General features: G+C 73.8%; 52 protein-coding genes and 1 riboswitch (2 of these 53 cut by a window edge). Of the genes, 35 read left to right on the plus strand and 17 right to left on the minus strand.

Going from position 1 to position 57,005, the window contains the following annotated elements; all coding sequences use genetic code 11:
- Both ACWDRR_RS05360 and ACWDRR_RS05365 read right to left on the minus strand, forming a co-directional pair.
- Positions 1-243 carry the beginning of an ABC transporter permease gene (locus tag ACWDRR_RS05360; RefSeq protein ID WP_449770844.1) on the minus strand. Its footprint begins 714 nt before the window's first position, so the window shows 243 of its 957 coding nt (coding positions 1-243); its start codon is at positions 241-243; its stop codon lies beyond the left edge, outside the window.
- Complete coding sequence (locus tag ACWDRR_RS05365; RefSeq protein ID WP_449770845.1) at positions 243-1,877, minus strand: ABC transporter substrate-binding protein; 1,635 nt, start codon at positions 1,875-1,877, stop codon at positions 243-245. The genes ACWDRR_RS05360 and ACWDRR_RS05365 overlap by 1 nt, the downstream gene beginning before the upstream one ends.
- A 153-nt stretch (positions 1,878-2,030) precedes the next feature.
- Between ACWDRR_RS05365 and ACWDRR_RS05370 the strand changes: the two genes are divergently transcribed.
- Entirely contained in the window at positions 2,031-3,113 is a 1,083-nt protein-coding gene (locus tag ACWDRR_RS05370; protein WP_449770846.1) for a LacI family DNA-binding transcriptional regulator, read from the plus strand.
- A gap of 43 nt (positions 3,114-3,156) precedes the next feature.
- On the plus strand, positions 3,157-4,086 hold the full coding sequence (locus tag ACWDRR_RS05375; protein WP_449770847.1) for a Gfo/Idh/MocA family protein: 930 nt from the start codon (positions 3,157-3,159) through the stop codon (positions 4,084-4,086).
- Between the two features lie 62 nt (positions 4,087-4,148).
- Here ACWDRR_RS05375 and ACWDRR_RS05380 read toward each other — a convergent pair whose 3' ends face one another.
- Positions 4,149-4,691, minus strand: coding sequence for a hypothetical protein (locus ACWDRR_RS05380; RefSeq protein WP_449770848.1), 543 nt, complete (start codon positions 4,689-4,691; stop codon positions 4,149-4,151).
- 223 nt (positions 4,692-4,914) lie between these two features.
- Here ACWDRR_RS05380 and ACWDRR_RS05385 point away from each other — a divergent pair, with 223 nt between their 5' ends.
- From ACWDRR_RS05385 to hypE, 23 genes are all read left to right on the plus strand, one after another.
- Entirely contained in the window at positions 4,915-5,613 is a 699-nt protein-coding gene (locus ACWDRR_RS05385) for a hypothetical protein (RefSeq protein WP_449770849.1), read from the plus strand.
- 502 nt (positions 5,614-6,115) lie between these two features.
- Positions 6,116-6,949 (plus strand): GNAT family N-acetyltransferase, encoded by an 834-nt coding sequence (locus ACWDRR_RS05390; RefSeq protein WP_449770850.1) that lies wholly within the window; start codon positions 6,116-6,118, stop codon positions 6,947-6,949.
- A gap of 111 nt (positions 6,950-7,060) precedes the next feature.
- Positions 7,061-7,963: a glutathione S-transferase C-terminal domain-containing protein gene (locus tag ACWDRR_RS05395; RefSeq protein ID WP_449770851.1), complete on the plus strand. Its 903-nt coding sequence runs from the start codon at positions 7,061-7,063 to the stop codon at positions 7,961-7,963.
- Between the two features lie 265 nt (positions 7,964-8,228).
- Positions 8,229-9,323 (plus strand): ADP-ribosylglycohydrolase family protein, encoded by a 1,095-nt coding sequence (locus tag ACWDRR_RS05400; protein ID WP_449770852.1) that lies wholly within the window; start codon positions 8,229-8,231, stop codon positions 9,321-9,323.
- Positions 9,324-9,528: 205 nt separating this feature from the next.
- A riboswitch (SAM riboswitch) is annotated at positions 9,529-9,638 on the plus strand.
- Positions 9,639-9,956: 318 nt separating this feature from the next.
- A complete protein-coding gene (locus tag ACWDRR_RS05405) occupies positions 9,957-11,597 on the plus strand; it encodes an ABC transporter substrate-binding protein (RefSeq protein WP_449770853.1) in 1,641 nt (546 codons plus the stop codon).
- Complete coding sequence (locus ACWDRR_RS05410; RefSeq protein WP_449770854.1) at positions 11,594-12,673, plus strand: ABC transporter permease; 1,080 nt, start codon at positions 11,594-11,596, stop codon at positions 12,671-12,673. The genes ACWDRR_RS05405 and ACWDRR_RS05410 overlap by 4 nt, the downstream gene beginning before the upstream one ends.
- Positions 12,674-13,666, plus strand: a complete 993-nt coding sequence (locus tag ACWDRR_RS05415; protein WP_449770855.1) for an ABC transporter permease — start codon at positions 12,674-12,676, stop codon at positions 13,664-13,666.
- Positions 13,659-15,359: a dipeptide ABC transporter ATP-binding protein gene (locus ACWDRR_RS05420; protein ID WP_449770856.1), complete on the plus strand. Its 1,701-nt coding sequence runs from the start codon at positions 13,659-13,661 to the stop codon at positions 15,357-15,359. The genes ACWDRR_RS05415 and ACWDRR_RS05420 overlap by 8 nt, the downstream gene beginning before the upstream one ends.
- Positions 15,360-15,863: 504 nt before the next feature.
- Positions 15,864-17,555: an enoyl-CoA hydratase-related protein gene (locus tag ACWDRR_RS05425; protein WP_449770857.1), complete on the plus strand. Its 1,692-nt coding sequence runs from the start codon at positions 15,864-15,866 to the stop codon at positions 17,553-17,555.
- Positions 17,556-17,702: 147 nt separating this feature from the next.
- Positions 17,703-18,758: an NADH-quinone oxidoreductase subunit B family protein gene (locus ACWDRR_RS05430; protein ID WP_449770858.1), complete on the plus strand. Its 1,056-nt coding sequence runs from the start codon at positions 17,703-17,705 to the stop codon at positions 18,756-18,758.
- 81 nt (positions 18,759-18,839) lie between these two features.
- Positions 18,840-20,624 (plus strand): nickel-dependent hydrogenase large subunit, encoded by a 1,785-nt coding sequence (locus ACWDRR_RS05435; protein WP_449770859.1) that lies wholly within the window; start codon positions 18,840-18,842, stop codon positions 20,622-20,624.
- Complete coding sequence (locus ACWDRR_RS05440) at positions 20,621-21,085, plus strand: thioredoxin (protein ID WP_449770860.1); 465 nt, start codon at positions 20,621-20,623, stop codon at positions 21,083-21,085. The genes ACWDRR_RS05435 and ACWDRR_RS05440 overlap by 4 nt, the downstream gene beginning before the upstream one ends.
- Positions 21,082-21,732 carry a DUF5947 family protein gene (locus ACWDRR_RS05445; RefSeq protein WP_449770861.1) on the plus strand — a complete coding sequence of 217 codons (651 nt, stop codon included), beginning with the start codon at positions 21,082-21,084 and terminating at the stop codon, positions 21,730-21,732. The genes ACWDRR_RS05440 and ACWDRR_RS05445 overlap by 4 nt, the downstream gene beginning before the upstream one ends.
- Positions 21,729-22,373 carry a DUF6084 family protein gene (locus ACWDRR_RS05450; RefSeq protein ID WP_449770862.1) on the plus strand — a complete coding sequence of 215 codons (645 nt, stop codon included), beginning with the start codon at positions 21,729-21,731 and terminating at the stop codon, positions 22,371-22,373. The genes ACWDRR_RS05445 and ACWDRR_RS05450 overlap by 4 nt, the downstream gene beginning before the upstream one ends.
- Positions 22,370-23,734, plus strand: coding sequence for a hypothetical protein (locus ACWDRR_RS05455; protein ID WP_449770863.1), 1,365 nt, complete (start codon positions 22,370-22,372; stop codon positions 23,732-23,734). The genes ACWDRR_RS05450 and ACWDRR_RS05455 overlap by 4 nt, the downstream gene beginning before the upstream one ends.
- Positions 23,731-24,237, plus strand: coding sequence for a hydrogenase maturation protease (locus ACWDRR_RS05460; RefSeq protein WP_449770864.1), 507 nt, complete (start codon positions 23,731-23,733; stop codon positions 24,235-24,237). Before ACWDRR_RS05455 ends, ACWDRR_RS05460 begins: the two co-directional genes overlap by 4 nt.
- Positions 24,231-24,335 (plus strand): DUF6893 family small protein, encoded by a 105-nt coding sequence (locus ACWDRR_RS05465; RefSeq protein WP_387884460.1) that lies wholly within the window; start codon positions 24,231-24,233, stop codon positions 24,333-24,335. Before ACWDRR_RS05460 ends, ACWDRR_RS05465 begins: the two co-directional genes overlap by 7 nt.
- A 117-nt stretch (positions 24,336-24,452) precedes the next feature.
- The gene (gene hypA / locus ACWDRR_RS05470) at positions 24,453-24,833 is read left to right on the plus strand and encodes a hydrogenase maturation nickel metallochaperone HypA (RefSeq protein WP_449770865.1); all 381 of its coding nucleotides are present in this window, start codon (positions 24,453-24,455) and stop codon (positions 24,831-24,833) included.
- Between the two features lie 5 nt (positions 24,834-24,838).
- A complete protein-coding gene (gene hypB, locus ACWDRR_RS05475) occupies positions 24,839-25,678 on the plus strand; it encodes a hydrogenase nickel incorporation protein HypB (RefSeq protein ID WP_449770866.1) in 840 nt (279 codons plus the stop codon).
- Complete coding sequence (gene hypF, locus ACWDRR_RS05480) at positions 25,675-27,993, plus strand: carbamoyltransferase HypF (RefSeq protein ID WP_449770867.1); 2,319 nt, start codon at positions 25,675-25,677, stop codon at positions 27,991-27,993. Before hypB ends, hypF begins: the two co-directional genes overlap by 4 nt.
- Before the next feature lie 15 nt (positions 27,994-28,008).
- Positions 28,009-28,296, plus strand: a complete 288-nt coding sequence (locus ACWDRR_RS05485) for a HypC/HybG/HupF family hydrogenase formation chaperone (RefSeq protein ID WP_449770868.1) — start codon at positions 28,009-28,011, stop codon at positions 28,294-28,296.
- Entirely contained in the window at positions 28,293-29,417 is a 1,125-nt protein-coding gene (hypD, locus tag ACWDRR_RS05490; protein ID WP_449770869.1) for a hydrogenase formation protein HypD, read from the plus strand. The genes ACWDRR_RS05485 and hypD overlap by 4 nt, the downstream gene beginning before the upstream one ends.
- A 76-nt stretch (positions 29,418-29,493) precedes the next feature.
- Complete coding sequence (gene hypE / locus ACWDRR_RS05495) at positions 29,494-30,567, plus strand: hydrogenase expression/formation protein HypE (protein WP_449771037.1); 1,074 nt, start codon at positions 29,494-29,496, stop codon at positions 30,565-30,567.
- A 223-nt stretch (positions 30,568-30,790) separates the two neighbouring features.
- Here hypE and ACWDRR_RS05500 read toward each other — a convergent pair whose 3' ends face one another.
- Positions 30,791-31,255, minus strand: a complete 465-nt coding sequence (locus ACWDRR_RS05500) for a hypothetical protein (RefSeq protein WP_449770870.1) — start codon at positions 31,253-31,255, stop codon at positions 30,791-30,793.
- Between the two features lie 485 nt (positions 31,256-31,740).
- Between ACWDRR_RS05500 and ACWDRR_RS05505 the strand changes: the two genes are divergently transcribed.
- Positions 31,741-33,060 (plus strand): M64 family metallopeptidase, encoded by a 1,320-nt coding sequence (locus ACWDRR_RS05505; RefSeq protein ID WP_449770871.1) that lies wholly within the window; start codon positions 31,741-31,743, stop codon positions 33,058-33,060.
- 112 nt (positions 33,061-33,172) lie between these two features.
- Here the strand turns inward: ACWDRR_RS05505 and ACWDRR_RS05510 are convergent, their stop codons facing one another.
- The 4 genes from ACWDRR_RS05510 to ACWDRR_RS05525 all read right to left on the minus strand — a co-directional run bounded on the left by ACWDRR_RS05510 (position 33,173) and on the right by ACWDRR_RS05525 (position 37,264).
- A complete protein-coding gene (locus ACWDRR_RS05510; protein ID WP_449770872.1) occupies positions 33,173-34,522 on the minus strand; it encodes a M14 family metallopeptidase in 1,350 nt (449 codons plus the stop codon).
- Between the two features lie 143 nt (positions 34,523-34,665).
- Complete coding sequence (locus ACWDRR_RS05515; RefSeq protein ID WP_449770873.1) at positions 34,666-35,460, minus strand: hypothetical protein; 795 nt, start codon at positions 35,458-35,460, stop codon at positions 34,666-34,668.
- Entirely contained in the window at positions 35,457-36,737 is a 1,281-nt protein-coding gene (locus ACWDRR_RS05520) for a 2-isopropylmalate synthase (protein ID WP_449770874.1), read from the minus strand. Before ACWDRR_RS05520 ends, ACWDRR_RS05515 begins: the two co-directional genes overlap by 4 nt.
- 284 nt (positions 36,738-37,021) lie before the next feature.
- Positions 37,022-37,264 carry a hypothetical protein gene (locus tag ACWDRR_RS05525; RefSeq protein WP_449770875.1) on the minus strand — a complete coding sequence of 81 codons (243 nt, stop codon included), beginning with the start codon at positions 37,262-37,264 and terminating at the stop codon, positions 37,022-37,024.
- Between the two features lie 203 nt (positions 37,265-37,467).
- On the opposite strand from ACWDRR_RS05525, the gene ACWDRR_RS05530 reads away from it, so the two are divergent.
- The gene (locus ACWDRR_RS05530; protein WP_449770876.1) at positions 37,468-38,304 is read left to right on the plus strand and encodes a hypothetical protein; all 837 of its coding nucleotides are present in this window, start codon (positions 37,468-37,470) and stop codon (positions 38,302-38,304) included.
- A 70-nt stretch (positions 38,305-38,374) separates the two neighbouring features.
- Here ACWDRR_RS05530 and ACWDRR_RS05535 read toward each other — a convergent pair whose 3' ends face one another.
- Both ACWDRR_RS05535 and ACWDRR_RS05540 read right to left on the minus strand, forming a co-directional pair.
- Positions 38,375-39,421 carry a cytochrome P450 gene (locus ACWDRR_RS05535; RefSeq protein ID WP_449770877.1) on the minus strand — a complete coding sequence of 349 codons (1,047 nt, stop codon included), beginning with the start codon at positions 39,419-39,421 and terminating at the stop codon, positions 38,375-38,377.
- Positions 39,422-39,501: 80 nt separating this feature from the next.
- Positions 39,502-39,579, minus strand: a complete 78-nt coding sequence (locus ACWDRR_RS05540; protein ID WP_350540985.1) for a tryptorubin family RiPP precursor — start codon at positions 39,577-39,579, stop codon at positions 39,502-39,504.
- 634 nt (positions 39,580-40,213) lie between these two features.
- On the opposite strand from ACWDRR_RS05540, the gene ACWDRR_RS05545 reads away from it, so the two are divergent.
- Positions 40,214-41,512: a serine hydrolase domain-containing protein gene (locus ACWDRR_RS05545; RefSeq protein ID WP_449770878.1), complete on the plus strand. Its 1,299-nt coding sequence runs from the start codon at positions 40,214-40,216 to the stop codon at positions 41,510-41,512.
- A 54-nt stretch (positions 41,513-41,566) separates the two neighbouring features.
- Here the strand turns inward: ACWDRR_RS05545 and ACWDRR_RS05550 are convergent, their stop codons facing one another.
- The 5 genes from ACWDRR_RS05550 to ACWDRR_RS05570 all read right to left on the minus strand — a co-directional run bounded on the left by ACWDRR_RS05550 (position 41,567) and on the right by ACWDRR_RS05570 (position 45,756).
- Positions 41,567-42,559 carry an aldo/keto reductase gene (locus tag ACWDRR_RS05550; RefSeq protein WP_449770879.1) on the minus strand — a complete coding sequence of 331 codons (993 nt, stop codon included), beginning with the start codon at positions 42,557-42,559 and terminating at the stop codon, positions 41,567-41,569.
- Positions 42,560-42,737: 178 nt separating this feature from the next.
- Positions 42,738-43,067, minus strand: coding sequence for a hypothetical protein (locus tag ACWDRR_RS05555; RefSeq protein WP_449770880.1), 330 nt, complete (start codon positions 43,065-43,067; stop codon positions 42,738-42,740).
- Between the two features lie 108 nt (positions 43,068-43,175).
- A complete protein-coding gene (locus tag ACWDRR_RS05560) occupies positions 43,176-43,466 on the minus strand; it encodes an SHOCT domain-containing protein (RefSeq protein WP_449770881.1) in 291 nt (96 codons plus the stop codon).
- Between the two features lie 66 nt (positions 43,467-43,532).
- Entirely contained in the window at positions 43,533-43,982 is a 450-nt protein-coding gene (locus ACWDRR_RS05565; RefSeq protein ID WP_449770882.1) for a DUF6325 family protein, read from the minus strand.
- A gap of 187 nt (positions 43,983-44,169) precedes the next feature.
- Complete coding sequence (locus ACWDRR_RS05570; RefSeq protein ID WP_449770883.1) at positions 44,170-45,756, minus strand: hypothetical protein; 1,587 nt, start codon at positions 45,754-45,756, stop codon at positions 44,170-44,172.
- 283 nt (positions 45,757-46,039) lie between these two features.
- Between ACWDRR_RS05570 and ACWDRR_RS05575 the strand changes: the two genes are divergently transcribed.
- From ACWDRR_RS05575 to ACWDRR_RS05585, 3 genes are all read left to right on the plus strand, one after another.
- Positions 46,040-46,501 carry a DUF7144 family membrane protein gene (locus ACWDRR_RS05575; protein WP_449770884.1) on the plus strand — a complete coding sequence of 154 codons (462 nt, stop codon included), beginning with the start codon at positions 46,040-46,042 and terminating at the stop codon, positions 46,499-46,501.
- Between the two features lie 102 nt (positions 46,502-46,603).
- Complete coding sequence (locus tag ACWDRR_RS05580) at positions 46,604-48,226, plus strand: MFS transporter (protein WP_449770885.1); 1,623 nt, start codon at positions 46,604-46,606, stop codon at positions 48,224-48,226.
- A gap of 170 nt (positions 48,227-48,396) precedes the next feature.
- Positions 48,397-49,791, plus strand: coding sequence for an aminopeptidase P family protein (locus tag ACWDRR_RS05585; RefSeq protein ID WP_449770886.1), 1,395 nt, complete (start codon positions 48,397-48,399; stop codon positions 49,789-49,791).
- A 70-nt stretch (positions 49,792-49,861) separates the two neighbouring features.
- Here the strand turns inward: ACWDRR_RS05585 and ACWDRR_RS05590 are convergent, their stop codons facing one another.
- A complete protein-coding gene (locus tag ACWDRR_RS05590; RefSeq protein WP_449770887.1) occupies positions 49,862-50,791 on the minus strand; it encodes an LLM class flavin-dependent oxidoreductase in 930 nt (309 codons plus the stop codon).
- A 296-nt stretch (positions 50,792-51,087) separates the two neighbouring features.
- Here ACWDRR_RS05590 and ACWDRR_RS05595 point away from each other — a divergent pair, with 296 nt between their 5' ends.
- Positions 51,088-51,504: a nuclear transport factor 2 family protein gene (locus tag ACWDRR_RS05595; protein WP_449770888.1), complete on the plus strand. Its 417-nt coding sequence runs from the start codon at positions 51,088-51,090 to the stop codon at positions 51,502-51,504.
- 251 nt (positions 51,505-51,755) lie between these two features.
- Here the strand turns inward: ACWDRR_RS05595 and ACWDRR_RS05600 are convergent, their stop codons facing one another.
- Positions 51,756-52,487: an SDR family oxidoreductase gene (locus tag ACWDRR_RS05600; protein WP_449770889.1), complete on the minus strand. Its 732-nt coding sequence runs from the start codon at positions 52,485-52,487 to the stop codon at positions 51,756-51,758.
- 95 nt (positions 52,488-52,582) lie between these two features.
- Between ACWDRR_RS05600 and ACWDRR_RS05605 the strand changes: the two genes are divergently transcribed.
- From ACWDRR_RS05605 to ACWDRR_RS05615, 3 genes are all read left to right on the plus strand, one after another.
- Entirely contained in the window at positions 52,583-53,434 is an 852-nt protein-coding gene (locus ACWDRR_RS05605) for a LysR family transcriptional regulator (protein ID WP_449770890.1), read from the plus strand.
- Between the two features lie 325 nt (positions 53,435-53,759).
- Positions 53,760-55,469 (plus strand): acyclic terpene utilization AtuA family protein, encoded by a 1,710-nt coding sequence (locus ACWDRR_RS05610; protein ID WP_449771038.1) that lies wholly within the window; start codon positions 53,760-53,762, stop codon positions 55,467-55,469.
- Positions 55,466-57,005: the 5' portion of an acyl-CoA carboxylase subunit beta gene (locus tag ACWDRR_RS05615; RefSeq protein WP_449770891.1), read on the plus strand. Its footprint extends 59 nt past the window's final position; 1,540 of the gene's 1,599 nt are visible here — the first part of the coding sequence; it begins with the start codon at positions 55,466-55,468; its stop codon lies off the right edge, out of view. Before ACWDRR_RS05610 ends, ACWDRR_RS05615 begins: the two co-directional genes overlap by 4 nt.

Consider the following 57,005-nt stretch of genomic DNA (forward strand, 5'->3'; position numbering starts at 1 on the left):
CGAGCGGCCGAAGTCGCCGTGCAGCACGCCGCCGAGCCACTTCAGGTACTGGGTGAGGAAGGGGTCGTCCAGGTGGTACTGGGCGGTGATCGCGACCCGCGCCTCCGGCGTCGCCGGGTGGCCCCTGAGCAGGAAGGACACCGGGTCCCCCGGGGCGAGGTGCACGGCGCTGAAGACCACGAAGGAGGTCGCCAGCAGGACGCCCGCCAGCCCGAGGAGCCGGCCGAGGAGGTAGCGCGTCATCAGTTCGCGGCGCCGATCGTCGCGGCCCACGGGTAGTACAGCTGGGCGATGCCGGTGGGCGCGCCGGTGATCCGCTTGTTGAGGAACAGCGAGTACGGGGCCTCGTACAGCGGGATGCTCGGCAGCTCGTTCACCGCGATCTGCTGCAGCTGGGCGGTGAGGTCGGCCCTCGCGGCGGGGTCGGAGGCGGCGATCGCCCGGTCGAAGAGCTCGTCGTAGGCGGGGTTCGACCAGTTGCCGTAGTTGCCGAAGTCGCCGGTGCGCAGCGACTGGTAGAACTCCAGCGGGTCCGGGGTGTTGTCGTAGCCGTTGGTCACCACCAGGTCGATGCCCTTGCGCGCGGCCGGGTCGACGAACAGGGCGGTGTACGCGTCCGGTGCGACCGGCCTGAGCTCGACGTCCAGGCCGATCTGCTTGCCGGCGGACTGCACGGCGTTGGCGACCACGCTGATCTCCGGGGCGAGCGAGCTGGTGGCGATCACGACCTTCCGGCCGCCCGCGCCGGCCTCCTGGACCAGCTTCCTGGCGGCCGCCAGGTCGTAGACCGGCTCGGGCAGCGCGGCGAAGTAGCCGGCGGTGCGGTCCGGGGCGATGCCCCAGGCGGCCTGCGCGGCGGGGGCCTTGGCGGGCGTGCCGACGCCGGCCGCCGCGGCCTTGACGACGGCGGTGCGGTCCAGCGCCTTCGACAGCGCCTGACGGACCCTCAGATCACCGAGGGTGCCCTGGAGATCGAGGACGGCGAGGCCGGCGGCGGCGGTGTTCGGACCGAAGTGCACCGTGCCCCGGTCGGAGGCCCTGAGCTGCGCCAGCGAGGCGGACGGCACCAGGTAGCCGCCGTCGACCGAGCCGGAGAGGAAGGCGTTGGCGCGGGCGGCCGGGTCCTGGATGAAGACGAACTTCACGCTGTCCGCCTTGGGGGCCAGTGCGGTGTCCCAGTAGGCGGGGTTCTTCTTCAGGGTGAGGCTGTCGCCCTGGGCCCACGTGTCGACGGCGTAGGGGCCGGTGCAGTCGACGCCGCCCCGGGGGCTGCCGTAGTCCTTGCCCGCCCTGGCGAGGTAGGCCGCGCTCTCGACGGTGCCGGGGGAGGCGGCGAGGAGTTCGTTCAGCAGCACGTCGGGCTTGGTGAGGTGGATGGTCACCTCCAGCGGGCCGGTCTTCTCGATCGAGTCGACGTTCTTGAAGGCGCTGCCCCAGGAGGAGCCGGTGGCCGGGTCGAGGTGGCGCTGCAGGGAGGCGACCACGTCGTCCGCGGTCATGGTGGCGCCGTCGTGGAACTTCACGCCCTCGCGCAGGGTGTACACCCAGGTCAGCGGGTCGGGGTTGGCGGACTTCACGGCCAGGCCGGGGGCGATCCTCAGGTCGGGGGTGACCCGGAACAGCTGCTCGCAGACGTTGGCCAGCACGGTGTTCGGCGGGTAGTCGTAGGCCACCGCGTAGTCGAGGGTCTGCGGCTCGGCGTACAGCGACCAGGTGAAGGACGGGATCGCGCCCTTGGCGGCGGGGGTGTCGGGGGTGACCCGGTAGGCGGCGTCCGTGGTGCCGTCGCCGTTCCTGGTGGCGCCGGAGCAGCCGGCGGTGGCGGCGGTGAGGAGCGTGGCAGCGGCGAGCAGGCTGGCGGATCTGGACAGGCGCAAGGAGACCCACCCCTTTCAGGGCGTTGTGGGGGGCGCTTGGAGATGGTGGCGAGTATTGATGCGGGAACGTTCCCGCACAAGCCCTTGCGGGAACGATTCTTCAGAGCTCGCCGAAGGGTTACGAGAGGCGGCCGCGGGTGGCAGCATCGGCCCATGACGCAAACCCCGCGCGGCGGCGGACCGACCGCCGCCCCCCGAGTCCGCCTGGTCGACGTCGCCCGCGAGGCCGGACTGTCCAAGACCACGGTGTCGGCCGCGCTCAACGGCACCGGCCGGATGTCCGAAGCCGTCCGCGAACGCGCCCGGGAGGCCGCCCGGCGGCTCGGCTACCGGCCCAACGCCACCGCCCGACTGCTCCGGGCCGGCCACGCCCGGCTGATCGGGTACGCGGTCGGGGAGTTCGCCAGCTCGCCCTGGGCCTACCTCGACTCGCCGTACTACGCGCGGCTGACCAGCGCGACCGCACAGGCGGCGCTGCACCACGGGTACGCGCTGGTGATGCTGCCCACCAGCTCGGGACCGGCCGAGTGGGCCGACCTGCCGCTGGACGCGGCCATCGTCGCCGACCCGATGGCCGGCGACCCGATGGTGGAGGACTTCATCGCCGCCCGCATCCCGGTCTTCACCGACCGCTCGGTGGAGGGCCGGGCCGGCGCGTACTGGGTGGACATCGACACCGACGCGGCCGTGACCGGCGTCCTGGACCACCTGCGCGACGAAGGCGCCCGCCGGACCGCCCTCGTCCTGCCCGACACCGCGATCCGCTTCCACACCGCGCTGGTCGACTCCTACCGGGCCTGGTGCGCCGGCCACGGCGCCGAACCGCGGCTGGAGTTCTCCGACGGCCCCGGCAACGGCCCGGCCATCGCGGCGGTCGAACGGGCCCTCGGCGCCGTCGACCCGCCGGACGCACTGCTGGTGGCCAGCGAGGCGAGCCCGCCGCTGATCCTGGACGCCGCTCGGCGGCACGGCCGCACCGTGCCCGGGGACCTGCTGCTGGTGTGCATCAGCGAGGACGCCGCCGCCGAACACGCCGACCCGCCGGTCAGCACCCTGAGCCTCCAGCCGGCCCGGGTCGCGGCGGCCGGAGTGGAACTCCTCGTCGCGGCCCTGGAGAGCGGCGAGACGGCACCCACCGGGACGCTGGTGGACACCCGACTGGAGATCCGCACCTCCTCCCGGCGGCGCCCCGAGGGGACCCACCGTCAGACCGGGGCGCGAGCGGGCGACGAGTAGGGTGGGCTGCGGCCGATGATTGTCTGGACCACTGGAGCGCCCGATGAGCCTGACCCCTGCCCCTGACGAGCTGCTCCCCGTCGGGGTGATCGGGCTCGGCGACATCGCCCAGAAGGCCTACCTCCCCGTCCTCACCGCGCTGCCCGGCCTCGACCTGCGACTGATGACCCGGGACCGCGCCAAGCTCGACCGGATCGGCGACGCCCACCGCATCGCGCCCGAACACCGCCAAACCGACCTGGGCGCGCTGATCGACAGCGGCATCCGGGCCGCCTTCGTGCACGCCGCCACCGACCAGCACGTCCCGATCGTCGAACAGCTGCTCACGGCCGGCGTCGACGTCTACGTCGACAAGCCCCTCGACTACACCCTGGACGGCTCCCGCCGGCTGGTCGACCTCGCCGACCGCACCGGCCGCTCACTGATGGTCGGCTTCAACCGCCGCTACGCCCCCGGTTACGTCCAGGCGAAGGAGCGGCCGCGCGACCTGATCGTGCTGCAGAAGAACCGCGAGGGCCTCCCCGAGGCACCCCGCCCGATGATCTTCGACGACTTCATCCACGTGGTGGACGTGCTCCGCTTCCTGGTGCCCGGCGAGATCGAGCACGTCGACGTCCGCTCCCGGGTCCGCGACGGCCTGGTCGAACACGTCGTCCTCACCCTCGCGGGCGAGGGCTTCACGGCGCTGGGCATCATGAACCGGGTCTCCGGCTCGACGGAGGAGATCCTCCAGGTCTCCGGCGGCGACTCCAAGCGCGAGGTCCACAACCTCGCCGACGTCATCGACCACCGCGGCCAGCCCACGCTCCGCCGCCGCGGCGACTGGGTCCCCGTCGCCCGCCAGCGCGGCATCGAGCAGGTCGTGGTGAGCTTCCTCGACGCCGTCCGCGCCGGCAAGACCCTCGACGCCCACGACGCCCTGCGCACCCACGAACTGTGCGAACTCATCGTCGAGCGCCTGGAGTCGGCCTGAGGTTCCGAAGGATGCGGCCGCCGCCGTCCGGGTCGGACGGCGGCGGCCGCGGTGACGGTGGATCAGTTCCAGGGGTTGGCCGGCGAGTCGTTGATCGCGGTCCAGAAGCGGGTGTTGGCGGGGATGTCGCCGTAGGCCCAGAAGGTCCAGCCGCCGGTCTGGGCGAGGTCCGGGCCGAAGTGGCCGTCGTGGAACTCGGCCTCGCGCCAGCCGCTGCCGTAGGCGGCCTGGCAGATGCTGTCGGCGGCGGCGCGGCTGTTGAGGCGGGAGCCCTTCACGGGGCGGCTGAGTGCCACGGTGCCCTGGGCCCAGCCGTTGTAGAAGCCGATGCTGATGCCGGCCGGGGCCGGGCTGCCGTCGACGTTGAGGCAGAGCACCGGCAGTGAGGCCGACGGCGGGGTGTCGCCGTGGTAGGCGTCGCTCGCGCTGCCGCCCGGGCCGCCGACCTGGACGGTGTCGTCCGGTCCGTGGGCGATGACCTCCCAGGTCATCCCGAGGTGCGTGGCGGGCCCGGTCGCCGCGTCGGCCGGCGCGGCGGCCAGCGGGATCAGGGCGGCCGCGGCGACGGCTGCCGCCGCGGCGGCGAGGCGCTTGGTGCGGGTCATTGAGATTCCTCCGGAAGCTGTGGAAGGGCAGTGTGTGGGCGACCGGTCCCTCGAAAGGTTCCGGCACGGACCGACCCTCTCAATCGGCGGCACGAATCTGGCATGGATCGGTCATGAACCCTCGGGCGGCCGTGACGGACCGACGCCGCCGACCCGTGCATCCGGGGCCGGTCCGGCTGGTGAGCCGTCGGCCTCAACGGCGTCGGCGAGGTGACAATGGGGCATGCCATCAAGCCCGGACCCGACGGATCCGCTGCGGGTGACGCCGGATCAGGCCGCCGCGCGGGGTGAGCACTGGTGGCCGGTGGTGCTGGCGGTCGCGGTCGTCGCGGCGCTCCACGTGACGCTGCCGACCCGCTACCGGGTCGACCCCGCCTGGGTGCTGCCGGTCGCCACGTCCACGCTGCTGGCGGCGCTGGTCATCGGGGACCCGGGCCGGATCGATCGGCAGAAGGCCTGGCTCCGGGTGGTCACCCAGCTCCTGATCGGCTTCATCACGGTGGCCAACATCTTCGCGGGCGTCCACCTGGTGGCGGACATCCTCACCGACAACAGCCTGTTCGCCAACAACGCCACCGGGCTGCTGGCGACCGGCGGCGTGGTGTGGGTGACGAACGTGATCGCCTTCGCGCTCTGGTACTGGAGCCTGGATCGCGGCGGTGCCGCCGCCCGCGCCCACCGGCCCACCGACAACCCGGCGTTCGTGTTCCCCGAGATGCAGTACCCGGACCATGCGGCGGCCGGCTGGGTGCCGCGGTTCGCCGACTACCTCTCGCTCTCCTTCTGGACCTCCACGGCCTTCAGCCCCACCGACGTGTCGGCGATCAAGGTGTGGGCCAAGCTGCTGATGATGACGCAGGCGGCGATGTCCCTCATCGTGGCGACCCTCGTCATCGCCCGGGCGATCAACATCCTGCAGTGAACGCGGCGGGGCGGCGCGAGCCGTCCGCGGACCGCGATTCGGGACTGCCCCTGGTCCCGGGCCGGCCGAGCGGTACTGTGGACCTTCACGGTTGCCGGACGCGAAACGGACGGGCGATGCACGCACGCCAACTGCGGGACGAGCGGGTGGTCTTCGGACACCCGCCGCTGTCGCGCGCGGCGTTCCGCCCGTCGTCCGGAGCCCACTGCGCGGTGACCGGCACCCGGGCCCGTGGTGCCCGGCTGGTACGTCGCCGCTGGATCGACGGGGTCGGTTCGCCGACCGGCCTCTGTCGCCCGTAAGAGCTAGCACCCGCGCGTCGCCCGCGCCCCCGGCGCTGCCCGGTAGCCCGGCCCGTCACGGCCCCTCAGGCCCCCGGTGGCCCGTACCGGCCGCGCGCCTCCGGCCGTCGGCTTCCCCAGCACCTGCCCGAGGTCCGGGCGGGCCGGGCCACGCCTCCGCTGAAGACACCGAGAAGATCAAGATCGAGGAACGGCTTCGCATGCCCCAGCACCCCGTGCTCACCCCCGACGACACCACAGGCAGTACAGACACCACAGGCAATACAGCCACCACAGACAGCACAGGCGGACCAGACGCCGCAGACACCACAGTCGCCGCAGATGCCACCGGCGGCGCCGCGCCCCGCCACCCCCTGGACAACCCGGCCCGGGCCGCCCTGCTGGGCCCGCACGCCCACCTCGCCGAGCGGCACGGGGACGTCCTGCGCTACCCGGCCGACGTGTCGCCGTTCGTGGCCCTCCCCGACCGGCCCGACCGGCAGACCTGGCGGAGCGTGGCGGCGCTGTACGGCCCGGGCGGCGTCGTCGCCGCCTCCGGCTCCCCGGACACGGTGCCGGCCGACTGGGAGATCCTGATGCAGGGCCCCGGCGTCCAACTGGTGGACGAGGGCGTCCGGGCCGTGCCCGACGAGGAGGCCGTCCGGCTGGGCCCCGCCGACGTGCCGGAGATGCTGGCCCTGGTGGAGCACGCCCGGCCCGGACCCTTCCTGCCCCGCACCATCGAGCTCGGCGGCTACCTGGGCATCCGGCGCGGGGGCGCCCTGGTCGCGATGGCCGGGGAGCGGCTGCGCCCGCCGGGCTGGACGGAGATCAGCGCCGTCTGCACGGCCGAGTCGCACCGGGGGCAGGGCCTCGGGTCCCGGCTGGTCCGGGCGGTAGCGGCCGGGATCCGCGAGCGGGGCGACACGCCGTTCCTCCACACCTCGGCCGACAACACCACGGCGATCCGGCTCTACGAGTCGCTGGGGTTCCGGCTGCGCCGGCACGTCACCTTCCTCGGCCTGCGCGTCCCGGGCGGGGAGCACGGCGCCTGACGCCGCCCCTGCCCGACCCACCCGGGAGCGCCGTCACCGCCCGCGGCGCAGCACCGACAGACCACCGCACCACCCGAGCCGCACCGTTCCGTCCCTTCCAAGGAGTTCGATGTGAGTCAGACCGTGAACTACGCCAGCCCCGCCGACACCGCCGTGCACGGCGAGTACCGGATCACCAGGGTTCCGGGCGACGAGCGCCCGCTGTACCGCTTCAGCGGGCGGATCACCGCCGACGGCAGCAGCGGCTTCGCCGCCGAGCCCGGCCGGTACCACATCTACGCGGGCTGGTTCTGCCCCTGGGCGCAGCGCACCACCATCCAGCGCGCGCTCAACGGGCTGGAGGAGGTCGTCTCGGTCTCCTACGTCGACGGCCGGCGTGACGGCCGGGGCTGGGCCTTCCGGGAGACCCACGGGCCGGACCCGGTCAACGGGTTCACCCTGCTGCGGGACGCGTACGAGCGGACCGAGCCCGGCTTCGACGGGCACATCTCGGTGCCGACGCTCTGGGACCGGCAGACCGGCCGGGTGGTCAGCAACGACTTCCGGACCATCGGCATCGACCTGGCGACGCAGTTCGGCCGGTGGAGCAACGGCGCCGACGCCTACCCGGAGGACCTCCGGGCCGAGATCGACGCGCTGGACGCCCGGTTGGGCCCGGCCGTGAACCACGGCGCGGGCGCCGCGGCGGGCACCGGGGAGGCCGCGCTCGCGGCCCGTGCCACGCTGCTGGAGACCTTCGCGGAGCTGGACACCCGGCTGGCCACCAGCCGCTACCTGCTGGGCGACCGGCTGACCGAGGCGGACGTGCGGCTCTGGGTGACGCTGGCCCGTTTCGACGTCGGGCCCAACCACGCCCGCGCCGTCAACCCGGGCCTCGCCGAGTACCCCCACCTGTGGGCCTACGCCCGCGATCTGTACCAGCAGAAGCCGTTCACCAGCACCACGGACTTCGCCACCTTCACCGAGTCGGGCGCGACCCTGCCCGACTGGAACGCCCCGGTGGAGCGCCCGTAGGTCACCCGGGCCCGTAGGTCACCCGGGCCCGGACACCCGGGCCCGGACACCCGGGCCCGGACACCCGGGCCCGGACACCTGATCCCCAAGCCCTGAGACCCGTACCGAAAGCCCTGAGACCCGTACCGACCGCTGCCCCGGGGACCCGACCCCCGGGGCAGCGGCAGGCCGTTCCGCGGCGGCACGGCCTGCGATCGACCCCGTGTGATGGGATGTCGTCGACGGGACAGACGCGGGGGCGGCCGGGAACGGGCAGGGCGGGGCGATGGTGCGGATGGTGACCGTGGACGAGTCGCGGGCGCGGGGGCTCATGCTCGGGTCGGCGCTGGGGGACGCGGCCGGGGTGGTGCGGGGCCGCTGGCCGGCCGAGGGGCCGTTGCCGATCGGCGTCAGTACGCAGCTGGCGGCGTTCACCGCGGAGGGCGCGATCCGCGCCTCGGTGCGGATGAACCACCGGGGCATCAGCCACGCACCGTCCGTGGTGTGGCACGCGTACTGCCGATGGGCCGTCCTCCAGGGGATCGAGCCCGAACGGATCTCCGAGCGCTGGACGGCCGGTGGTGGAAGTGCCTGGCCGGACGGCTGGCTCGTGCAGGTGGCCGGTCTGGCGGTGCGTCGTGGCTCCGCACCGGCCACCGTCACGGCTCTGACCGGACTGCAGCAGGGCACGCCGGAGAGGCCGGTGACCGGTAGCCGGGGTGCTCACGCGGTCACCCGGGGGCTGCCGCTCGGGCTGCTGTGGGCGCTGTCCGGCCCGGGCACCTGCGCCCTGCCGGTCCGCCAGACGGCGGCCCTCACCCACGGCGCCCGGGACGCCCAGGACGCCGCCGTCGGTGCGGCCCAGCTGGTGGCCCACTGCCTCACGGAGAGCGATCCGATCGGGGCCTGGACGGCGTCCTCGCCCGGCGACGGGCACCCGTTCGACGCCGTGGTCCGCACCCTGCCGATGCCGTACTCGGCGGTCCCGGACACGGTCCTCGACCTGCTGAAGGCGCCGGGGGGCAGCCCGGATCCCGGGCAGCTCGCCTGGATCGCCCCGGATGCGACGGCCTCCTCGGCGCTGCTGGGCGCCCTCTTCGTCGTCTCGCGCTTCCCGGGCCGGGACACCGTGGGCGCCGCGCTGGAGTTCGCCGCCGGCGCGCCCGACGGAGCCTCGGTGGCGTGCACGGCGGGTGCGCTGCTCGGCGCCGCACACGGTGTCGGGGCGCTGCCGGCAGGGCTGCTGAGCCGGCTCGAACTCGCCTGGGTGATCGACACATTGGCGCGTGACCTGTTGCAGGAGTATGTCGATTCGCCCGGCGGCGGCGACTACCGGCCGGCTCGTGACCCCCTCTGGCGGGCCCGCTATCCGGGCTGGTGACGCCGGCCGGCCCGCCCGGTCGGCACCCGGAACTCCCCGTCGCGCGCCATGACCGCTGGTCAGCGGGGTCGGGGCGGGTCTCGCTGCCGCCCGTCACCGGCCCCGCGCGGTGGCGCCGGAGGAGCGTCGAGCGCGGCGGCCTCCTCGCCGACCCGTCCTCAACGGGCATTGACGCCAAGAGTTTTGTTGATCTACGGTTCCAGCGCGCCACGAGTTCCGGTGTTCAAGCCCTGGCTGGCCGGACGGCAACCCCCTGACGCGGTGGGGTGCTCCAGGTGAGGGCTCGGTGGACGTTCCGTTCCGCAAGCGCGACCGCTCCGGCCACCGGCCGGGGCCAGGACCAGGAGGCCGGTATGGCAGGGCTGTTCAGCCGCCGCCACATCGACCTGTTGCTGGTCTCCAGCGCGCTCTGTCGTCGCTGACCATCGGACGGCCGGACGGCCGGACCGGTCCAGTGACCGACCACTTCGCGATGCGCACCGCCCGGACACCGGCACGGCCAGGGCACGCCCGGGGCCCCGGCCAAGGGCACGCCCAGGCCCCGGCCAGGGGCACGCCCAGGCCCCGGCCAAGGGCACGCCCACGGGCACAGCGCACTCGCGTCCATCACGCGTGCGGAAGCAGAGAACTCCCATGTCATCTTTCATCGCTTCGACCAGACACAGCCTCGCGGTCATCTCCCTCGGTACGGCGGCGGTGGTGGCCCTGACCGCCTGCACCAGCTCCCGGACCGCCGGCGGCACCGGCGGGACGGCGGCGAAGGCCCTCACCATCGGCACCACCGACCAGGTGACCGGTCTCGACCCGGCGGGCTCCTGGGACGCGGGCTCCGGGACGATCGAGAGCGAGGTGTACGCGACCCTGCTCAGCGCCAGGAACGGCTCCTCCGAGGTGTCGCCGGACCTCGCGTCCGCGATCGCGCTGACCGACCCCACCACCTACACGGTCACGCTGAAGCCGGGCCTCAAGTTCGCCAACGGGCACGATCTGACGTCCTCCGACGTCAAGTTCAGCTTCGACCGGCAGCTGGCGATCGCGGACAAGAACGGCCCCTCCTCGCTGCTCTACAACCTCGGGGCGGTGGCGGCCCCGGACCCGGCGACGGTGGTGTTCACCCTCAAGTCGGCCAATGACACGCTGTTCCCGCAGGTCCTCTCCACCGCGGCCGGCTACATCGTGGACGAGCAGGTGTTCCCCGCGGACAAGGTCCTCGACGACGCGGCCGTCGTCGCGGGCAAGCCCTGGAACGGCCCGTACGCGATCGGCAGCTACGACCGGAACTCGCTGGTCTCGTTCACCGCGAACACCGCCTACCAGGGGCAGTTCGGTACTCCGAAGACCCGGAACGTCCAGCTCAAGTACTACACGGACGCCGGCAACCTCAAGCTCGACGTCCAGCAGGGCACGATCGACGTGGTCTACCGCACCCTGCCCATCACCGACCTCCAGGACCTCTCCACCAAGCAGGGGATCACGGTCCACACCGGCTCCGGCAACGGCATCCGGTTCATCGTCTTCAACCTCAAGACCCAGCCCTTCGGGTCGGCCACCCAACAGGCCGACCCGGCCAAGGCCCTGGCGATCCGTCAGGCGGTGGCCGACTCGATCGACCGGGCGCAACTCGCCTCGCAGGTCTACAAGAACACCTTCCAGCCGCTCTACACCTCCGTCCCCGACGGCATCACCGGTGCCACCGCGTCCCTCAAGTCGCTCTACGGCGACAAGCAGGGCGGTCCGGACAAGGCCGCGGCGGCGCGGCGGCTCTCGGCGGCCGGGGTGAGCACCCCGGTCACCCTGAACCTGCAGTACAACTCCGACCACTACGGCTCGTCCTCGGCGGACGAGTACGCGCTGGTCAAGACCCAGCTGGAGGCCACCGGCCTGTTCAAGGTGGAGCTCCAGTCCACCGCCTGGGCCCAGTACGGCAAGGAGCGCGTCGCCGACCAGTACCCGCTCTACCAGCTCGGCTGGTACGCGGACTACCTCGACGCCGACAACTACCTGTCCTCCTTCTACGCCGAGAACAACTGGGTGAACAACGGCTACACCGACCCCGCCGTGCGGGCGCTGATCAAGCAGGAGGAGACGGAGACCGACCCGGCCAAGCGCACCGCGCTGATCCGGCAGGTGCAGGACGAGACCGCCGCCGCGCTGCCGCTGCTGCCGCTGCTCCAGGGCTCCACCGCGATCGTCACCCGGGGCGGGATCGACGGCGTGCCGGAGAAGCTCACCAGCGCGTACCAGTTCCGCTGGGCGGAGCTCTCGAAGAAGTGACCGTTCACGCGCAGGACGCCCCCGGCGCCGTCGGCCCGTCCGGCGGCGCCGCCGGGTACGGGCTCGCCCGCTACCTGGTCGTCCGCTTCCTCCTGATCGTCCCCACCGTGCTCGTCCTGGTCAGCGTCGTGTTCTTCCTGATGCGCGCCACCGGCGACCCGATCACCACGGCCTTCGGCGACCGGCTGACCCCGGCCCAGCTGCAGGAGCGGCTGCACCGGGCGGGCTACGACCGGCCGCTGCTCACCCAGTACCTCGACTACCTGCGTGCCACGTTCACCGGGGACTTCGGCACGACCGCCACCGACAACCAGGCGGTCTCGCAGGTGCTGCGCACCTACGGCGCCGCGACCGTCGAGCTGTCCGGCTACGCGCTGGTCGTCGCGCTGGCCGTCGGCCTGCCGCTGGGCATGGTCGCCGCCTCCTACCGGGACCGCGCGCCCGATGTCGCACTGCGGCTGTTCGCGATCCTCACCTACGCCACCCCGGTCTTCTTCCTCGGGCTGCTGCTGAAGCTGGTCTTCGCGATCTGGCTGGGCTGGTTCCCGGCCTCGGGCCGGGCGAGCATCGACGTCCAACTGGAGTTGCAGGACCAGACCAGTACCACCGGCGTGTACCTGGTCGACGCGCTCCGCAGCGGCGACGGATCGGCGGTCGCCGACGTGCTGGGGCACGCGGTGCTGCCCGGTCTCGCGCTCGGGCTGCTGGTCGCCGGTGTGCTGCTCCGCCTGGTCCGGACGAACCTGATCGGGACCTTGTCCGCCGAGTACGTGGAGGCCGCCCGCTCGCGCGGGGTCGGCCGGCTGCGGCTGGTGACCGGGCACGCCACCCGGCCGGCCCTGATCCCCGTCGTCACCGTGCTCGGGCTGCAGATCGCGGGACTGCTCGGCGGGGCGGTGCTCACCGAGACCACCTTCGAATGGAAGGGCCTCGGCTACGAGCTCGCCCACTATCTGACGGTTCGTGACTTCGCCGCCGTGCAGGGCATCGTGGCGCTCTTCGCGGTGGTCGTCGCGCTGACCAACTTCCTCGTCGACGTCGTCGCGGCGCTGATCGATCCCCGAGTGAGGTACTGAGTGGCGAACCACCTGCTCGCCCGCCCGGGCGCCGCACCGCGCCGGCGGCGGTTCCCGCTGCCCGCCGGGGTGCGCGGCAGCGTCGGGCTGCAACGCGTCATGCTGCTGACCGGGGCGGCGCTGACCGGCCTCTTCCTGCTCGCGGCGCTCCTCGCCCCGCTGCTCGCGCCCTACGGCTACGCGCAACTGCGCAGCGGGGAACAGCTCTTCGGTTCGCAGCAGCACCCCAGCGCCGCCCACCCGCTCGGCACCACCATCGCCGGGTACGACGTGCTGTCCCGGACGCTCTGGGGCACCCGGACGGCGCTGGGGATCATCGTCGCGGCCCTGCTGCTCTCGGTGGTCGTGGGCGTCCTGCTCGGTCTCGTCTCCGGTTACCTCGGCGGCCGCCTGGACCGCCTGCTGGTGGGGCTCGCCGACGCGATGTACGCGTTCCCCCCGCTGCTGCTGGCGATCGTCATGTCGATCGTGATCAGCGGCGGCCGGTCGAGTCTGGTCGGCGGCCTGGGCGCGGCGGCCTGCTCGGTCGCCGCGGCCTTCGTACCGCAGTACTTCCGGGTGGTGCGTGCCGAGGTGACCCGGGTGAAGGCCGAGCCGTTCGTCGAGGCGGCCCTGGTGATCGGCACCGGCACGTGGCGGATCATGTTCCGGCACGTCCTGCGGAACTCGGTGCGCACCCTGCCGCTGATCCTCACCATCAACGCCTCGGAGGCCATCCTCACCCTGGCGGGCCTGGGCTTCCTCGGCTTCGGGATCGAGCCGAACTCCGCCGCCGAGTGGGGCTACGACCTCAACCGCTCGGTGGCGGACGTCACGTCGGGGATCTGGTGGACGGCGCTCCCGCCCGGGCTCGCGATCGTCCTCACCGTGCTCGGGACGACCCTGCTCGGCGAGAGCCTCACCGACCTGGCCGACCCGCGACTGCGCCGCCGCCACGGCGAGGGGCGCCCCCTCACACCGGCCGTACCGGACGGAGGCCCCGGCGATGACTGACCTGCTGCGCATCGAGGACCTGCACATCTCCTTCGCCGAAGACGGCGGGCGGGCGGCCGCCGTACGGGGTGTCACCCTGTCGGTGGCGCCCGGTGAGGTGCTCGCCCTGGTCGGCGAGAGCGGGAGCGGCAAGACGGTGACCGCGAAGTCGGTCCTCGGGCTCCTGCCCGCCTCGGCGTCCACCGGCGGGCGGGTGCTCCTGGGGGACGGCGTGACCGACCCGGCCGAGGACGTGCTGACGGCGTCGCCCGCCCGGCTGCGCGCCCTGCGCGGCTCGCACGCCGCCATGGTCTTCCAGGAGCCGTCCACGGCGCTGAACCCGGTGTTCTCCATCGGCTGGCAGCTCGCCGAGGGCTTGCGGGCGCACGGGGGCGGATCGCGGGCGCAGCGGCGTGCCCGGGCGATCGAGATGCTGGGGAAGGTCGGGATCCCCGATCCGGCCGTCCGGGTGGACCACTACCCGCACCAGCTCTCCGGGGGTCAGAAGCAGCGGGCCGTCATCGCCATGGCCCTGGCGCTCGGCACCCGGCTGATCGTGGCGGACGAGCCGACGACGGCGCTGGACGTCACGGTGCAGGCCGAGATCCTCGAACTGCTGCACCGGTGCCGTACCGACTTCGGCACGGCCGTCCTCCTGATCACCCACAACATGGGCGTGGTGGCGGACCTGGCCGACCGGGTGGCGGTGATGCGTGAGGGGCGCATCGTCGAGCAGGCTCCGGTCCGCACCCTGTTCGCCGCCCCGACCCACCCGTACACCCGTGAACTGCTGGCCGCCGTACCCTCCTTCGCCGCCGCCGGGCCGGCCGCCCCCCGTCCCGTCCCGCCGCCCGGCCCCGGGCCCGCCGGAGCCGCCGTGGAGCCCGTGGTCAGGGCCTCCGGGCTGACCGTCGACTACCCCGCGCGGCTGGGCCGCAAGGCCTTCCGGGCCGTCGACGGGGTCGGTTTCGAGATCCGCCCCGGTGAGGTGCTCGGCCTGGTGGGGGAGAGCGGCTCCGGCAAGACGACGATCGGGCGGGCGGTCGCCGGCCTGGCCCGGGTCGGCGCGGGAGAGCTCGACGTGCTCGGCGAGCCCCTGGCCGCCCGGGGCCGGTTGGGCCGGGCGCGCCGCTCCACGGCGGGCAGCCGGGCCGGGCAGATCGGGTTCGTCTTCCAGGACCCGGCGACCAGCTTCAATCCGCTGCTGACGATCGGCGAGTGCGTGGCGGAGCCGCTGGCGGTCCACCGGCGCGACCTGGGCGGGCGGGCGGTCCGGGCGGAGGTCGAGTCGCTCCTGGAGTCCGTCCGACTGCCGCGCGGCTACGCGGACCGCCATCCGCACGAACTCAGCGGCGGCGAGCGCCAGCGCGCCGGCCTGGCCCGGGCCCTGGCGCTGCGCCCGCGCCTGGTGATCGCCGACGAGCCGACCTCGGCGCTGGACGTCTCGGTCCAGGCCAAGGTGCTGGAGCTGTTCGTCCGACTGCAGCGGGAGCTCGGCTTCGCCGCCCTGTTCATCAGTCACGACCTCGCGGTGGTCCGGCAGGTGGCGGACCGGGTCGCCGTGCTGCAGCACGGACGGATCGTGGAGTCGGGCAGTACCGCGCAGGTCCTCGGCGCGCCGCGGGCCGGCTACACGCAACGGCTGATCGCCGCGCTGCCCGTCCCGGACCCGACGGTGCAGGCCCGCCGGGACCGGAGCCCGGCGCGCACCTGACGGAGGCCGACGGGCCCGGGCGCACCGCGCGGCAGCGGGGCGCCCGGGCCGACGAGGCGGCCCGCGGCCCGCGGGCCGGGCACCGCCGAGGTGGCCGAGAAGACCCGTCGATCGAGCCTCCGACGTCCGCGCGGTAGCGGTACGTGGATATGACATGTACGCTGCGTGTCGCTGGTTGAACAGCATGCGGGCCTGGCCGCCGCTCCGTGGGGGGAGTCACGTCCAGGCCCGGCCGCCGGCCAGGGCCTCGGTTGCGCTCGTGGGGGAGCTTCAACCGGGGCCCGTCGGCGGGCTACTGACGGTATGCCCGCTCCGGCCGCGCTTCAGTCATGCAATCGTGCGCCGATGACCCGGTTTCGCGCGAGGCCGTCCGGGCACGTCCCTTCGGCATGTGCCGTGACGGCCCGTCCGGCCGGGTGAACGGGCGGCGCGGCGAGGCGGGCGGCACCGGGCCGGGGCGGATGATCGGCGGGTTCACGGGTGCCCACACCGCCGGAGGCGGCCATGCGGATCCTGCTCGTCGCGAGCGCGTTCAACAGCCTCACCCAACGGGTCCACGCCGAGTTGCGGGACCTCCGGCACGTGGTCGAGGTCCATCCGGCCGGGGACGACGACGCGCTGCGCGAGGCGGTCGCCCGCTCGGCCCCGGAGCTGGTGATCGCCCCGATACTGCGGACGGCGCTCCCGCGCGACGTCTGGTCGGCGCTGCCGTGCCTGATCGTGCACCCCGGCCCGCCGGGGGACCGCGGGCCGTCCTCCCTCGACTGGGCGATCCACGAGGGAGCGGTCGACTGGGGAGTGACGGTGCTCCAGGCCGACGAGGTGATGGACGCCGGCGCCGTCTGGGCCACGCAGGCCTGCCCGCTGCCGCCCGTCGGCAAGAGCGACCTCTACCGCAACGAGGTCTCCGACGCCGCGGTCGGGGCGGTGCTGCGCGCCGTGGAACGGTTCGCCTCGGGCACCTTCACCCCGCGCCCGCAGAGCGGCCCCGCGTGGCGGGCGCCGGACCACACCAGGCCCTACCTGCGCCAGGAGACCCGGCGGATCGACTGGGCCGGGGACGCCACCGGCACCGTGCTGCGCAGCCTCCGGGCGGCGGACTCCCAGCCCGGGGTGCTCGACGAGCTGCTCGGCGCCGAGTGGTACCTGCACGGCGGCCACCGGGAGCACGCCCTGCGCGGGCGCCCCGGCGACCTGCTGGCGACCCGGGCCGGAGCGGTCTGCCGGGCGACGGCCGACGGTGCGGTGTGGATTCCCGAACTCCGCCGCCGCCGTCACCCGGGCGGCCCCGCGACCTTCAAACTGCCGGCCGTCACCGCGCTCGGCGACGCACTGCCGGCCCTGCCCGAGGTGCCCGCGCCGCTGATGCCGGCGCCGGACGACCCGGTCTGGTCGGACATCCGCTACCGGGAGGACGGCCCGGTCGGGGTGCTCCGCTTCTCCTTCCCCGGTGGCGCGATGAGCACCGGGCACTGCCGCCGGCTGCTCGACGCCTACCGCTTCGCGCTGGGCCGGCCGACCTCCGTCCTGGTGCTGGGCGGCGGCCGCGACTTCTTCTCCAACGGGATCCACCTGAACGTCATCGAGGCCGCGCCCGACCCGGCGGCCGAGTCCTGGGCGAACATCAACGCCATCGACGACCTGGTCGAGGCCGTCCTCACCACCACGGACCGCCTGGTGGTCGCGGCCCTCGGCGGGAACGCCGCCGCCGGCGGGGTGATGCTCGCGCTGGCGGCCGACGAGGTGTGGTGCCGCCGGGGCGCGGTGCTCAATCCGCACTACCGCCTGATGGGCCTGCACGGCTCGGAGTACTGGACCTACACCCTGCCGCGCCGGGTGGGGGCGGCCGAGGCCGGCCGGCTCACCGCCCGGGCGCTCCCGGTCAGCGCCGCGGCCGCCCTGCGGGGCCGGCTGATCGACCGGGTGCTGCCGTGCGCCCCGCAGGACTTCGGGCGGGAGGCGGGCCGGCTGGCCGGGCTGCTCGCCGCCTCGCCGACCGCCCAGGACCGGATCGCCGCCAAGAAGGCCGCCCGTGAGGCGGACGAGCTGGTGAAGCCGCTGGCCGCGTACCGCCGAGAAGAACTGGCCGTGATGCGGCGCCAGTTCTTCACCCCGGACGCGCCCTACCACGCGCTCCGCGCCGCCTTCGTCCGCAAGCGGCCGGCGCCCGCGCCCGCACCGCCGTACGCGCCGTAGGCCCCGGCCGGATGGTCCGAACGGCCGCCCCGGCTTGCGCTCCGTCCGAGTGCTCCCCCGGCCCTGCGGACCGGCGGGCGGCGGCAACCGCTGCTATGACTGGTTTGAGCCTTTTTGTCCGGCTCCCAGTTCCGAGGAGGCATCCTCATGGGTGCTGCAACAACGAGCGCCACCGACGCTGATGTGGTGCACATTCTCTGGATCAACGCGGGCCTGAGCTGCGACGGTGACTCGGTCTCCCTGACCGCGGCCATGCAGCCGAGCATCGAGGAGATCGTCACCGGCGCACTGCCGGGCCTGCCGAAGATCGCCGTCCACTGGCCGCTGATCGACTTCGAGTGCGGGCCGGTCCAGGGCGCGGACAACTTCGTGGAGTGGTTCTTCAAGGCGGACCGCGGCGAACTCGACCCGTTCGTCCTGGTCGTCGAAGGATCCATCCCGAACGAGAGCATCAAGGAGGAGGGCTACTGGTGCGGCTTCGGCGACGATCCGCGGACCGGTCAGCCGATCACCACCAGTGAGTGGCTCGACCGCCTCTCGCCCAAGGCCACGGCGGTCGTCGCCATCGGTACCTGCGCCACCTACGGCGGCATCCACGCCATGGCCGGCAATCCGACCGGCGCCATGGGCGTGCCCGACTACCTGGGCTGGGACTGGAAGTCCAAGGCCGGCCTGCCCATCGTCTGCGTGCCGGGCTGCCCCATCCAGCCCGACAACTTCTCCGAGACGCTGACCTACCTGCTCTACCAGCTGGCCGGCTCCGCGCCGATGATCCCGCTGGACGACAAGCTGCGTCCGACCTGGCTCTTCGGCGCCACCGTGCACGAGGGCTGTGACCGCGGCGGCTACTACGAGCAGGGCCAGTTCGCCACCGAGTACGGCACACCGGAGTGCCTGGTGCGGCTGGGCTGTTGGGGCCCGGTCGTCAAGTGCAACGTCACCAAGCGCGGCTGGATCAACGGCATCGGCGGCTGTCCCAACGTCGGCGGCATCTGCATCGCCTGCACGATGCCCGGCTTCCCCGACAAGTTCATGCCCTTCATGGACCCGCCGCCGGGCTCCCACATCTCGACCAACGCGAGCTCCGCGTACGGCGCGGTGATCCGGCGGCTGCGCTCGATCACCATGAAGACCCTCGACAAGGAACCCAAGTGGCGCCACCCGGGGCGCACGCTGACGACCGGTTACCGCACGCCGCGGTGACCCGGCGGGCCGCCGCACCTCCGTGCGGCGGCCCGCTCCGCCGCTGACCCTCCCCGCTTCCAGAAGGGCACGACAGACACGATGGCACCGACGACGAAGGCAGCCGGCGACGGCAGCGGCCTGGTGGAGATGTCCTGGGACCCGATCACCCGGATCGTGGGCAGCCTCGGCATCCACACGAAGATCGACTTCAAGCAGAAGAAGGTCGCGGAGTGCTACAGCACCTCCTCGGTCTTCCGCGGCTACAGCGTCTTCATGCGGGGCAAGGACCCGCGCGACGCGCACTTCATCACCAGCCGCATCTGCGGCATCTGCGGCGACAACCACGCCACCTGCTCCGTCTACGCGCAGAACATGGCGTACGGGGTGAAGCCCCCGCACCTCGGCGAGTGGATCATCAACCTCGGCGAGGCCGCCGAGTACATGTTCGACCACAACATCTTCCAGGAGAACCTGGTCGGGGTCGACTACTGCGAGAAGATGGTCCGCGAGACCAACCCCGGTGTCCTGGAGCTGGCCGAGCGCACCGCGGCCCCGCACGCCGGCGACCACGGGTACAGGACGATCGCCGACATCATGCGCTCGCTCAACCCGATCGAGGGCGAGTTCTACCGCGAGGCGCTGCAGGTCAGCCGCTACACCCGGGAGATGTTCTGCCTGATGGAGGGCCGCCACGTGCACCCCTCCACGCTCTACCCGGGCGGCGTCGGCACGGTGGCGTCGGTCCAGCTGTTCACCGACTACCTGACCCGGCTGATGCGGTACGTGGAGTTCATGAAGAAGGTCGTGCCGCTGCACGACGACCTCTTCGACTTCTTCTACGAGGCCCTGCCCGGCTACGAGGAGGTCGGCCGGCGGCGCGTCCTGCTCGGCTGCTGGGGGAGCCTCAACGACCCCGACCACTGCGACTTCACGTACCGGAACATGACCGACTGGGGTCGGAAGATGTTCGTCACCCCGGGCGTGGTCGTCGACGGCAAGCTGGTCACCAACGACCTGACCGAGATCAACCTCGGCATCCGCATCCTGCTCGGCAGCTCCTACTACGAGGACTGGGAGGGCAAGGAGCTGTTCGTCACCCACGACCCGCTGGGCAACCCGGTCGACCCCCGGCACCCCTGGAACCAGCACACCGTCCCCGCCCCGCAGAAGCGCAACTTCGACGACAAGTACAGCTGGGTGATGTCCCCGCGCTGGTTCGACGGCAAGGACTACCTCGCCCTCGACACCGGCGGCGGCCCGATCGCCCGCCTCTGGTCCACCGCGCTCTCCGGCCTGGTCGACATCGGCTACATCAAGGCCACCGGCCACAGCGTGCAGATCAACCTGCCGCGCTCGATGACCAAGCCGGAGACCACCTTCGAGTGGAAGATCCCGCAGTGGAGCAACGCCATCGAGCGCAACCGCGCCCGGACGTACTTCCAGGCGTACGCGGCCGCGGCCGCCCTGCACTTCGCGGAGAAGGCCCTGGCCGAGGTCCGCGCCGGGCGCAGCCAGACCTGGGAGCGGTTCGAGGTGCCGGACGAGTCCATCGGCTGCGGCTTCACCGAGGCGGTGCGCGGCGTCCTGTCGCACCACATGGTGATCCGGGACGGCAAGATCGCCAACTACCACCCGTACCCGCCGACGCCCTGGAACGCGAGCGTGCGCGACAGCTTCGGCACGCCCGGCCCGTACGAGGACGCGGTGCAGAACACGCCGATCTTCGAGGAGAACTCGCCGGAGAACTTCAAGGGCATCGACATCATGCGGGCCGTGCGCAGCTTCGACCCCTGTCTGCCCTGCGGCGTCCACATGTACGTCGGCGGCGGCCGGACCGTGCAGAAGATGCACGTGCCCACGGGCCTGAGCGGGCTCACCGCATGACGGCGGAGGAGACCGGGCTGCGGATCCAGGAGGCGCTGGACCGGCTGGGCGGCGAGGAGCAGGGGGCGGGCGAGCAGCTCGTCCGCGAGCTGATGGCCTTCTACGGGGACGGCCTCACCCGGCTCGTCCGGGCGCTGCCGCCGCAGGCGCTGGGGCGGCTGCTGGACGACCCGGCGGTGGCCGGGCTGCTGGTGCTGCACGACCTCCACCCCGAGGACGTCGGCGCGCGGATCGCCCGCGCGCTCGCCTCGCTGCCCGAGCCGGTCGAGCAGCTCGGGTTCGATCCCGCGACGGGCAGCCTGCGGCTGCGCCGCACCAGGACCGGCTGCGGCTGCAGCGAGCAGGACATCGAGGCCGCCCTGGCCTGCCACGCCCCCGAGGTGACGGCCGTGGAGCTGGAGCGCGCGCCGCAGCTGTTGCAGATCGGCACCCGTCCGCCGGCCTCGGCGGAGGTGCGGTGAGCACCCGTCGGTTGTCCCGCCCCGGCGCGGCCCTGCTGCGCCGGCTGCGCGAGCCCGCGCCCCCGCAGCCGGAGCGCTGCACGTTCTGCGGCCAGCAGGTCCCGCAGGAGCACCGGCACCTGGTGGACACCGAGGAGCAGGCCCTCACCTGCGTCTGCACGGCCTGCGGGCTGCTGTTCCAGCAGCCCGGCGCGGCCGGCGGCCGCTACCGCGGCGTGCCCGACCGCTACCTCGCCGAGCCGGACCACCGCTTCGGCGAGGAGCAGTGGGCGGCGCTGGGGATCCCGGTCGAGACGGCCTTCCTGTTCCGCAACGCCCGCCAGGACCGGCTGGTGCTGCTCTACCCCGGGCCGGGCGGCGCGACCGAGAGCGAGCCCGACGAGGCGGACTGGCAGGCCGCGCTCGACGGCAGCCGGCTCGCCGCCGAACTGGAGCCCGACGTCGAGGCGCTGCTGCTGCGGCACCCGGCCGCGAGCCCGGTCCAGTGCTTCCTGGTGCCGATCGACGTCTGCTACGAGCTGGTGGGCCGGCTGCGGCGGTGCTGGAAGGGGTTCGACGGCGGGGCCGAGGCCCGGGCCGAACTCGACGCGTTCTTCGCGCGGGTGGCCGGGCGGGCCCGGGCGCCACGACCGGAGGAGGTCTCGTGACCGACCTGGCCTTCGCCTGCACCGGGGTGCGGGCCGATCCCCACGCGGCCGGGCCGACGCTCGTCCTGCGGCTGCGGATCACCGCCCCCGCCGGCACCCGGGTGCACGCCCTCGCACTCCGCTGCCAGCTGCGGATCGAGCCCGCGCGGCGCTCCTACGGCGAGGCGGAGGGCGAGCGGCTGGCCGACCTCTTCGGCGAGCGCTCCCGCTGGGGCAGCACGCTGCACCCGGTGCAGTTCGCCCTCGTCCCGCTGATGGTGCCCGGCTTCACCGGCGAGACCGAGGTGGACCTGGTCGTGCCGTGCACCTACGACATGGACGTGGCCTCGGCCCGCTACCTCGCGGCGCTGGACGGCGGCGACGTCCCCCTGCTGCTGCTCTTCTCCGGCACCGCGTTCGCCGGCCCCGGCGGCTTCCAGGTGAGCCCGGTGCCCTGGGACCGCGAGGCGACGCTGCGGATGCCCGTGCAGGTGTGGCGGGAGATGATCGAGCAGCACTTCCCCGGTTGCGGGTGGCTGCGGCTGCCGGCCGAACTGATGGCGGAGCTGCTCGCCTACCGCTCACGGCGGGCCCTGCCGTCCTGGGAGGCGACCGTGCGCGAGCTGCTCGACGCCGTCCGGACCGAGGAGGTCGCCCGGTGAACGCCTTCACGGCCGAGACCGAGGGCCGGTTCGCCCACGCCCGGCAGATCGCCGACGCCGTCCTCTTCGAGGGCTACGTGCTCTACCCCTACCGCGCATCGGCGGCCAAGAACCGGCTGCGCTGGCAGTTCGGCGTCCTCGTCCCGCCCGGCTACGGCCAGGACAGCGGCGAACACTCCCACCAGCGCACCGAGTGCCTGATGGAACCGCGCCCCGGCGACCGGCTCGCGGTGGAGCTGCGGTTCCTCCGGGCGCAGCGGCGGATCGTCCAACGCGCCACCGGCACCGGCGGCTTCGAACCGGTCGACGAGCTGGAGCTCGCCGACCGGGTGCTCGTCCCGTGGGACGAGGGAGTCGAGGAACGGGTCGAACTGGTCGTCCCGGTGGACGAGTTGACCGGTGACGGGATCGTCCGTCCGTTCACCCTGCCGGCCTGCGAGGAGATGGAACTGCTCCGCGAGGGCGGTGCGACGGTCGGCCGGCTGCTGCGCCGGCGCGAGCGGGCCGACGGCGTCCTGCGGCTGACCGCCCGGGACGTCCCCGGACCGTACGAGGTGCGCAGACTGTCGGTCGTGGTGGAGAACACCGCCGACTGGTCGCCCGGGCCGGGCGACCGGCGGGAGGCGGCACTGCCGCGCGCGCTGGTCTCCGCGCACCTGCTGCTGGGCCTGGACCGGGGCGCCTTCCTGTCGGTGACGGACCCGCCCGAGTGGGCCAAGGCGGCCGTCGGCGAGTGCCGCAACGAGCACACCTGGCCGGTGCTGGCCGGGCCGCCGGGCCGGAGCCAGGTGCTGCTGTCCTCGCCGATCATCCTGGAGGACCACCCGCTCGTCGCCCCGGAGAGCCTCGGCGCGCTCTACGACGCGACCGAGATCGACGAGATCCTCGCGCTGCGGACGGCGGCCCTGACCGAGCGCGAGAAGCGGGAGGCCCGGGGCACGGACGACCGGGCGGGCGCCGTGATCGACCTCGCCGACTCGATGCCCGCGGAGGTCCTGGAGCGCCTGCACGGCGCCGTCCGGGGCCTGCGCGAGATCACCGGGGACACCTCGGACCAGCCCTGGTGGGATCCGGGCAACGACCCGGAGGTGGACCCGGACCGGGACCGGGTGGTGGTCGACGGCCGCGAGGTCGGGGCCGGCAGCCGCGTCCTGCTCCGCCCCGGCCGACGGCGCACCGACGCCCAGGACCTCTTCCTGCACGGCCGGACCGCCGTGGTGGAGGCCGTGCTGCACGACGTCGACGGCTCGGTGCACCTCGCGGTGACGGTGGAGGACGACCCGGGGGCGGACCTGTGGCGGGCCCAGGGCCGGTTCCGGTACTTCCAGCCGGACGAGGTCACCCCGCTGGAGGAGTCATGAGCGCGGGCCGGGTGCTGGTGGCCGGGGTGGGCAACATCTTCCTCGGCGACGACGGGTTCGGCGTGGAGACCGTCCGGCGGCTGGCCGGGCACCCGCTGCCGCCGGACGTCGAGCTGGTCGACATCGGGGTGCGCGGAGTGCACCTGGCCTACCAGCTCCTGGACGGCTACCGGACGCTCGTGCTCGTCGACGCCACCGCGCGCGGCGGCGAGCCGGGCACGGTGTACCTGATCGAGGCGGACGCCGGTCCGGTGGAGTCGCCCGTGCTGGACGGGCACCGGATGGGTCCGGACGCCGTGCTCGCGCTGCTCGCCACGCTGGCCGCCGGGACGGGCGGATCCCCGCCCGGGCGGGTGCTGGTGGTCGGGTGCGAGCCGGCGTCGCTGGAGGAGGGCATCGGGCTCAGTGCCCCGGTGGCCGCCGCCGTCGAGGAGGCGGTCGGAGTGGTCCTGCGGATCGTCGGAGCGGACGCGCAGGCGCAGCGAGAGGAGTCACCATGCTGAAGAACCTGCTGGGCGCGGCCGTCGTGGCCGCGGTCGTGACCCTGGTCTGGCAGAGCCTGCCCGACCTGAAGCGCTACCTGCGGATCCTGCGGATGTGAGGACCGGGTTGCGGCGAACGGTGTACTCCGGGCGCGGTGGCGGCGCGGCTGCGAGCCGATGTCGCCACCGCGCCCTTGTAATGGAGCCTGTTGCCTCCGGCAAGGGGAGTGGGCCCGATGCACGAGATGTCGATCGCGACGGCCGTCGTCGAGCAGGTGGACGCGGCAGCCCGTGAGCACGGGGCGTTCGCGGTGGAGAAGGTGCGCCTGCAGGTCGGCGAACTCGCCGGAGTGGTGCCCTCCGCGCTGGACTTCTGCTTCGAACTCGCCTGCGCCGGAACGCTGGTGGAGGGCGCGGTACTGGAGACCGAGGCCGTGCCGGCGCGGGCGAGGTGCACCCCGTGCGGGGTCGAGTGGGCCGTCGGCATGCCCCCCGACCTGGGGTGCCCGCGCTGTGCCGGCGCCCGGGTCGAGCTGCTCGCGGGCCGGGAGTTGCAGATCCTCGGCGTCCAGTGGGCCGAGCGCCCCGCGGGCGCCCTGGCCGACCAGGAAGGCTGAATGCGATGTGTCGCTCGGTGGAACTCCGGCAGGCGGTCCTCGCCCGCAACGACGACGGCGCCCGCGAGCTGCGCGCCGAACTCGCGGCGCGCGGAACCGTCGTGGTGAACCTGCTGTCCAGCCCCGGCAGCGGGAAGACGGCGCTGCTGGAGGCCGAGCTCGGGCTGGCCCGGGCGCGCGGCGTGCCGGTGGCGGCGCTCACCGCGGACCTCGCGACCGAGAACGACGCGGTGCGGCTGGCCCGTTCGGGCGCACCGGTGAAGCAGGTGCTCACCGACGGGCTCTGCCACCTGGAGACGGCGATGCTCCGGGAACACCTGGCGGGCTGGCTGCCGCAGGACACCCGGCTGCTCTTCGTCGAGAACGTCGGCAACCTGGTCTGCCCGGCCTCGTACGACCTCGGCGAGTCGCTGCGGGTGGTGCTCGCGTCCGTCACCGAGGGGGAGGACAAGCCGCTCAAGTACCCGACGGCCTTCGGGCTGGCCAACCTGGTCCTGGTGACGAAGGCGGACCTCGCGGTGGCGGCGGAGTTCGACGAGGCCGCGTTCCTGGCGAGCGTCGCGCGGGTCAACCCGGGGGTGGAGGTGCTGTTCACCTCCGTCCGGACCGGGCAGGGGGCGGGGGTGCTGCTGGACCGGGCGCTCGCGGTGCTGGACGGCGCCGAGGCCCACCGGCCGGTCATGGCGGGCACCCCGGGGCACGGGCACGGGCACACCCATGGACACACGCACGGGCATGCGCACGGGCCGGACGCCGGGCACACGCACGGGCCCGGGGCGGAGCACGGGCACGGGCACGACGGCGCGCACGCGCATCCGCACGCCCCGGTGGCGGACCGGTCGTGACGGCCGGTCCGCCCGTGGCCGGGGCGCAGCGGCGCAGGGTCGCCGTCCGGGGACTCGTCCAGGGCGTCGGGTTCCGGCCGTTCGTCTTCACGCTCGCCGCCGAACTCGGCCTGGCCGGCACCGTCACCAACACCGGGGACGGCGTGCTGGCCGAGGTCGAGGGCCGGCCGGAGTCGGTGGACGCGTTCTGCCGCCGGGTCGCGACCGACGCGCCGCCGCTGGCGCGGGTCGCCTCGGTGGAGCACGAGGCGCTGGCCCCCACCGGCGCGGCCGGGTTCGCCATCACGCCCTCCCGGGCCGACGGCCCGCGCCGGACGCTGATTCCGCCCGACACCGCCACCTGCGTGGACTGCCTCGCCGAACTCGCCGACCCCGGCGACCGCCGCTACCGGCACCCGTTCATCAGCTGCACCAACTGCGGGCCCCGCCACACCATCGTGACCGGTCTGCCGTACGACCGGGCGAACACCACGATGGCCGGCTTCCCGATGTGCCCGGACTGCGAGCGGGAGTACACCGACCCGGCCGACCGGCGCTTCCACGCCCAGCCGGTCTGCTGCCACGCCTGCGGGCCCGGACTCGCCCTGGTCGTGCCGGGGCTGGCGACGCGCGAGGGCGACGCGGCGCTCACCGAGGCCCGGCGGCTGCTCGCCGGCGGAGCGATCCTGGCCGTCAAGGGCATCGGTGGCTACCACCTGGCCTGCGACGCGCTCAACGAGGAGAGCGTGGCCCGGCTGCGCCGGCGCAAGCGGCGCGGCGCCAAGCCCTTCGCCCTGATGGCACGGGACCTCGGGGAGATCGCCCCGCTGGTCCGCCCGGGCCCGGTCGAGGAGGAACTGCTCACCGGGGCCGTCCGGCCGATCGTCCTGCTGCGCCGCCGCGGGCCGTTGCCGGCGGCACTGGAGGCGGTGGCGCCCCGCAGCCCCGACCTCGGGGTGATGCTGCCGTACACCCCGCTGCACCACCTGCTGATCGCCCCGCCCGGCCCCGGACTGCTCGTGATGACCAGCGCCAACCTCTCCGGCGAGCCGGTCGTGACGGAGGACCGGGACGCCTTCGCCCGGCTCGCACCGCTGGTCGACGCCTGGCTGACGCACGACCGGCCCATCCACGTACCGTGCGAGGACTCGGTGGTGCGGGTGGTGGACGGCGAGCAACTGCCGATCCGCCGCTCCCGCGGCCACGCGCCGCTGCCCCTGCCGCTCCCGGTGCCGGTCCGGCCCGTGCTGGCCGTCGGCGGCGACCTCAAGAACACCTTCGCGCTGGCGCAGGACGGTTACGCCTGGCTGTCCGGCCACATCGGGGACATGGACGACCTCGCCACCCTGGAGGCCTTCGACCGGGCGGTGGTGCACCTGGGTGCCGTCACCGGGGTCCGGCCCGACCTGCTGGCCGTGGACCGCCACCCCGGCTACCGGTCCGTCCGGCACGCCCGGAGCACCGCCGGGGGGCGGGAGATGCGGGCGGTGCAGCACCACCACGCGCACGTCGCCTCGGTGATGGCCGAGCACGGCCTCGACGGCGGCCGGCCCGTCCTGGGCGTCGCCTTCGACGGCACCGGCTACGGCGACGACGGCGCGGTGTGGGGCGGCGAGGTGCTGCTGGCCGACTACGACGGCTACCGCCGCCTCGCCCACCTCGCCTACGTCCCGCTGCCGGGCGGGGACGCGGCGGTGGCGCGCCCGTACCGGACGGCGCTCGCCCAGCTGCGCGCGGCAGGGCTGCCGTGGGCGGCGGACCTGCCCCCGGTGCTGGCCTGCCCGGACGACGAACGGCGGGTGCTGGAGCGGCAGTTGGAGCGCTCGCTGAACTGCCTGCCGACCTCCAGCATGGGGCGGCTGTTCGACGCGGTGTCGGCCCTGGCCGGGGTCTGCCAGCGGGCCGAGTACGAGGCGCAGGCGGCGATCGAGCTGGAGGGCGCGGCGCTGGCGCACGGCCCGGCCGAGGGGTACGCGTTCGACCTGCGACCGGTCGACGGCACCCTGGTCGCCGACCCGGCGCCGGTGCTGGCCGCGGTGGTGGCCGACCTGGCCGCCGGCGCTCCGGCCGGTCTGATCGCGGCGCGCTTCCACGACGCGGTGGCCGGACTGGTCCGCCGGATCTGCGGCGCGGCCCGGGACGAGCACGGCACCGGGACGGTCGCGCTGACCGGCGGGGTCTTCGCCAACGCGCTGCTGTCCTCGGCCTGCGCGGCCGGCCTGCGCGCGGACGGCTTCACCGTGCTGCGGCACCGCCGGGTGCCGCCCAACGACGGAGGACTGGCGCTCGGGCAGCTGATGGTGGCCGCCCGGGCCGCCGGCCCGGCCGTCACCTGAGAGGAGAGAGCCCGGATGTGTCTGGCGGTGCCCGGAAGAGTGGTGGAGATCGCGGAACGCGACGGCGCCAGGATGGCGGTCGTCGACTTCGGCGGAGTCGTCAAGGACGTGTGTCTGGAGTACCTCCCGGACCTGAAGGTGGGTGAGTACGCCATCGTGCACGTCGGGTTCGCCCTGCAGCGCCTCGACGAGGAGTCGGCCCGCCGGACGCTGGAGCTCTTCGCCGAGATCGGCCTGCTCCAGGAGGAGTTCGGCGATCCGTGGGAAGCGGCGGCGGCGGCCGTGGGGGAGGAGCAGCGGTGAAGTACCTGGAGGACTTCCAGAACCCGGAGCTGGCGGCCGGCCTGCTCGCCGACATCAGGGCGACGGTCACCAGGCCGTGGGCGCTGATGGAGGTGTGCGGCGGGCAGACGCACACCATCATCCGTCAGGGGATCGACCAACTCCTTCCGGAGGAGGTCGAGTTGATCCACGGGCCGGGCTGCCCGGTCTGTGTCACCCCGCTGGAGGTGATCGACCGGGCGCTGGCGATCGCCGCCCGGCCCGAGGTGATCTTCTGCTCGTTCGGCGACATGCTGCGGGTGCCGGGCACCGACCGCGACCTCTTCCGGGTCCGCGGCGAGGGCGGTGACGTCCGGGTGGTGTACTCGCCGCTGGACGCGCTGAAGATCGCCCGGGAGAACCCGCACCGCGAGGTCGTCTTCTTCGGCATCGGCTTCGAGACCACCGCCCCGCCGAACGCGATGGCCGTTCACCAGGCCAGGAAGCAGGGCATCCGCAACTTCAGCATGCTCGTCTCGCACGTGCGGGTGCCCCCGGCCATCGAGGCCATCATGACCTCGCCGGAGTGCCGGGTGCAGGGCTTCCTGGCCGCCGGGCACGTGTGCAGCGTGATGGGCACCGACGAGTACCCGGCGCTGGCCGAGCGGCACCGGGTGCCGATCGTGGTCACCGGGTTCGAGCCGCTGGACATCCTGGAGGGAATCCGGCGCACCGTACGGCAGTTGGAGCGCGGCGAGCACACCGTCGAGAACGCCTACGCCCGGGCCGTCCGCCCGGAGGGCAACCCGGCGGCACGGGCCATGCTGGAGGACGTCTTCGAGGTGACCGACCGGGCCTGGCGCGGCATCGGCGTGATCCCGCAGAGCGGTTGGCGGCTCTCCTCGCGCTACCACGACCAGAACGCCGAGAACCGCTTCGACGTGGCCGGCATCACCACCCGCGAGCCCGCGCAGTGCCGCAGCGGCGAAGTGCTGCAGGGCCTGCTCAAGCCCGACCGGTGCGAGGCCTTCGGCACCACCTGCACTCCGCGCACCCCGCTCGGCGCCACCATGGTGTCCAGCGAGGGGGCCTGCGCCGCGTACTACCTCTACCGCCGGCTGAGCACGCCGGCCGTTCCCCGGGAGGCGAGCCCCGTTGGCTGAGGCCGAGATCCTGACCGCACCGGCCGGCGTACCGTCCGCCGCACCGGCTGTCGCGCCGTCCGTGGTGCCGTCCGCGGTGCCGTCCGTGGCACCGTCCGCGGCGCCGGACTTCTCCGGGTGGAGCTGCCCGCTGCCGCTGCGCGACCACCCCCGGGTGGTGATGGGGCACGGTGGAGGCGGCGCCATGTCGGCCGAGCTGGTGGAGAACATCTTCGCCCCGGCGTTCGGCGGCCGGGTGCTCGCCGGGCTCGGCGACTCCGCCGTCCTGGAGCTCGGCGGGGCCAGACTCGCCTTCTCCACCGACTCCTACGTCGTGCGGCCGCTCTTCTTCCCCGGCGGCAGCATCGGCGACCTCGCCGTCAACGGGACGGTCAACGACCTCGCGATGAGCGGGGCCCGGGCGGCCTACCTGTCCTGCGGGTTCATCCTGGAGGAGGGCGTGGAGATGGCCGTGGTGGACCGGATCGCCCGGGCGCTCGGCGACGCCGCGCGGGCGGCCGGGGTGGAGGTCGCCACCGGTGACACCAAGGTGGTCGAGGCCGGCCACGGCGACGGGGTCTACCTCAACACCGCCGGCATCGGGCTCGTCCCGGCCGGGGTGGACATCAGGCCGCAGCGGGCCGTCCCGGGTGACGTGGTGATCGTCAGCGGGGAGATCGGGCTGCACGGGGTCGCGATCATGAGCGTGCGCGAGGGCCTGGAGTTCGGCGTGGAGATCGAGAGCGACTGTGCCGCGCTCGGCGGCCTGGTCGAGGCCATGCTGGCGGTCACCCCGGACCTGCACGTGCTGCGCGACCCCACCCGGGGCGGGCTGGCGGCGGCGCTCAACGAGATCGCGGCGGCGGCCGGCGTGGGCGTGCTGATGAGCGAACGCGCCGTTCCGGTGCCGCCGCAGGTCGCCAACGCGTGCGCGGTGCTCGGGCTCGACCCGATGTACGTCGCCAACGAGGGCAAGCTGGTCGCCTTCGTGCCGCGCGAACACGCGGAGGCGGTGCTCGCCGCGATGCGGGCGCACCCGCTGGGCGCGGGAGCGGTCGTGATCGGCGAGTGCGTGGCGGAGCACCCCGGGATGGTCGTCGCCCGTACGGCGCTCGGCGGCACCCGGGTGGTCGACCTGCCGATGGGTGAGCAACTGCCGCGGATCTGTTAGGTCCTGCCGTCACACTCCCGTCTGCGCAGCGGCGCCGGGAGTACCCCCAGGACCGGCCCGGCCGGGTGTGCGCCCGGCCGGGCCCGGACCGCTCCGGGCCCGGCGGCGCGGTCGCCGGCCGTTCGGCGAGCGGACGTTCGGTCACCGGAGGACGGAAGGCCGGGCAGCCGCGGGGGCCGCGCCCGTCGGCGGGCGCTCCCACGGCTGCCCGGTGCCGGTTCCGTCAGCAGTTCACCGGCACGTCGGTGGTGACGGGGTTGGCGAGCCACCCGGCGGACGCGACCGAGAAGGAGGCGTGCACGGTCGAACCGCAGGCCACCGTTCCGCGCACGCCCTCGACCTGCAGCGGCCGGCTCTGGAAGGTCAGCGTCTGCTGCGTGGTGCCGAGGCTGATCCCGCCGGCGACGCTGCCGGTCAGGAGGACCTCGACCTGCTTCGGCCGGGGGAGCGGGCTGCCGGGGCTCGGCGGGCCGGCCAGGCCGATGTGGCCGGTGAACTCGATGCCGTCTCCGCTCACCGTGGCGCACACCTTGGTCGCCAGACCGGCCTGCAGGCCGTAGTTGTCGCAGATCACCGTGGGGGCGTCGGTGGCGCCGGAGGCGGTTGCCGCACCGGCCGGAGCCGCGACGACCAGAGCCGTTCCCAGGGCGACCGCTGCGGCGGCCGTCGTCAGGATCTTGCGAGTCATGGGGAGCCTTCTCCTGTGTGAAGGGGCCTCCTGGTCCATCCAGGAGGTCGTTGCAATGTGATATTTCACTATGCTCCTTGAGCTGAGGCATCGTCAAATTGAACGCCACAAGACAAGTTGACATAGGAATGTGCGCCTCCGATGGTGTGCACGGCTAAGGAGTGCAGGCGGGGCAGAAGTGAAGGGTGGGTGCCCGCCGCGGTGCCGACCTCGTGTGCGGCATGGGGGCGGCCGCCCGGTCCGGCGGCCGGCGGCGGGGTGGGCGGGGGCGCCGGGCGGGCGCGGCATGAACCGTTCGTGGGGAGTCGGCCGTATCCACCGGTGAGGTGGTGGCCGGGTGGTGTCGCCCGGTCGGCTCGGCCCCGGTGTGCCGGTTTCGGCGCGCGGGCGGTGGCAGTGGCGCACGGCAGCGTGCGGCTCCGTACGTCACGTGCCGGAACCACTCGCCACCACCCTTCGCCGCCAACCGATTCGGAGCAACTCCCTTGCGCAACAGCAGGCTCACCGCGGTCCTCCTGGCCGGCGCCACGACGCTGGCGGCCCTCGCCGTCGGCGTCGGCCCGGCGGTCGCCGCCCCGTCCGACCCCGTGCTCGGCACCTCCTCCCCGGGTGACCAGGACGTCGAGGTCTTCGCCGAGGACGGCGCCATCAGCCGGGCCAAGGTCCCTGCGGCGTCCCCCTTCGTCGCCGAGCCGTCGATGGGCGCGGCCGCCGCCGGGGACGGTGCCGTCACGAAGATCGTCAACAACGGCGGCTCGGACAGCAAGCTGGACGTGGTCGTGATCGGCGACGGCTACACGGCGTCGGAGCAGGCGAAGTTCCAGAAGGACGCGGCCGCGAAGTGGAAGGACATCAGCGCCGTCCAGCCCTACGCCACGTATCGCAAGCTGTTCAACGTGTGGGCCGTGAACGCCGTCTCCGCCGAGTCGAGCGTCTCCGGGGACCCGAAGCAGAGCACCGTCCGCAAGACCGCCCTCGGCTCGCACTTCTGGTGCAACTCCATCGAGCGGTTGCTCTGCGTGGACATCAAGGCCGTGGACACCTACGCCGCCAAGGCCCCGCAGGCCGACCTCGTCATCGTCGTCGCCAACACCGCCAAGTACGGCGGCGCCGGCTACGGCAGCACCCAGTCCCCGCTCGGGTACGACGGCATCGCCACCGTGGCGGGCGGCAACGGCGCGTCCGGCCAGATAGCGGTGCACGAGACCGGCCACTCGCTGGGCAAGCTCGCGGACGAGTACGTCGCCGAGGGCACCCAGCCCTACAAGGGCGCGGAGCCCCCGCAGGCCAACATCAGCACCCTGAGCGCCGACCAGATGCGCAAGGACAAGACCAAGTGGTACCGGTGGCTCGGGAAGACCTCGCCCGACGGCGGGACCGTCGGCGCCTACCAGGGCGCCGGCAACTACCCGTCCGGCCTCAACCGGCCGACCGACAACTCCGTGATGCGCTCCCTCGGGCGCGAGTTCAACCTCCCCGGCCGCGAGGCCATGATCGCCGGCTTCTACCGGCACGCCTCCACCCTCACCAGCGCCACGCCCGTCACCACCCGGCTGACCGCGACCGACCGCCTCACCGTCGACCTCCCGGTCTCCGGCACCAAGCTGAGCTGGTACCTCGACGGCAAGGAGGTGAAGGCCCTGCGCGACCAGAAGGCGATCGCCGTCGCCGACCTCGGCCCGACCGGCCCCAAGCCCGCGGCCCACGAGCTCAAGGCGGTCGCGACCGACCCCACGTCCTCCGTCATCGACCCGGCCCTGACCCCGGCGCTCACCCGCAGCCTGGTCTGGAACGTCACCCGCTGACCACGGTGGCGCGGGCCCTCCCGTCCGGCTCGGACGCGAGGGCCCGCGCGCGTGGACGGACGCCGCACCGGCCGGGGCCGCACGGGGCCCCGGCCGGTGCGGCGTTCCCGGCTCAGGAGGCGATGCCGCAGTACTGCTGCTGCTTGCCGATCGCGCGGTACATGCAGTCGGCCGTCTCCACCAGCCGCAGTACCGCCTCGCGGTTGCGGCTGGTCTCGCGTCCGATCACCTCGTCGGGCGGGTAGAAGCCGCTGCTGCCGTTCGGGCCGGGGTACATCTCGAAGGTGTAGGCGAAGATCCGGTGCACGCCCCACAGCCAGTCGTCGATCGCGCCGTCGGTGATGTAGAGGTCGCTCGACTGCTCGGGCGTGTAGCCGTTGGTGCCGGCCATGGCCTTGCCGAAGGTGGCGAAGGTGTTGTACTCGTCGGCGGTCATTCCGGTGGCGGTGTTGGCGGTGGTCCAGCCGAACGGCCAGAGCACCAGCTGGCTGTAGGTGTGGAAGTCGATGGCCGCGGTGATCTGCTGCTTCCCGCCGATCACCCGGGTGCGGACGAAGTCGGCCACCACCTTGGTCTCCTTGGCGGACTCGGGGGCGGCGCCCCGGTAGGTCTCGCTGGAGGTGGAGCCGGAGGAGCCGCCGCAGCAGCCCCACTTGTAGTCCCAGTTGCGGTTCAGGTCGGTGCCGGCGCTGCTGCTGCCGGCGTTGGGCTGGCGGTCCTTGCGCCAGCTGCGGTAGCGGCCGGTGGCGATGTCGTACTCGCCGCCGTCCGGGTTGACGTCGGGGACCACCCAGATCTCACGGCTGTTGACGGCGTTCGTGATCCGGCTGTCGGTGCCGTACTTGTCGCCGAACTCGTGCAGCAGGTAGAGCGCCATCTCGACGGTGAGGTGCTCACGGGCGTGCTGGTGGGCGGTGAACAGCACCTCGGGCTCGTTCTCGTCGGTTCCGACGTTGTCGCTGATCTTCACGGCGACGATCGCCCGGCCCTCGTAGGAGGTGCCGATGACGCGCTTGCTCATGATGTCGGGGTGCGCGGCCACGACGGCGTCGATGTCGGCGGTGGCCTCCGCGTAGTTGTGGTACCCGGAGTCGGCGGACGGGAAGTCGTACACCGCGGCGCCGACGCCCTGTTCGCCGGCCCCGGCGCCGTACGTCGGGTCCGGCAGCGGACTGGGGGACCAGCCGAGCGCGCGCAGCCGGTCGGCCTCGGCGGCGGTGGCGGTGACCACCACCGAATCGGTCCGCACGGCGTCGACGGAGGCTCCGGTGGCGGCGACGGCGGTGCGTTCGGCGACGGTGCGGGGGCCGTCGAGGACGTACTGCCGGGCGCTGTCGGCCGCGGCGGCCGAGGAGGCGGTGACCGGGTGGGCGGCGACCTGGGTGGTGAGGGGGGAGGCGAGTGCGAGGGCCAGCACGACGGCGGTGACCGCGGCGGGCTTCCCTCGGCGGGGCAGTCGCATGACTGTCCTCCTGTGGGGGGTCCGTAGGGACGGAACAGGGGAGGAACTGCGGCGCGCGCCAGCATGATGGTCCGTCAGTGTCATGGTTTCGTCAAGACGGTGAGTGGCGGGCGGTCGTCGGCGTGGCCCTGGTCCTACCGGGCCTACGGGCTCTCGCCGGCGTCCGCGGTGGCTCGGTGGCCCGCCGCCGCCGGGTAGGCGGTGCGGAGGTGGTGCAGATAGGCCGCGGCGCCGCCGTGGCGGTGGTCCTGGGCGCCGTGGCGGTGCAGGGCGAGGCTGCCGCCGGGGTGCAGGCGCAGGGTGGTGGTGGCCCGGCGGGCCGGCTCCGGTCCCTCCGGTTCGACGGCGGCCGGTTCCGTGCCGGCCGCTTCGGTGCCGGTCGCTTCGGTGCTGGCCGGTCCGGCGGCGGGGAGGTCGGCCGTGCCGAGGACGGCCGTCCCTGCGGGGAACATGGCCACGGCAGCGGCCGCGTGGGCCGCGGGGGGGCGGCCGGTGCGGTTGGCGCTGCTGACGTACAGCAGCGGAAAGCGGGCGAGCAGGGGCCGCAGGGGTGCCCAGCGGGCGCCGAAGAGCAGGGCCCAGCCGTCCTGGGCGGCCGGCGCCAGCCAGTCGGGCGGCGGCTCGTCGGTGCGCAGCGGGACCAGCAGGGTGAGGTGCTCCTCGGCGAGGAGGCGCCGGGCCAGGGCGGCCGTGGGCGCGTCCAGGGCGAGGGCCGCGTCGAGGGCCGCCAGGGTGTCCGGATGGTGGGCCCAGAGCGCGACCGGCTGGCCGACGGGGCGGCCCTTCGCGGCGTTGACCGTCCCGGGCGCGGTGGCGGCGACCACGCCGGTCAGCGGCGAGGGGTTGGGCAGCACGACCGCCGTGCCCCGGGCGAGGGCGCTGCGGGCGCCGGGCAGGTCGACGGTACCGGTGTCGGTGGGTACGGCGCCCGGGTTCACCGCGCGGCCCCGGCCGGGTCGGTGTCGGGTGCGGCGGGTGCGGTGGCGGGTGCGCCGGCGAGGCCGTCGAGGTAGGCGGCGAACGCCTCGTCGTCGACCACGGCGCGGCCGGTCCGGAACGCCCGGCTCTTCACCCAGGCCATCGCGCTCCCCGCCCGGTCCCGGTCGAGCTCGTGACCCAGGCGGGCGGCGACGGCGGTGACGACCCGGGCGCTGGCCAGGTGAGTGAGGACGACGCTCGGGGCGATGCCCAGGAGCCGTTGCGGGTCGTACGGCTGGAACAGCCGGGGGCGGACGAACGGGGTGCCGGTGGAGATCGTGCCCACGCCGGGGCCGACGACCGGCGTGGTCACGGTCAGGGGTATGCCGGTCTCCTCGCCGACCATGCGGGCTATGCCGGGGAGCCGGGTGAGGTCCGGGGCGGTCCACCACGGGTCGCCGGTCTGGCCGCCCAGGAGCTGCGCGGTGCGTTCGGGGCGGTGGGCGAGCAGGAGCAGCACCTGCTCGGTGGCGACCATGCCGGAGCGCTCCGCGATCCCCAGCCATGCGCTCGACACCACCCGCACGCCGGCGCGCAGTGCCTCCAGGGTGTTGGCCAGCCCCAGCCCGAGGTCGTTGTGCAGGTGCGAGGCCAGCACCACGTCGTCCGTGCAGGCGGTCCGCACGCGGGAGAACAAGGCGGCCGCGTCGGAGGGGAGTTGACCGCCGACGGTGTCGGCCAGGACCACCACGCCGGCTCCCGCCGCCGTCATGGACTGCGCGTGGGCGGCCACCAGGGCGTGGTCGGCGCGGCCGGCGTCCGCCAGGCAGACGTCGACGGCGACCGTGTCGTCCAGGCCCCGGGCCTCCTTGACCAGCGCGACGCCGCCCTCCAGGGCCTCCCGGGCCGTGCGGTGGACCATCACCTGGGCCATCGCCTCCGAGGCCGGCACGACGACCATCACCCGGGCGTGTGCGCTCCCGCGCACCGCCGCGACGGCCTGCCGGACATCCCGCGCGGCGCCCCGGCAGACCGCGGCCACGCTCACCGCACCCTCGGCCTCCACCGCGACCCGGCGCACCGCCTCGAACTCCTCGGCGCACACCGCCGGGAACCCGGCCGCGAACACCACGTGCCGGGGCCCGTCCGCGCCGAAGATCCGCCCCTGTTCCAGGGCCAGCCGCACCCGGAAGTCCGCGCTCATCAGCGTCTTGGCCTGGGCGCCGTCGCGGGCCGACTCCTCCCAGATCACCACCCGGCCCGCCCGGGCCGACTCGCGCACCACGTCCCGTGCCAATGCTCCCCCTCGTGCCGCGTGGACGCCCCGGCCGTTCGGTGCGGCAAACGGCGCTCCGGAGAAGCGGTTTGACGGGCCGTGGGCGCAGTGATCGTTGCACCGACGCCGCGGCCGTCAGGCCGACGGGTCCTCGGTTCACTCGTCCGAGTGAACTGTTCCGTCCGGGGACCGGCCTCGGGCCGTCCGGCACCGATACTGGTCGGTTGGCCCAGGGGGGATCCGGGGCCGGCGTCGGAACGCGGCGGGGCCCGGCGGGGTGACCCGGGCGGGCGCGGTCGGGGCCGTCAGCGGCCGGTGCCGGGTCGCTCCGCCGTGTTCTCCCCGTCGTCCGGGTCCGGCGCCACCGCCGCCGAGCCTCCGTACAGGTCGTCGTCGCTCCCGTAGAGGTCGCCATCGCCGTGCGGCGCGACTGCGCCGGCCTCGCCGCCGGTTCTCCTCGACCGCCCGGTGAACAGGTCGTCGGGTGCTGCTTCGCTCATCTCGGACAGGGGGCTCGCCCCGCCGTCGCGCTCGTTGCCACCGGTCATCGGATGCTCCAACCCTCCGCCGGTCCGGATACCGCCGATCGTACTCCGCGCGGTTTGCGACGGGCCTGCCCCGGGCGGCGCCCGTTCCGCGCCCCGGCCACCGCGGAGCGTGCGGCCCCACCGGCGCTGATCAGCGGCGACGGGGGTTCCGGAGGACGGAGGGCGGTGGGTAGGTTGGTGGCCACCGACCGAGGAGTTGCTCCGTGCCCGCCCGCCCCAGCGTTCTGTTCGTGACCGATCTCGCCTACCGGGCCCGGGGCCGGCGGTACTGCGACGAGGACATCCAGCTGTCCGCCCGGCTCCGGGCCGACTTCGACATCGCCCTCTGCCACCCCTTGGACGCGGCCGCGCTGATGGACGGCTTCGACGCGGTGGTGGTCCGCAACAGCGGCCCCGTCCTGCACTACCAGGAGCAGTACGAGGCCTTCCGGGCCGAGGCCGCGGCGCGCGGCACCCGGGTCTACAACCCGCTCTCCGGCCGGGGTGACATGGCCGGCAAGCAGTACCTGCTGGACCTGACCGCGGCCGGACACCCGGTGATCCCCACCGTCGACCGGGCGGAGGACCTCGGCCGGCTGCCCGCGTCCGCCGAGTACGCCGTCAAGCCGAAGGTCGGCGCGGACTCCATCGGCCTGACCTTCGTGTCCCCGGACGGGTTGCCCGGCCTCGGGTACGGCGACATCCTCGTCCAGCCGCGCATCGACTTCCGCTACGAGGTGTCGTTCTACTTCGTCGACGAGGACTTCCAGTACGCCCTGCACGCTCCCGACCCCGAGCGGCGCTGGGTCCTGGAGCCGTACCGCCCCACCGAGGCGGACCTCGGCTTCGCCCGGCGCTTCATCGACTGGAACACGCTCGACCACGGCATCCAGCGCGTGGACGCCTGCCGCACGCGGGAGGGCGAGCTCCTGCTGGTCGAGCTGGAGGACCTCAACCCCTACCTGTCCCTGGACCGCGTCGCCGAGCCGGTCCGGGACGCCTTCGCCACCGCCATGACGGCCTCGCTGCACCGGTTCCTGGACACCCCGGCCCGGGGCTGAGGCGGCACCCGCTCGCGGCCGGGCCGGGCCGGGCCGGGGTCGAGGCCGTCCGGCCCCGGGCCGGCCCGGGTCAGCGCCGGACCAGGCGCACGTCGGAGACTTCGAGCAGGCCGTCGAGCTCGACCTTGCCGACGGTCTGCCCCGGGTTCACCACGAGGCCGTCGCGGCGCACGATGTCGAGGAGCCGTTCGGCCAGCGGCATCACCATGTGCCGCCCCCAGCAGCGCTCGTTCGCGTGGCCGAAGGGGAGGTAGCCGGGGTGGTTGTCGGGGTCGAGGTCGGCCCAGCGTTCCGGGCGGAAGTCGTCCGGGTCCTCCCAGAGGGCGGGGTCGCGATGGCTCAGCAGCGGGAGCATCAGGATGTCGTCCTTCGCGCCGATCCGGTCGTCCACGGCGGAGAACTCGGGGGAGCCCATCCGCAGGATGTTCCAGGACGGCGGGAGCAGCCGGAGCGCCTCCAGCAGGATGTCCCGGTTCGATTCACCGTCCTCGAAAGGTGCCCCCAGCCAGAGCGCATTGGTGACGAGGGCGGACACGGTGAAACAGATCGGCGCGGCCACCCGCCGGTAGAGATACATGGCATAACGGCGGTCGTCGTAACTCTCGGCATCCAGGACGCGGGCCGCCAGATTGGACAGCGGTACTTCCGTGCCGGGTTTTCCGAGCATGGCCGTCCCGGCCGCGACGGCCGCCCAGGTCAATTTCGGCGTGAGTTCCAGCCGGCGGTCCACCAGGACGCGGAATCGGAAACTCTCGCGGCCGAAGACGAGATCCCGGAGATAGACGTGGGCGACGTGCGGCCATTTCCCGGAGAGGTCGACCTCGTCGCCCAGGGGCTTCTTCAGGGCGACCCGGACATCGGCGGAGACGGCCTGCATGAGCGCGGACGCGTCCGTCCGGGTGACGGACCTGCCCTGGACGGGTTTGAAGGTGGGGCGCTCGGAATCGTTGGCGGGCCGGCTGCGGAGCAGGCCGTCCATCAGGTCGGCGCCGGCCACCCCGATGGTGTCGGGCTCCAGGCGGAAGAGGTCCGCCCCGCGGTACCTGCGAAGAAGTTCCTCGATCCGCGGTGCGAAGACGGTGGCCCGGGCGCTCCTGCCCGTGCTGGACATAGGCATCGGTGAACTCCAAGGGTGAAAGGCCCGTGCCCGGTGAGACGGGGCTCACCGGGCACGGGCCCGGTACGCGAACGACCCGATTAGATCCAGCCGTACCAGGCGTAGGCCTTCAGGCTCTTCTCCGGCATGACCTTCTTCACGAAGTGAACGAGCTTCATGACAAAACCTCCGTCTGACGATGGACCGGATGAATCGTGCACATGCTTCGACGGGTTGCGGTGGTGACTCGGCAGAATCCTGCGATCCGCTTCTCGTCGCCAGAAGTGAAGCCCCGCGCCAAAAGGAGCGTCAAGTGACGCAGCTCACTCGCCGATCGCCGTCCGGACAGGTTTCGCGACCGGCCGCCGCCCGATTGCCCGTGGAACGACCGAAAGGGCCGGGATTGGGCGGATCGTGCTCATCGGGGCGGTTGTAAGGGCCGGGCGGTCGTGCGTCGGTGCTGGTCGCGGCCCCGGTCCGGGTGGCGGCCGGGTGAACGGAGCGCGTCCGGGGTCCGGCGGCGGGAGGGCGGGGGAGGTGCGGCCGGGGCCGACCGAACGTTAGGTTTGCCCGTTCGGGCACGGCGGGTGCCCTCGCGCACCGGGCCGCGGGTCTCCGGCTGACGGCGTACCGTCACGCCGCCGTCACCGGCGGTCGGCAACGGGGGAGCGGGCGGCCGGTGGCCGACCGCCGGCCGGGCGCCCCGGCGCGACGTTCCCGGGGTGACCGACCGTCAACTCCTGTCGTGTTCAGGAGGATATGATCTTGGTCCGCGCGGGACCGCCGCGCGCGATGTCGACGGAACAGGGGACCATGCCGATGGTGAAGATCGGGCTCGCGCGGTCGGGGGCGGCCGCCGCGGCCGCCGCACTGCTGATGGCCGCTGTCGGAACGGGTGCCGCCGCGGCGGCGCCGGTGCCGGCCGGCCCGCCCGTTCCGGACACGGCCGGGGTGCGGACCGCACTGCAGAACACCCTGAACGCGGGGGCGCCCGGCGCCTTCGCCGTGATCCGGGACCACGGCGGCGGCGAGCGCAGCTGGTCGCTGACGATGGGCAAGGCCGACCTCGACGGCACCCCGATGAAGGACGACCGGCAGTTCCGGGTGGGCAGCAACAGCAAGATGTTCGCCTCGGTGCTCGTCATGCGCCTCGCCGAGCAGGGGCGCATCGACCTGGACAAGCCGCTGCGCGACTACCTGCCGCCGGGCACCCTGCCCGAGGGCTGGGCGATGACCGGCCGTCAGGTGATGCAGCACCGCGCGGGCATCTACGACCACACCAACGACCTGCTCGAACAGGCCGGCGAGGAGACCACGAGCGCCTTCGAGGCGCGCATCCGCAACACCGTCTACGCGCCCCAGGACCTGGTGGCCCTCTCGGTCAAGCACGGCGTGCAGTACACCCCGGGGACGAAGTACGCGTACTCGAACACGGACTACGTGCTGATGGGGATCGCGGTCGAGCACCTCACCGGCCGCGCCTACGCCGACCTGCTGCGCGAGCAGATCATCGACCCGCTGAAGCTGCGTCAGACCTCCTTCGTGGTGCCCGAGAAGGGCATCGCCGGCTCGCACGTCACCGGGTACCTGACCAACGACGACCGCGGCAAGCCGCTGCTGGACTCCACCGAGCAGACCGCCTCCTGGCTGTGGAGCGCCGGCGGGGTCATCTCCTCCGCCGCCGACATGGACCGCTTCCTCACCGCGCTGCTGGCCGGCAGCGCCGGCGGGCTCGTCTCCGACGCCTCGCTGCGGCAGATGACCGACGTCCTCCCCACGCCCACGGCGAAGATCGGCTACGGCCTGGGCGTCCGGCAGATCGCGCTCTCCTGCGGGAACGTCCTCGGCCACGGCGGCATCGTCCAGGGCTTCCAGACCCAGAGCTTCGTCACCCCCGACGGCAGGCGCAGCGTCGTGGTCTTCGCCAACGCCTCCAACAACGGGGCTGTCACGACGGGCCTGATGGGCGTGCTGGAGCCGGCCTTCTGCGGCAAGCGGACCGCCACCGCCGCACCCCGGTCGGCGCTGACCGCGCCCGGCGTCGGCGCGCCGCACGACGGGGCAGGGGCGTTCGACACCACCGTTCCGGTGGTGGAGGACACCCGCGTCTGACCCGTGGACGGCGGGCCGGGGGAACCTCCCCGGCCCGCCCCGCCCGGCGGCGGCTCAGGCCCAGGGCAGTGCGGCGCGCGTGCGCCAGTACTCCTCGGCGGGCTCGGTGAGCGGGGCGAGCGCGGCCAGGTCGGCGGGAGCGAGCCCGATCCCGGCGGCGGTGAGGTTGGAGGCCAGTTGCCCGGGGGTGGCCGCGCCCGAGAGCACCACGTCGGCCCAGGGCTGCGCGGCGACCGCGGCCAGGGCGAGCGCGTCGCAGGAGGCTCCGGTGCGGGCGGCCAGCGCGCGCAGCGCTGCGGTGTCGGGGCCGGTGGCGTTGCGGTCGGCGAGGCGCCCGTTGGCCATGCCCTCCTTCACCACCACCAGCCAGCCCGCCGCGTGCGCCTCGGCCAGGGCCGGCCCGGCGGACGGCTCCAGCAGGTTCCAGGTGGACTGGACGGCGGCGAACAGCGGCCGTCCCGCCACCGTCACCTCCAGCGCCGCCCGGACGGTGGCGCCCTGCGCCGGGCCGCTGGTGGACAGGCCGATCCGGACGCCCTCGGCGGCCAGCTCCGCCAGCCGCTCGTGCAGGACGGGGTCGCCGAGCGCCGGGCTGTCGGGGGTGACGGAGTGCACCAGGTACACCTGCGGCAGCCCGCCCAGCAGCGCCCTGGTCTCCTTGATCTGACGGTCGAACACCGCCGAGGAGTGCTCCTTGACCTCGTGCACCGGCACCCCGGAGGCCTGCCAGTCGGCGGTGTAGGTGTAGCCCCACTTGCTGCCGACGACCACATCGGTCGCGGCCGGGCGGGCGGCGAGCCACTGGCCGACGAACTCCTCCGCACGGCCGTAGGACCGCGCGGTGTCGAAGTACCGCACCCCCGCCGCGTGGGCGGCGTCGAGCAGCGCGTGCGTCCGCTCCCGCAGCGCCTCGACGCTGCGCCCGGCCGGCAGGTCGAGGTCGCGCCCGAGCGTGATGTAGCCGGGCCGTCCGACGGCGGCGGTGCCCAGGCCGAACCGCGCGAGCGACGGTCCGGCGGCGGGTCCGGTGACGGGTGCGGTCGGCATGGCGGAGGTCCCTTCGGCGGTACGGGCGCGGTGGCGGTGGTTCGTCCACCCGCATCCGAACCCTAGCCTCCGCCGAGGGGCCGTCCCCGACCTGGTCCGGCCCCTGCCGTCGCCGCTCGGAGCGTCCCGACCCGGTCCGTCCCGAGGTCGGCCCCCGGCCGCTCGGGGGCCGGGGCCGTCAGCCGTACCAGGACGCCTCGGTGGGCCGCGCCCGGTGGGGTACGTCCCGGGCGGGCATGGGCAGCCGGGTGTCGCCGTCGACCAGCGTGGCGGCCGGGACGCCGCGGAGCGCACCGGGCAGGTCCACCTCGACGGTGATCGCGCGCGGCGGATCGGTGGGCAGCGTCGTGCTGAGCGAACCCGGCTGGGCGTGGTGGCCGTGGACCTGCCCGACGGCGACCTCCTTGCCGTCGACCAGCAGCTCCAGCCGCCGCGTTCCGGCCAGGCGGACGCCGACGGTGACCGAGCAGCCGGCGTACTCGCAGTGGAAGTGGTACTCGCGGCTCATGGGCAGCGCCTCCCTCTCGCGGTGGACGAGGATGCCTCGTCGCCGTCGTGGCACCGGTGGCGTCGCGGGCGACCCTGATGGGCGGCCGCCGGGCGGGGCGCGGTCGGGTCAGGAGCCCAGCAGGCGGGCCTTCTGCGCCGCGAACTCGGCGTCGGTGAGCAGGCCTTGGTTCTTGAGTTCGCCGAGCTGCTTGAGCTGGTCGAGCCGGGCGGTCATGTCGTCGGGCGCGGCGGCCGGCGCGGCCGCGGGTGCGGCCTGGTAGGCGGGTTGGGCCGGGGCCTGCGCCGACTCCTGCTGGGCCCAGCGGCCGGCCTGCCGCCGGGAGACCCGGTTGGAGACCGCGGTCGCGGTCCCGGCGACGACGGCGGTACGGGCGACGCCGCGAAGTAGTCCTGGCATCACGAATCTCCTTGACTCTCGGGGTGGGCCGGCTCTCGGGGCGAGCCGCTCGGTCGTCCGACCGGCTCAGTTCCCGTCCTTGCCCTCGGCCGCGTCGAGGGAGGCGAGGACGGCCTGGACGGGGATGCGGCCGTCGGCGACCAGGCGCGCTCCGCTGCGCCGGAGGGCCGCCGCGAAGGGGCCGGCCCAGACGTTCTCGTAGACGAGGATGCCGGCGGAGCTGCCCGGTGCGAGGACGGCGCCGGCGTCGGCGAGGTCGCCCTCGTCGAGCAGGCCCGAGGAGACGCCCTCGAAGACGGCGAGGTCGAGCTGCCCGTCACCGGTGAGGTCGGCGAGCTCGATGCCGGTGATCGATCCGTCCGCCTCCTTGCGGATGAAGACCAGGTCGAGGATGCGGATGATGCCGCGGTCGACGAGGTCGACCAGCAGCGGCAGCCCTTCGCCGGTCATCCGGCTGCCGGGGAACTCGACGACGATGTAGTCGATCGGTCCGGTCTCGTTCAGCTCGTCGCTCACGTCGGGTCCTCTCCGGTCGGCCGGGCGGAGGGTGCCGGCCGACGCCGTGGCGGTGCGCGCCCGGGAGGGCGGCACGGTCGGGGCCGCTCCCGTCGCAGCGCGGCTCCCGCTCCTGCCATTCCAACAGGGCCGGTACGACCGCGCATCTCGGCCCGGCCCGGCGGCGCGGGTGGCGGTCGCCGGGCGGTCAGGCGCCGGCCGGCGGTCCGGTGCCCGAGACAGGGCCGGGGCCCGAGGGGGTGCCGGAGGTCGCGGCGCCGGGGCCGGGGCCGGTGTCCAGGAACTCCCGGATCAGGAAGGCGAGGAGGACGACCAGGGTGATCCACAGGACCACCGCCGTGGTCGGGTAGTTCCAGGTCGCCAGCACGACCGCCGCCACGACCAGGATCAGCGCGCCGATCCACCGCTTGAAGCGGTGGACGAACGGACCCACCGGGCCCAGCCGCATCCCGAGGTTGAACAGCACCTCGCGCAGGGCGTCCACCATCCGGCGGCAGGCGGTGCGAATCGCGACGGCGGCCCGGGAGGGCCCGATCACCAGCGCGCCCAGGGCCGTGACGACGGCCACCGCGAAGACCACCCGGATGCTCGCCCGCATGAACCGGATCAGCGTGTCGTACACCGCGCCCGCGGCCGCCTGGTTCGCCCCCGGCGGCAGGTGGTCGAGGTAGAACGCGCGGAAGACGGTCAGGAGGATCCCCAGCAACAGCATGGCGAGCGCCACGCCGACGGCCGCGCCGACCAGCGCCCGGCGCCGGTTGGACGCGAGGAAGACGCCGCCGGCGGCCACCAGCACGGTCACCAGCGGGAGCCACGAGCCCATGATCTCCAGCAGCCGGAAGTACGTCTTGACCTTGCCGATGTCCTCGGACTGGAAGACCACGAAGTCGGTGTGGACCGGCGGGATCTTGGCCGCCACCCCGAGGCCGGCGTCGACCAGCTCGGTCTTGACCCGGTCCACGATCGGCGCGATGTCGATGCCGACCTGGTTGTTGGTCAGCGTCACCGCGCCGCCGCCCTTGCCGGTGAGGGCCTTGTCGAGGGAGGTGTGGATCAGCCGGTTGGCCTCGACCCAGACCGTCTCGAAGGCGCTGCTGGTCACGACCCGGTCGACGGTGGAGTGGACGAGGTTGGTGAGGCCGCTGGTGATGGGACCGCTCAGGCCGCCGAGCAGGTTCGCCAGCTGGGGCGGCACGCCCTGCTCGGCGGCGGCGTCGGAGAGCTGCTTGACCAGCGCCTTCACATCGATCTGGTCCAGCACGACCTGGGTAACCCGGTTGGTGACGGCGTCCTGCACCGCCGGGTCGGTGGCCAGCGGCGCGACGGTGGAGACGTAGCGGTCGGTGTTGCCGACGATGTCGCTCGTCCAGACCGCGAGGACGGACAGCAGGCTCAGCAGTGACGCGATGACGATGACCGCCACGGACCCGGAGGTCCGCATCCGGTGGTGCTCCCGGCGGGGTGGCGGGGTGGCGGCCTCCAGCGCGGCGATCCGGGCCTTCAGTTGCGTGACGTCGTCCGGCGGTTGCGGTGCGGGCGGCGTCGAGGGCGGCGGTTGCGGTGCGGCGTGCGTCGAGGGCGGCGGTTGCGGTCCGGGCTGCGCCGAGGTCGGTGGTTCCGGTGCGGGCTGCGCCGAGGTCGGCGGTTCCGAGGCGGCGGGCGGCGGCGTGGGCGGCGGCTGCGGGGCGGGCTGGGTGGGCTGCGTGGGCCGGTCGCGCGGCGGCTGCGCCCCGTCCGCTCCTGCGGGATCCGTTCCGGAGTCCGTCGGGGCCATCGCACCTCTCCCTGGGTCGGACGCTTGCCCCGGGGAGCGGAGCGCACGTGCCGGTAGCTCCTCTCCAGCAGAGCCGCGCCCCCACCGGCCCACCAGCGGGAACGGCCGTACGGGTGGTGGCCGGCCGTCGCCGGCGGGTCCGCGGGACGGCGTCCGGGCCGGCCCGCGGGTGGCCGCCGGTACGGGGCGCGCGTCCCGCACGGGTGTGGAACTCTGGAACGTGGAGCCGCTGTCGGGCCCGGACCGATGGGCCTGCGGGCTCCCCGAGAGTTCGGAGGCCCCCATGGCCGGCAATCTCAACCCGCCCGTCGCAGGCGCCGACCCACCACCGCCCGCAGGCGTCGGCACGGGCTCGTCCGGGCACCTGCTGCGGTCCGGGTGGATCGTCCTCGCGGCGGTTCTCATGATCTTCGGCGGGACGATGGCGATCTTCGAAGGGATCGCGGCCATCGCCAAGGACGACCTGTTCGTCCGGACGAACGATTACGTGTTCCGCTTCAACCTGACCGGTTGGGGCTGGATCCACCTGATCCTGGGCATCGTCATCGTGCTGGCCGGAGTCATGGTGTTCACCGGAGCCGTCTGGGCGCGCGCCGTCGGCGTGGTCCTCGCCGGGCTGAGCCTGATCGCCAACTTCCTCTGGCTGCCCTACTACCCGTTCTGGGCCATCACCCTGATCGCCGTGAACATCTTCATCATCTGGGCCCTGTGCGCGGGATCGCTGCGAGGGCGGGACGTGGTCTGACACCCGGCGCCCCGTACCCGGTACGGGGCGCCGCCGTCCGACCGGCTGACTTCGTGGTGCGTCGCGCGGCCGTTCGCCGGGGTCGCTGGGACGATGCCGCCCATGGCATCCAGAGCAGGCACCGACGGCGGGCCCGCGACGACCGGGTTCGTCCTGCCGGTCCTCGCGGCCGGGCAGTTCCTGATGGCGCTCGACAGCTCCGTCATGAACGTCTCGATCGCGACGGTGGCCGACGACGTGGGGACGACCGTCGCCGGGATCCAGGGCGCCATCACCGCGTACACGCTGGTGATGGCGATGTTCATGATCCCCGGAGGCAAGGTCGGGGTGCTGATCGGCCGCCGGCGGGCGTTCATGATCGGCTGCGTCGTCTACGGCTGCGGATCCCTGACGACGGCGCTCGCACCCGATCTGACCGTGCTCCTGTTCGGCTGGTCCTTCCTGGAGGGGATCGGGGCGGCGCTCATCCTCCCGGCGATCGTGGCGCTGGTCGCCGGGAACTTCGCCGCCGAGCGCAGGCCGGCCGCCTACGGGTTCGTCGCCGCGGCGGGGGCGGTGGCGATCGCCTTGGGGCCGCTCATCGGCGGTGTCGCGACGACGTACTTCTCCTGGCGCTGGGTCTTCGCCGGCGAGGTCGCCGTGGTGCTCGCCATCCTGGTGTTCGCCCGCCGGCTCGCCGACGCCCCGATCGGTGACCGCGCCCGGATCGACCTGGTGGGCGCCGTGCTCTCCGCCCTGGGGCTCGGCGCGTTCGTCTTCGGGGTGCTGCGCTCCAGCGCCTGGGGGTGGTTCCTGCCCAAGCCCGGCGCGCCCGCCTGGCTGGGCATCTCGCTCACCGTGTGGCTGCTGCTGGCCGGTCTGCTGCTGATCCGGCTCTTCCTGCGCTGGGAGGCGCGGGTCGTGGAGCGGCACGGCGAGCCGCTGGTCGATCCGGAACTGCTCCGCAACCGCCGGCTCACCGGCGGCCTGACGATGTTCTTCTTCCAGTACTTCGTCCAGATGGGCGTGTTCTTCGTCGTCCCGCTCTACCTGTCCGTCGCGCTCGGCCTGTCCGCCCTCAAGACCGGCGCCCGGCTGCTGCCGCTCTCGCTGACGCTGCTGGCCGCCGCGATCCTGATCCCGCGCCTGTTCCCGGACGTCTCACCGCGCCGGGTGGTGCGGCTCGGGACGCTGGCGCTGCTCGCGGGCGCCGTCGCGCTGCTGGCCGCGTTGGACGCGGACGCGGGTGCGGAGGTCGTCACCGTGCCCCTGCTGCTGATCGGGTTCGGGATGGGCGCGCTGGCGTCGCAGCTCGGAGCCGTCACGGTGTCCGCCGTCCCGGACGAGCAGAGCGCGGAGGTCGGCGGCATCCAGAACGCCGTCACCAATCTCGGCTCCTCGATCGGCACCGCACTCGCCGGCTCGATCATGATCGCCACGCTGACGGCCTCGTTCCTGACGTCGGTCGAGCAGAACCCGGCGGTGCCGGCCGAGGTCGCCGGCCAGGCGGCCGTGCAGCTGGAGAGCGGTGCGCCCTTCCTGTCGGACGTCCAGCTCCGGGCGGCGCTGGACGAGGCCGGGACGAGCCCGGAGGTCGCGCAGGCGGCCCTCGACGCGAACGCCGCGGCGCGGCTCGACGGCCTGCGCGCCGCCCTCGCGGTGCTCGCCCTGACCGCCCTGGTCGCCCTGTTCTTCACCCGGCGGATTCCGGACACCCAGCCCGGTGGCGGCGGGACACCGGCGTAGGCGGTCCGGGCGTGCGGCCGGTTCCCCGCCCGAGCACGTCTCCGGGTGTCCCCGCCCTAGCTGTGTGACATGTGAAATGGTAGTTTCCCCGTGAATCGGACAACGGTGATCGGAGACATGTGGTGGAGCAGCAGGGCGGGGCGCGCGGTGCCGGGAGTCACGATCGCGCGGTGTCGGCCGCATTGGCCGAGTGCTTCCAGCAGGGGTGGGCGGACACCGGCGTGACGCGGCCGCCCGTGCCCGGGGCGGCCTTCGCGGCCAAGCGGCGCGCGGCGCTCTCCGAGCGGTTCCCCGGCGAGCGGATCGTCGTCCCCTCGGGCGGGCCGAAGGTCCGGAGCAACGACTTCGACTACACCTTCCGGCCGCACTCCGCGTTCGTCCACCTCACCGCCGAGCAGGGGACGCAGGCCGTCCCCGACAGCGTCCTCGTCTTCGAGCCCACCGGGAACGGCCACGACGTCACCCTGTTCACCCGGCCGCGTTCGCCGCGCGACGGCGGGCCGAACGGCGCGGAGTTCTACAGCAGCCGGCAGCACGGCGAGTTCTGGGTCGGGCGGCGCCGGACGCTGTCGGAGACCGCCGACGCCCTCGGCGTCCAGGCCGCCGCCCGGGACGACCTGGAGCGGGCGCTCGCCGGGCACGTGCCGACCCGGGTGGTGCGCGGCGAGGACGCGCTCGTCGACGCGCTGGTCCGGCCGGCCCGCGAGGCCGAGGCCGAACTGCTCACCTTCCTCTCGGAGTCGCGGCTGGTGAAGGACGAGTGGGAGGTCGAGCAGCTGGGCACGGCCGTCCGGTCCACGGTGGCCGGATTCCACGACGTCGTCGGTGAGCTGCGCCACGCCACGGGCCTGGAGCGGGGCGAGCGCTGGATCGAGGGCACCTTCAACCGCCGGGCCCGGCTGGACGGTTACGGTCTGGGCTTCGAGACCATCGCGGCGGCCGGCTCGCACGCCTGCGTCCTGCACTGGATGCACAACGACGGCCCGGTGCGGGACGGCGACCTCCTCCTGCTGGACGCCGGTGTCGAGGCCGACTCCTTCTACACCGGCGACGTCACCCGGACGCTGCCGGTGAGCGGGCGCTACACCGACGTCCAGCGCCGGGTGTACGACCTGGTCTTCGCCGCCCAGTCGGCGGGGATCGCCGCACTGCGGCCCGGCGCCCGCTACGGCGCCTTCCACGACGCGGCGATGAGCGTGATCGCCGAGGGCCTCGACGCCTGGGGCCTGGCGCCCGAGGGCGGGCAGTCCCTCGCGGAGTCCGGCCTGTACCGCCGGTTCACCGTCTGCGGCTCGGGCCACATGCTGGGCCTGGACTGCCACGACTGCGCGGGTGCCCGCAGCGGGACGTACCTGGACGGCGTGCTGGAGGCCGGCCACGTCCTGACCGTCGAGCCCGGCCTGTACTTCCAGCCCGACGATCTGACGATCCCCGAGGAGCTGCGCGGGATCGGCGTGCGGATCGAGGACGACTTCCTCATCACGGCCGACGGCGCGCAGTGGCTGTCCTCGGGCCTGCCGCGCCAGGCGGACGAGGTCGAGGCCTGGATGGCGTCGCTGCGCTGACCGCTCGGGGCCCGGGGGCCGTGGTGCGGCGCCCGCCGCCGTCGGGGCGGGCGCCGGACGACCGCCGGGTTCAGGGCAGCCGGGTAGCGCCGCCGTGGCTCGCGGGCGCGATCTCCTCCAGGACGTGCGCGGGCGTGGCGAAGACGCCCGACTCGCGCGGGTAGTGGACCACGAGCTCGGTGAAGCCCAGCTCCGCGCAGCGCCCCGCGACGTCCTCGAAGGCCGCCACCGACCGCATCGTCGGCAGCGGTGAGAACCCGGTCAGCAGCGTGCGCCCCAGCGACCTCGGGTCGCGCCCCTCCTGCTCGCACGCCGCGTCGAGGCTCTCCAGCCGGTGTGCGAGGGCGGCCCAGGTCGAGGCCTCCGTCTGCTCGACGTCCCTCGGTACGTCCGCGTCGTCGGTGACGGCCCAGGCCGCGCCGTACCGCGCCACGGTCCGCATGCCGAGCGGGCCGCTCGCCGCCAGCAGGAACGGCACCCGGGGCCGCTGGACGCACCCGGGCTCCAGCCGGGCGTCGATCGCGTCGAAGTGCCGGCCGCGGAAGGTGGTCCGCGGCCGGCCCCCGGGTGCCCCGGTCAGCAGCAGGTCCAGCAGCTCCACCGACTCGCGGAACCGGCCGCCGCGCTCCTTCACGGACCAGCCGGTGCCGGGTTCGCCCTGGCCGAGCACGATGCCGTCGGCGTCGGGCGCGCCGGCACCGTAGCCGAGGACGAACCGGCCCCCGCTGACGGCGTCCAGCGTCATGACGTCCTGCGCGAGCGGCACCGGGTGGCGGAAGTTCGCCGACGACACCAGGGTGCCGATCCTGATCCGCGAGGTGACCGCGGCGGCGGCCGCCAGTGTGGGCACGGCGCCGTACCAGGCGCCGTCCGGCAGCCCGCCCCAGCTGACGTGGTCGTACGAGTAGGCGGCGTGGAAGCCCAGCTCCTCGGCGCGACGCCACATCGGGGCCGCCTCGGGGAACGGCCGGTCGGGCAGGATGCAGACGCTGATACGCACGGTGGACTCCAGATCCTCGGTGGGGTGCTTCGGCCCCGCTGCCCGGCGGCGCGGGGCGACCCGCGGTCGGGGCGTCGTCGTCGCGGGGGAGCGCGGCAGGGGCCGTCTGCGGTGCATTCCCGGTTCGGCCACGAACATGCCGAGGACGGCGGCGCCACTGCCGCCGAGGGGCCCGCGGTGCGGCGGGCGACCGGGGGCCGGCCGATCCGGCGGACGTGGCCGCGCCCGGAAATCGCCCTCTCGGAGGCGCCGTTGTGGTGGAGTGGACGTCCGTGTCCGAGCCCGGGGAGGCCGCCGTGTCCACACCGCAGGAGATCTTCCAGAGGTACGTCTACGCCGGTCCGCTGACTCGCAACGCCGATGCCCTCGCCGAGAACTTCACCGCGGACGGTGTCCTGGAGCTGCCGCTCATGCCCGCCGGGGCCGCCTTCCCCCGGAGGCTGGCGGGCCGCGAGGAGATCCGCGCCGCGATGGCGACGTACTACGCGCGGCAGCCGGAGGACGCCCGCCCGCCGAACCTCGACAAGTCCGGCTACGTGCTGCACACCACCGCCGACCCCGAGGTGTTCATCGCCGAGATCGACACGGTCTTCGACGGGGACGAGGACGGGGACGCGGCGGACGTGGTGGTCTCGCTGGTGCAGATCTTTCGCATCCGCGACGGGAAGATCGCTCGGCTGCGTGACTACTTCGCGCCGGACCTGATGGGCTGAGGACGCCCGGTGGCCGTTCCCGGCAGGCTCCGGTCCACCGCGTGAGGTCGCGTGCACAGGACGACCGCTGATCTTCGCCTGCGCAGGAACCGGACGCTCGATTCCAAGGGGGCCCGATGAGTGGACCGGGTTCCTGCCCGGCCGGCAGGCCCCGCGCGCTGACCGTGACCGCCGGCGCGGCGGACGGCTGTGACGGTCGCGCGGGCGCAGCGGCCTCACCCACGCGGCCGCGTGGGTGAACCGCCGTCAGTTCACCAGGGCACCACGCCGGCGTCGTCGAAGAACTGGCCGGTCGGGCCGTCGTCGGGCAGGGTCGCGAGTTCGATGGCGATGGCCGCGCCCTGCTCGGGGGTGCGCACGCCCCGGAAGCCGTTGAGGTCGGTCGCGACGTAGCCGGGGCAGCCGGCGTTGATCAGGATGTTCGTGCCGCTCAGCTCCCGGGCGTACTGGAGGGTGACGGCGTTGAGGAAGGTCTTCGACGGCGAGTACGCCACGGCCACTGGACCTGCGGTCAGCTCACCGGCGGCTCCGGACTGCCGGGTGAGGGAGCCGACGCTGCTGGACATGTTCACGATCCGCGGTGAGGCGGAGCGGCGCAGCAGCGGCATCATCGCGTTGGTGACGCGGATGACGCCGATGACGTTGGTCTCCACGACCGTCCGGATGGTGGCGAGGTCGACGCGGGTGGGTTCCTGCGGCATGCTGCCGCTGATGGCGGCGTTGTTGACGAGCACGTCGAGGCGCCCGGCCTGTTCCTCGATCAGCCGTGCGGCGGCGGTCGCGCTCGCGTCGTCGGTCACGTCCAGCGGTACGCCGAACGCGTCGACGCCGGCCGCGCGCAGCCCCTCCACCGCGGCCCTGCGGCGCTGTTCGTCGCGGGCGCCGACGCCGATGCTCCAGCCGAGGGCGCCCAGGCCCGCGGCGATCTCGTAGCCGATTCCCTTGTTCGCGCCGGTGACCAGCGCGATCGTTCGTTCGCTCATGGGGACCATGCTGCTCCCGGACCCCGGCGGGGGTCCAAGACCGATCGGGTGGACGACGATACCTTCCAGGTATTGATCCGGAGTACGGTGGCCGGATGGAGACCAGGGAACTGCGCTACTTCGTCGCCGTCGCCGAGGAGTTGCACTTCGGGCGCGCGGCGCAGCGGCTCGGGATCGCACAGCCGCCGCTGTCACGGGCGATCCAGCAGCTCGAACGCCGGCTCGGGGCAGCGCTGCTGGATCGGACCAGCCGCACCGTCACGCTGACCGAAGCCGGCTCGGTGCTGCTGGCCGAGGGCCGGGCGGCCCTCGACGCGGTCGAAGCGGCCGAGCGCCGGACCCGCCGCGCCGCTCATCCCTCGACCGGCCGCCCCGGCCTGGTCCTGGTCACGAAGGCCAGCGCGTCCCGCGAACTGCTGGCGAGACTGCTGGACGCGTACGCCGCCGAACCCGGCGCGGTCCCCGTCGACGTCATCCTGTGCGGCCCGGCCGAGCAGGCACGATTCCTGCGCGAGGGCCGGGCCGACGTGGCGCTGCTGCACCGGCCGTTCGACTCGACGGCCGGGTTCCACACCGAAGAACTCGGTACGGAGGGCCAGGTGGTGGTCCTGCCGGCCGGGCATCCGCTCACCGCCCGGACCCATGTGAACCTGGCCGACATCACCGGGTTGCCCGGCCTGCCCCTGCCACGCTGGCCCGGACCCGACGGCAGCTACCCGCCCGGCCCCGGCCCGCAGGTCCGCGACCAGGCGCAGTTGTTGCAGCTCGTCGCGCTCGGCCGTGCTTGCGCGGTCTCACCGGAGTCCTGCCGAGCCCAACTGCACGGTGACCTGGCCGCCGTGCCCGTGCTGGACGCGCCGCAGGTCACCACCGTGATCGCCTGGCCGCCGCACAGTCGGTCCAGGGCCGTCGCCGACCTCGTCCGGACGGCGACCCGTCTCCGGTGACTCCCGTACGCCCGGCCGGGCTCCATCCACCGTGTCCCGCTGCACGTCACGCAGCGTAGCGAGGCGGCCGGGTCGCCGTCGATGACCTCCCGGCGCCGACCACGGCTCCGGTCACACCGCCGCTTCGCTGCCGGGGGCGGCGCGGGAGCAAAACAAGCAGGCATGATTGCTTTTTCTTCGTCCCGGTGCCACGCTGCTGCCCGACGGCAAGCGTGGCAGGCGTTGGGCCACCGGTAGGGGAGGCGCACCTGTGGGGTCGCGTTCGGTACTGCGGATCGGCAACGCGTCGGGCTTCTACGGGGACCGCTTCTCGGCGGTCCGCGAGATGCTCACGGGTGGGCCGCTGGACGTTCTGACCGGGGACTACCTGGCCGAGCTGACCATGCTCATCCTGGCCCGGGACCGGCTCAAGGACCCCTCGCTCGGCTATGCGAGGACGTTCCTGCGGCAGATGGAGGAGTGCCTCGGCCTGGCGCTGGAGCGCGGGGTGCGGATCGTGGTCAACGCCGGCGGGCTCAACCCCGGCCGACTCGCCGACGCCATCCGCGAACTGGCGGAACGCCAGGGACTCTCGCCCGCCGTCGCCCATGTCGAGGGTGACGACCTGCTGCCCCGGCGGGCCGAACTCGGCCTCCCCGACGACCTGCTGGCCGCCAATGCCTACCTCGGTGCCTTCGGCATCGCCGAGTGCCTCAGTGCCGGGGCCGACCTGGTCGTCACCGGCCGGGTCACCGACGCGGCGCTGGTCGCCGGTCCGGCGATCGCCCGGTTCGGCTGGGGCCCGGGGGACTTGGACGCGCTCGCCGGCGCCGTGGTGGCCGGGCACGTGCTGGAGTGCGGCGCTCAGGCGACCGGCGGCAACTACGCGTTCTTCCGCGAGCACGACGTCACCCGGCCCGGCTTCCCGATCGCCGAGCTGGCGGCGGACGGCTCCAGCGTGATCACCAAGCACCCGGGCACCGGCGGCGCCGTCACCACCGGTACCGTCACCGCCCAGCTCCTCTACGAGACGGGCGACGCGCGCTACCTCGGACCGGACGTCACGGCCCGGCTGGACACCGTGCGGCTCACCCAGGAGGGGCCGGACCGGGTCCGGATCCACGGTGTGCGCGGCGAGGCGCCGCCACCGACCCTCAAGGTCGGGCTGAACCGGCTCGGCGGCCACCGCAACGAGGTGGTGTTCGTCCTGACCGGGCTGGACATCGAGGCCAAGGCCGCCCTGGTGCGGCGGCAGTTGACCGACGCCCTGCCGCCGCAGGCCCGACCCGCCGAACTGCGCTGGACCCTCGCCCGCACGGACCACCCCGACGCCGACACCGAGGAGAGCGCCTCCGCGCTGCTGCGGCTCACCGCCCGGGACCGCGACCCGGCCAAGGTCGGGCGTGAACTCGGCAGGGTGGCGGTGGAGTTGGGGCTGGCCGGCTATCCCGGGTTCCACCTCACCGCGCCGCCCGGGGCGGGCTCGCCCTACGGGGTGTTCACCGCCGCGTACGTCGACGCCAAGGCGGTGGAGCACACCGCCGTGCTGCCGGACGGGCGGCGGGTCGTCGTGCCGCCCGCGCCGGCCACCGCGCCGGGCGGGCCACTGCCGGAGCCTGCGCACCCCGGCCCCGAGCCTGCGCACCCCGGCCCGGAGCCTGCGCACCCCGGCCCGGAGTCCGCGCACCCCGACCCGGAGCTGCCGGCGCCGCCGGAGCCCGGTCCGACCGTCCGGGCGCCGCTCGGCCGGGTGGCCGGAGCCCGCAGCGGCGACAAGGGCGGCGACGCCAACCTCGGCGTCTGGGCCCGCGGCGCGGACGGCTGGCGCTGGCTCGCGCACACCCTCACCGTCGACCTGCTGCGCGAACTCCTGCCGGAGACTGCCGAGTTGCCGATCACCCGGCAGCTGCTCCCGCACCTTCGCGCGGTCAACTTCACCATCACCGGCCTGCTCGGCGAGGGCGTCGCCGCCCAGCACCGCTTCGACCCACAGGCCAAGGCGCTGGGGGAGTGGCTGCGCTCCCGCCACCTCGACATCCCGGAGGCGCTGCTGTGACCGTCCTGCCCACCCGCCTCGACCCGGCCGGCGCCGACTACGCCGAGCACCGTGCCGCGATGCTCGCCAGGCTCACCGAGCTGGACGCCGAACACGCCAAGGCACTGGCCGGCGGCGGCCCCAAGTACGTCGAACGGCACCGCGGCCGGGGGAAGTTGCTGCCGCGCGAGCGGATCGAACTGCTGGTCGACCAGGACTCGCCGTTCCTGGAGCTCTCCCCGCTCGCGGCCTGGGGCAGCGACTACCCGGTCGGCGCGGCGCTGGTCACCGGGATCGGCGTGATCGAGGGCGTCGAGTGCGTCATCACCGCCAACGACCCCACCGTGCGCGGCGGGGCCAGCAACCCCTGGACGCTGCGCAAGGCCCTGCGCGCCAACGAGATCGCCCTCACCAACCGCCTCCCGCTGGTCAACCTGGTCGAGTCCGGCGGCGCCGACCTGCCCAGCCAGAAGGAGATCTTCATCCCCGGGGGCGCCCTCTTCCGCGACCTCACCCGGCTCTCCGCGGCCGGAATCCCCACCGTGGCCGTGGTGTTCGGCAACTCCACGGCCGGCGGCGCCTACGTGCCGGGCATGTCCGACCACACCGTGATGGTGAAGGAGCGGGCCAAGGTCTTCCTGGGCGGTCCGCCGCTGGTCAGGATGGCCACCGGCGAGGAGTCCGACGACGAGTCGCTCGGCGGCGCCGAGATGCACGCCCGCACCTCCGGCCTGGCCGACCACTTCGCGGTGGACGAGCCGGACGCGCTGCGGCTGGCCCGCCGGATCGTCGCCCGGCTGAACCACCGCCGGCCGGGCCCCGGCGCCGACCCGCTGGCCGAGCCGCCGAAGTACGCCGAGGACGAGCTGCTCGGCATCGTCCCCGGCGACCTCAAGATCCCGTTCGACCCGCGCGAGGTGATCGCCCGGATCGTCGACGGCTCGGACTTCGACGAGTTCAAGCCGCTCTACGGCACCAGCCTCGCCACCGGCTGGGCCCGGCTGCACGGCTACCCGGTCGGCATCCTGGCCAACGCGCAGGGCGTGCTGTTCAGCCCGGAGTCGCAGAAGGCCGCGCAGTTCATCCAGCTGGCCAACCAGCGCGACATCCCGCTGCTGTTCCTGCACAACACCACCGGCTACATGGTCGGCAAGGACTACGAGCAGGGCGGCATCATCAAGCACGGCGCGATGATGATCAACGCCGTCGCCAACTCCACGGTGCCGCACCTGTCGGTGCTGATGGGCGCCTCCTACGGGGCCGGCCACTACGGCATGTGCGGGCGGGCGTACGACCCGCGGTTCCTGTTCACCTGGCCGAGCGCCAAGTCCGCGGTGATGGGCCCGCAGCAGCTCGCCGGTGTGCTGTCGATCGTGGCCCGGCAGTCCGCGGCGGCCAAGGGGCAGCCGTACGACGAGGACGCCGACGCCGCGATCCGGGCAATGGTCGAGCAGCAGATCGAGGCGGAGTCGCTGCCCGTCTTCCTCTCCGGCCGGCTCTACGACGACGGGGTGATCGATCCCCGCGACACCCGGACCGTGCTCGGCCTCTGCCTCT

This window comes from Kitasatospora sp. NPDC003701, assembly GCF_053587085.1.

Bases quoted from the DNA above. Each gene is read 5' to 3' on its own strand.
- ACWDRR_RS05370 (WP_449770846.1), top strand. From the start codon at position 2,031: ATGACGCAAACCCCGCGCGGCGGCGGACCGACCGCCGCCCCCCGAGTC.
- ACWDRR_RS05375 (WP_449770847.1), top strand. From the start codon at position 3,157: ATGAGCCTGACCCCTGCCCCTGACGAGCTGCTCCCCGTCGGGGTGATC.
- ACWDRR_RS05380 (WP_449770848.1), bottom strand. From the start codon at position 4,691: ATGACCCGCACCAAGCGCCTCGCCGCCGCGGCGGCAGCCGTCGCCGCG.
- ACWDRR_RS05385 (WP_449770849.1), top strand. From the start codon at position 4,915: ATGCCATCAAGCCCGGACCCGACGGATCCGCTGCGGGTGACGCCGGAT.
- ACWDRR_RS05390 (WP_449770850.1), top strand. From the start codon at position 6,116: ATGCCCCAGCACCCCGTGCTCACCCCCGACGACACCACAGGCAGTACA.
- ACWDRR_RS05400 (WP_449770852.1), top strand. From the start codon at position 8,229: ATGGTGCGGATGGTGACCGTGGACGAGTCGCGGGCGCGGGGGCTCATG.
- ACWDRR_RS05405 (WP_449770853.1), top strand. From the start codon at position 9,957: ATGTCATCTTTCATCGCTTCGACCAGACACAGCCTCGCGGTCATCTCC.
- ACWDRR_RS05420 (WP_449770856.1), top strand. From the start codon at position 13,659: ATGACTGACCTGCTGCGCATCGAGGACCTGCACATCTCCTTCGCCGAA.
- ACWDRR_RS05425 (WP_449770857.1), top strand. From the start codon at position 15,864: ATGCGGATCCTGCTCGTCGCGAGCGCGTTCAACAGCCTCACCCAACGG.
- ACWDRR_RS05430 (WP_449770858.1), top strand. From the start codon at position 17,703: ATGGGTGCTGCAACAACGAGCGCCACCGACGCTGATGTGGTGCACATT.
- ACWDRR_RS05435 (WP_449770859.1), top strand. From the start codon at position 18,840: ATGGCACCGACGACGAAGGCAGCCGGCGACGGCAGCGGCCTGGTGGAG.
- ACWDRR_RS05440 (WP_449770860.1), top strand. From the start codon at position 20,621: ATGACGGCGGAGGAGACCGGGCTGCGGATCCAGGAGGCGCTGGACCGG.
- ACWDRR_RS05460 (WP_449770864.1), top strand. From the start codon at position 23,731: ATGAGCGCGGGCCGGGTGCTGGTGGCCGGGGTGGGCAACATCTTCCTC.
- ACWDRR_RS05465 (WP_387884460.1), top strand. From the start codon at position 24,231: ATGCTGAAGAACCTGCTGGGCGCGGCCGTCGTGGCCGCGGTCGTGACC.
- hypA (WP_449770865.1), top strand. From the start codon at position 24,453: ATGCACGAGATGTCGATCGCGACGGCCGTCGTCGAGCAGGTGGACGCG.
- hypB (WP_449770866.1), top strand. From the start codon at position 24,839: ATGTGTCGCTCGGTGGAACTCCGGCAGGCGGTCCTCGCCCGCAACGAC.
- ACWDRR_RS05485 (WP_449770868.1), top strand. From the start codon at position 28,009: ATGTGTCTGGCGGTGCCCGGAAGAGTGGTGGAGATCGCGGAACGCGAC.
- ACWDRR_RS05500 (WP_449770870.1), bottom strand. From the start codon at position 31,255: ATGACTCGCAAGATCCTGACGACGGCCGCCGCAGCGGTCGCCCTGGGA.
- ACWDRR_RS05510 (WP_449770872.1), bottom strand. From the start codon at position 34,522: ATGCGACTGCCCCGCCGAGGGAAGCCCGCCGCGGTCACCGCCGTCGTG.
- ACWDRR_RS05525 (WP_449770875.1), bottom strand. From the start codon at position 37,264: ATGACCGGTGGCAACGAGCGCGACGGCGGGGCGAGCCCCCTGTCCGAG.
- ACWDRR_RS05535 (WP_449770877.1), bottom strand. From the start codon at position 39,421: ATGCCTATGTCCAGCACGGGCAGGAGCGCCCGGGCCACCGTCTTCGCA.
- ACWDRR_RS05540 (WP_350540985.1), bottom strand. From the start codon at position 39,579: ATGAAGCTCGTTCACTTCGTGAAGAAGGTCATGCCGGAGAAGAGCCTG.
- ACWDRR_RS05545 (WP_449770878.1), top strand. From the start codon at position 40,214: ATGCCGATGGTGAAGATCGGGCTCGCGCGGTCGGGGGCGGCCGCCGCG.
- ACWDRR_RS05550 (WP_449770879.1), bottom strand. From the start codon at position 42,559: ATGCCGACCGCACCCGTCACCGGACCCGCCGCCGGACCGTCGCTCGCG.
- ACWDRR_RS05555 (WP_449770880.1), bottom strand. From the start codon at position 43,067: ATGAGCCGCGAGTACCACTTCCACTGCGAGTACGCCGGCTGCTCGGTC.
- ACWDRR_RS05560 (WP_449770881.1), bottom strand. From the start codon at position 43,466: ATGCCAGGACTACTTCGCGGCGTCGCCCGTACCGCCGTCGTCGCCGGG.
- ACWDRR_RS05570 (WP_449770883.1), bottom strand. From the start codon at position 45,756: ATGGCCCCGACGGACTCCGGAACGGATCCCGCAGGAGCGGACGGGGCG.
- ACWDRR_RS05575 (WP_449770884.1), top strand. From the start codon at position 46,040: ATGGCCGGCAATCTCAACCCGCCCGTCGCAGGCGCCGACCCACCACCG.
- ACWDRR_RS05580 (WP_449770885.1), top strand. From the start codon at position 46,604: ATGGCATCCAGAGCAGGCACCGACGGCGGGCCCGCGACGACCGGGTTC.
- ACWDRR_RS05600 (WP_449770889.1), bottom strand. From the start codon at position 52,487: ATGAGCGAACGAACGATCGCGCTGGTCACCGGCGCGAACAAGGGAATC.
- ACWDRR_RS05605 (WP_449770890.1), top strand. From the start codon at position 52,583: ATGGAGACCAGGGAACTGCGCTACTTCGTCGCCGTCGCCGAGGAGTTG.
- ACWDRR_RS05610 (WP_449771038.1), top strand. From the start codon at position 53,760: ATGCTCACGGGTGGGCCGCTGGACGTTCTGACCGGGGACTACCTGGCC.